At 59.8% G+C, this 56,069-nt stretch carries 56 protein-coding genes and 1 tRNA gene (1 of these 57 running past the window's edge); 30 read left to right on the forward strand and 27 right to left on the reverse strand.

What is annotated here, in order from left to right; translation table 11 throughout:
• A tRNA-Ser gene (locus EKK30_RS05280) sits at positions 1–75 on the reverse strand.
• A gap of 134 nt (positions 76–209) precedes the next feature.
• Here EKK30_RS05280 and EKK30_RS05285 point away from each other — a divergent pair.
• A complete protein-coding gene (locus EKK30_RS05285) occupies positions 210–884 on the forward strand; it encodes a hypothetical protein (RefSeq protein WP_290981346.1) in 675 nt (224 codons plus the stop codon).
• 26 nt (positions 885–910) lie between these two features.
• Here EKK30_RS05285 and EKK30_RS05290 read toward each other — a convergent pair whose 3' ends face one another.
• Positions 911–1,183, reverse strand: coding sequence for a sel1 repeat family protein (locus EKK30_RS05290; protein WP_366927322.1), 273 nt, complete (start codon positions 1,181–1,183; stop codon positions 911–913).
• Between the two features lie 420 nt (positions 1,184–1,603).
• Between EKK30_RS05290 and EKK30_RS05295 the strand changes: the two genes are divergently transcribed.
• On the forward strand, positions 1,604–1,873 hold the full coding sequence (locus EKK30_RS05295) for a hypothetical protein (protein WP_290981349.1): 270 nt from the start codon (positions 1,604–1,606) through the stop codon (positions 1,871–1,873).
• Positions 1,874–1,888: 15 nt separating this feature from the next.
• Here EKK30_RS05295 and EKK30_RS05300 read toward each other — a convergent pair whose 3' ends face one another.
• Both EKK30_RS05300 and EKK30_RS05305 read right to left on the reverse strand, forming a co-directional pair.
• Positions 1,889–2,518, reverse strand: coding sequence for a glutathione S-transferase N-terminal domain-containing protein (locus EKK30_RS05300; protein WP_290982486.1), 630 nt, complete (start codon positions 2,516–2,518; stop codon positions 1,889–1,891).
• 25 nt (positions 2,519–2,543) lie between these two features.
• Positions 2,544–3,512: a quinone oxidoreductase gene (locus tag EKK30_RS05305; RefSeq protein WP_290981351.1), complete on the reverse strand. Its 969-nt coding sequence runs from the start codon at positions 3,510–3,512 to the stop codon at positions 2,544–2,546.
• 154 nt (positions 3,513–3,666) lie between these two features.
• Here EKK30_RS05305 and EKK30_RS05310 point away from each other — a divergent pair, with 154 nt between their 5' ends.
• The 5 genes from EKK30_RS05310 to EKK30_RS05330 all read left to right on the forward strand — a co-directional run bounded on the left by EKK30_RS05310 (position 3,667) and on the right by EKK30_RS05330 (position 6,778).
• Positions 3,667–4,125, forward strand: a complete 459-nt coding sequence (locus tag EKK30_RS05310) for a hypothetical protein (protein WP_290981354.1) — start codon at positions 3,667–3,669, stop codon at positions 4,123–4,125.
• Between the two features lie 91 nt (positions 4,126–4,216).
• Positions 4,217–4,771 carry a DedA family protein gene (locus tag EKK30_RS05315; RefSeq protein ID WP_290981357.1) on the forward strand — a complete coding sequence of 185 codons (555 nt, stop codon included), beginning with the start codon at positions 4,217–4,219 and terminating at the stop codon, positions 4,769–4,771.
• A gap of 107 nt (positions 4,772–4,878) precedes the next feature.
• Positions 4,879–5,043, forward strand: a complete 165-nt coding sequence (locus tag EKK30_RS05320) for a hypothetical protein (RefSeq protein WP_290981360.1) — start codon at positions 4,879–4,881, stop codon at positions 5,041–5,043.
• 67 nt (positions 5,044–5,110) lie between these two features.
• Positions 5,111–6,475, forward strand: coding sequence for a cytochrome P450 (locus EKK30_RS05325; RefSeq protein WP_290981363.1), 1,365 nt, complete (start codon positions 5,111–5,113; stop codon positions 6,473–6,475).
• A gap of 129 nt (positions 6,476–6,604) precedes the next feature.
• Positions 6,605–6,778 (forward strand): hypothetical protein, encoded by a 174-nt coding sequence (locus EKK30_RS05330; RefSeq protein WP_290981366.1) that lies wholly within the window; start codon positions 6,605–6,607, stop codon positions 6,776–6,778.
• Here EKK30_RS05330 and gatB read toward each other — a convergent pair.
• The 6 genes from gatB to gatC are packed head-to-tail and all read right to left on the reverse strand — an operon-like array spanning position 6,762 to position 11,099.
• A complete protein-coding gene (gene gatB, locus EKK30_RS05335) occupies positions 6,762–8,243 on the reverse strand; it encodes an Asp-tRNA(Asn)/Glu-tRNA(Gln) amidotransferase subunit GatB (protein ID WP_290981369.1) in 1,482 nt (493 codons plus the stop codon). The two genes, EKK30_RS05330 and gatB, sit on opposite strands and share 17 nt — an antisense overlap.
• Positions 8,240–8,551, reverse strand: coding sequence for a hypothetical protein (locus EKK30_RS05340; RefSeq protein WP_290981371.1), 312 nt, complete (start codon positions 8,549–8,551; stop codon positions 8,240–8,242). Before EKK30_RS05340 ends, gatB begins: the two co-directional genes overlap by 4 nt.
• Positions 8,541–8,858 carry a chorismate mutase gene (locus tag EKK30_RS05345; protein ID WP_290981374.1) on the reverse strand — a complete coding sequence of 106 codons (318 nt, stop codon included), beginning with the start codon at positions 8,856–8,858 and terminating at the stop codon, positions 8,541–8,543. The genes EKK30_RS05340 and EKK30_RS05345 overlap by 11 nt, the downstream gene beginning before the upstream one ends.
• A gap of 39 nt (positions 8,859–8,897) precedes the next feature.
• Entirely contained in the window at positions 8,898–10,397 is a 1,500-nt protein-coding gene (gene gatA, locus EKK30_RS05350) for an Asp-tRNA(Asn)/Glu-tRNA(Gln) amidotransferase subunit GatA (RefSeq protein WP_290981377.1), read from the reverse strand.
• A complete protein-coding gene (locus EKK30_RS05355) occupies positions 10,390–10,809 on the reverse strand; it encodes a hypothetical protein (protein ID WP_290981380.1) in 420 nt (139 codons plus the stop codon). Before EKK30_RS05355 ends, gatA begins: the two co-directional genes overlap by 8 nt.
• A gap of 2 nt (positions 10,810–10,811) precedes the next feature.
• Positions 10,812–11,099, reverse strand: a complete 288-nt coding sequence (gatC, locus tag EKK30_RS05360) for an Asp-tRNA(Asn)/Glu-tRNA(Gln) amidotransferase subunit GatC (protein ID WP_290981383.1) — start codon at positions 11,097–11,099, stop codon at positions 10,812–10,814.
• Positions 11,100–11,334: 235 nt separating this feature from the next.
• Here gatC and ruvX point away from each other — a divergent pair, with 235 nt between their 5' ends.
• The 5 genes from ruvX (at position 11,335) to dprA (ending at position 16,081) form a co-directional block, all read left to right on the forward strand.
• Positions 11,335–11,802 carry a Holliday junction resolvase RuvX gene (gene ruvX / locus EKK30_RS05365; protein ID WP_290982488.1) on the forward strand — a complete coding sequence of 156 codons (468 nt, stop codon included), beginning with the start codon at positions 11,335–11,337 and terminating at the stop codon, positions 11,800–11,802.
• 124 nt (positions 11,803–11,926) lie between these two features.
• Positions 11,927–12,901, forward strand: a complete 975-nt coding sequence (locus EKK30_RS05370) for an aspartate carbamoyltransferase catalytic subunit (RefSeq protein ID WP_290981386.1) — start codon at positions 11,927–11,929, stop codon at positions 12,899–12,901.
• Complete coding sequence (locus tag EKK30_RS05375; RefSeq protein ID WP_290981389.1) at positions 12,898–14,229, forward strand: dihydroorotase; 1,332 nt, start codon at positions 12,898–12,900, stop codon at positions 14,227–14,229. The genes EKK30_RS05370 and EKK30_RS05375 overlap by 4 nt, the downstream gene beginning before the upstream one ends.
• Before the next feature lie 45 nt (positions 14,230–14,274).
• Entirely contained in the window at positions 14,275–14,907 is a 633-nt protein-coding gene (gene plsY / locus EKK30_RS05380) for a glycerol-3-phosphate 1-O-acyltransferase PlsY (RefSeq protein WP_290981391.1), read from the forward strand.
• The gene (gene dprA, locus EKK30_RS05385; protein WP_290981393.1) at positions 14,891–16,081 is read left to right on the forward strand and encodes a DNA-processing protein DprA; all 1,191 of its coding nucleotides are present in this window, start codon (positions 14,891–14,893) and stop codon (positions 16,079–16,081) included. The genes plsY and dprA overlap by 17 nt, the downstream gene beginning before the upstream one ends.
• On the opposite strand, the gene EKK30_RS05390 is transcribed toward dprA, so the two are convergent.
• Complete coding sequence (locus EKK30_RS05390) at positions 16,078–16,257, reverse strand: nodulation protein NolW (protein WP_290981395.1); 180 nt, start codon at positions 16,255–16,257, stop codon at positions 16,078–16,080. The genes dprA and EKK30_RS05390 overlap by 4 nt on opposite strands.
• A 233-nt stretch (positions 16,258–16,490) precedes the next feature.
• Here EKK30_RS05390 and topA point away from each other — a divergent pair, with 233 nt between their 5' ends.
• The 5 genes from topA to rpmG all read left to right on the forward strand — a co-directional run bounded on the left by topA (position 16,491) and on the right by rpmG (position 23,062).
• A complete protein-coding gene (gene topA, locus EKK30_RS05395) occupies positions 16,491–19,271 on the forward strand; it encodes a type I DNA topoisomerase (protein ID WP_290981398.1) in 2,781 nt (926 codons plus the stop codon).
• A gap of 23 nt (positions 19,272–19,294) precedes the next feature.
• On the forward strand, positions 19,295–21,571 hold the full coding sequence (rnr, locus tag EKK30_RS05400) for a ribonuclease R (RefSeq protein ID WP_290981400.1): 2,277 nt from the start codon (positions 19,295–19,297) through the stop codon (positions 21,569–21,571).
• 70 nt (positions 21,572–21,641) lie between these two features.
• Positions 21,642–22,100, forward strand: coding sequence for a DUF983 domain-containing protein (locus EKK30_RS05405; RefSeq protein WP_290981402.1), 459 nt, complete (start codon positions 21,642–21,644; stop codon positions 22,098–22,100).
• 4 nt (positions 22,101–22,104) lie between these two features.
• Complete coding sequence (locus EKK30_RS05410) at positions 22,105–22,818, forward strand: NUDIX hydrolase (protein ID WP_290981405.1); 714 nt, start codon at positions 22,105–22,107, stop codon at positions 22,816–22,818.
• Between the two features lie 76 nt (positions 22,819–22,894).
• Positions 22,895–23,062 carry a 50S ribosomal protein L33 gene (rpmG, locus tag EKK30_RS05415; protein WP_290981408.1) on the forward strand — a complete coding sequence of 56 codons (168 nt, stop codon included), beginning with the start codon at positions 22,895–22,897 and terminating at the stop codon, positions 23,060–23,062.
• 581 nt (positions 23,063–23,643) lie between these two features.
• Here rpmG and EKK30_RS05420 read toward each other — a convergent pair.
• Positions 23,644–25,014: a PleD family two-component system response regulator gene (locus EKK30_RS05420; RefSeq protein ID WP_290981411.1), complete on the reverse strand. Its 1,371-nt coding sequence runs from the start codon at positions 25,012–25,014 to the stop codon at positions 23,644–23,646.
• Positions 25,015–25,036: 22 nt separating this feature from the next.
• Positions 25,037–25,471, reverse strand: a complete 435-nt coding sequence (locus tag EKK30_RS05425; RefSeq protein WP_290981414.1) for a response regulator — start codon at positions 25,469–25,471, stop codon at positions 25,037–25,039.
• A gap of 120 nt (positions 25,472–25,591) precedes the next feature.
• On the opposite strand from EKK30_RS05425, the gene EKK30_RS05430 reads away from it, so the two are divergent.
• A complete protein-coding gene (locus tag EKK30_RS05430) occupies positions 25,592–25,885 on the forward strand; it encodes a DUF3572 domain-containing protein (RefSeq protein WP_290981417.1) in 294 nt (97 codons plus the stop codon).
• Between the two features lie 4 nt (positions 25,886–25,889).
• Here the strand turns inward: EKK30_RS05430 and EKK30_RS05435 are convergent, their stop codons facing one another.
• Entirely contained in the window at positions 25,890–26,756 is an 867-nt protein-coding gene (locus EKK30_RS05435) for a cell envelope integrity EipB family protein (protein ID WP_290981419.1), read from the reverse strand.
• Between the two features lie 131 nt (positions 26,757–26,887).
• Between EKK30_RS05435 and EKK30_RS05440 the strand changes: the two genes are divergently transcribed.
• The 4 genes from EKK30_RS05440 (at position 26,888) to EKK30_RS05455 (ending at position 29,860) form a co-directional block, all read left to right on the forward strand.
• On the forward strand, positions 26,888–27,349 hold the full coding sequence (locus tag EKK30_RS05440; RefSeq protein WP_290981422.1) for a RidA family protein: 462 nt from the start codon (positions 26,888–26,890) through the stop codon (positions 27,347–27,349).
• A gap of 3 nt (positions 27,350–27,352) precedes the next feature.
• Entirely contained in the window at positions 27,353–28,102 is a 750-nt protein-coding gene (locus tag EKK30_RS05445; RefSeq protein WP_290981425.1) for a glycerophosphodiester phosphodiesterase family protein, read from the forward strand.
• Between the two features lie 117 nt (positions 28,103–28,219).
• Positions 28,220–29,392, forward strand: a complete 1,173-nt coding sequence (locus tag EKK30_RS05450) for a GNAT family N-acetyltransferase (protein WP_290981428.1) — start codon at positions 28,220–28,222, stop codon at positions 29,390–29,392.
• A 48-nt stretch (positions 29,393–29,440) separates the two neighbouring features.
• The gene (locus EKK30_RS05455) at positions 29,441–29,860 is read left to right on the forward strand and encodes an HIT family protein (protein WP_290981431.1); all 420 of its coding nucleotides are present in this window, start codon (positions 29,441–29,443) and stop codon (positions 29,858–29,860) included.
• Between the two features lie 27 nt (positions 29,861–29,887).
• Here the strand turns inward: EKK30_RS05455 and EKK30_RS05460 are convergent, their stop codons facing one another.
• From EKK30_RS05460 to clpS, 3 genes are all read right to left on the reverse strand, one after another.
• Positions 29,888–30,574 (reverse strand): GNAT family protein, encoded by a 687-nt coding sequence (locus tag EKK30_RS05460; RefSeq protein ID WP_290981434.1) that lies wholly within the window; start codon positions 30,572–30,574, stop codon positions 29,888–29,890.
• A 167-nt stretch (positions 30,575–30,741) separates the two neighbouring features.
• Positions 30,742–33,192, reverse strand: a complete 2,451-nt coding sequence (gene clpA / locus EKK30_RS05465) for an ATP-dependent Clp protease ATP-binding subunit ClpA (RefSeq protein ID WP_290981437.1) — start codon at positions 33,190–33,192, stop codon at positions 30,742–30,744.
• A gap of 7 nt (positions 33,193–33,199) precedes the next feature.
• The gene (gene clpS / locus EKK30_RS05470; RefSeq protein WP_290982491.1) at positions 33,200–33,550 is read right to left on the reverse strand and encodes an ATP-dependent Clp protease adapter ClpS; all 351 of its coding nucleotides are present in this window, start codon (positions 33,548–33,550) and stop codon (positions 33,200–33,202) included.
• Positions 33,551–34,250: 700 nt separating this feature from the next.
• Between clpS and EKK30_RS05475 the strand changes: the two genes are divergently transcribed.
• Entirely contained in the window at positions 34,251–35,966 is a 1,716-nt protein-coding gene (locus tag EKK30_RS05475) for a D-alanyl-D-alanine carboxypeptidase (protein WP_290981440.1), read from the forward strand.
• Positions 35,967–36,034: 68 nt separating this feature from the next.
• Positions 36,035–36,400 (forward strand): cupin domain-containing protein, encoded by a 366-nt coding sequence (locus EKK30_RS05480; protein ID WP_290981443.1) that lies wholly within the window; start codon positions 36,035–36,037, stop codon positions 36,398–36,400.
• 13 nt (positions 36,401–36,413) lie between these two features.
• Here EKK30_RS05480 and putA read toward each other — a convergent pair whose 3' ends face one another.
• Positions 36,414–39,566: a bifunctional proline dehydrogenase/L-glutamate gamma-semialdehyde dehydrogenase PutA gene (putA, locus tag EKK30_RS05485; RefSeq protein WP_290981446.1), complete on the reverse strand. Its 3,153-nt coding sequence runs from the start codon at positions 39,564–39,566 to the stop codon at positions 36,414–36,416.
• A gap of 193 nt (positions 39,567–39,759) precedes the next feature.
• On the opposite strand from putA, the gene panC reads away from it, so the two are divergent.
• Together panC and parE are read left to right on the forward strand one after the other, a co-directional pair.
• Positions 39,760–40,611 carry a pantoate--beta-alanine ligase gene (gene panC, locus EKK30_RS05490; RefSeq protein WP_290981449.1) on the forward strand — a complete coding sequence of 284 codons (852 nt, stop codon included), beginning with the start codon at positions 39,760–39,762 and terminating at the stop codon, positions 40,609–40,611.
• 224 nt (positions 40,612–40,835) lie between these two features.
• Positions 40,836–42,797, forward strand: a complete 1,962-nt coding sequence (parE, locus tag EKK30_RS05495; protein ID WP_290981452.1) for a DNA topoisomerase IV subunit B — start codon at positions 40,836–40,838, stop codon at positions 42,795–42,797.
• Between the two features lie 97 nt (positions 42,798–42,894).
• Here the strand turns inward: parE and EKK30_RS05500 are convergent, their stop codons facing one another.
• Positions 42,895–44,295, reverse strand: a complete 1,401-nt coding sequence (locus EKK30_RS05500; RefSeq protein ID WP_290981456.1) for a fatty acid desaturase — start codon at positions 44,293–44,295, stop codon at positions 42,895–42,897.
• Between the two features lie 714 nt (positions 44,296–45,009).
• On the opposite strand from EKK30_RS05500, the gene EKK30_RS05505 reads away from it, so the two are divergent.
• Positions 45,010–46,644 carry a DEAD/DEAH box helicase gene (locus tag EKK30_RS05505; RefSeq protein WP_290981459.1) on the forward strand — a complete coding sequence of 545 codons (1,635 nt, stop codon included), beginning with the start codon at positions 45,010–45,012 and terminating at the stop codon, positions 46,642–46,644.
• A gap of 47 nt (positions 46,645–46,691) precedes the next feature.
• On the opposite strand, the gene EKK30_RS05510 is transcribed toward EKK30_RS05505, so the two are convergent.
• The 6 genes from EKK30_RS05510 to sufC all read right to left on the reverse strand — a co-directional run bounded on the left by EKK30_RS05510 (position 46,692) and on the right by sufC (position 51,436).
• Positions 46,692–47,081, reverse strand: a complete 390-nt coding sequence (locus tag EKK30_RS05510; protein ID WP_290981462.1) for a TfoX/Sxy family protein — start codon at positions 47,079–47,081, stop codon at positions 46,692–46,694.
• 22 nt (positions 47,082–47,103) lie between these two features.
• The gene (locus EKK30_RS05515; RefSeq protein WP_290981465.1) at positions 47,104–47,487 is read right to left on the reverse strand and encodes an iron-sulfur cluster assembly accessory protein; all 384 of its coding nucleotides are present in this window, start codon (positions 47,485–47,487) and stop codon (positions 47,104–47,106) included.
• A gap of 69 nt (positions 47,488–47,556) precedes the next feature.
• On the reverse strand, positions 47,557–48,042 hold the full coding sequence (locus EKK30_RS05520; RefSeq protein WP_290981468.1) for an SUF system Fe-S cluster assembly protein: 486 nt from the start codon (positions 48,040–48,042) through the stop codon (positions 47,557–47,559).
• A gap of 11 nt (positions 48,043–48,053) precedes the next feature.
• A complete protein-coding gene (locus EKK30_RS05525; RefSeq protein ID WP_290981471.1) occupies positions 48,054–49,337 on the reverse strand; it encodes a cysteine desulfurase in 1,284 nt (427 codons plus the stop codon).
• 4 nt (positions 49,338–49,341) lie between these two features.
• Entirely contained in the window at positions 49,342–50,679 is a 1,338-nt protein-coding gene (sufD, locus tag EKK30_RS05530; protein WP_290981474.1) for a Fe-S cluster assembly protein SufD, read from the reverse strand.
• Between the two features lies 1 nt (position 50,680).
• A complete protein-coding gene (sufC, locus tag EKK30_RS05535; RefSeq protein WP_290981477.1) occupies positions 50,681–51,436 on the reverse strand; it encodes a Fe-S cluster assembly ATPase SufC in 756 nt (251 codons plus the stop codon).
• Between the two features lie 159 nt (positions 51,437–51,595).
• Here sufC and EKK30_RS05540 point away from each other — a divergent pair, with 159 nt between their 5' ends.
• Both EKK30_RS05540 and EKK30_RS05545 read left to right on the forward strand, forming a co-directional pair.
• Positions 51,596–52,039, forward strand: coding sequence for a hypothetical protein (locus EKK30_RS05540; RefSeq protein WP_290981480.1), 444 nt, complete (start codon positions 51,596–51,598; stop codon positions 52,037–52,039).
• Positions 52,040–52,066: 27 nt separating this feature from the next.
• Positions 52,067–52,477: a hypothetical protein gene (locus tag EKK30_RS05545; protein ID WP_290981483.1), complete on the forward strand. Its 411-nt coding sequence runs from the start codon at positions 52,067–52,069 to the stop codon at positions 52,475–52,477.
• Between the two features lie 107 nt (positions 52,478–52,584).
• Here EKK30_RS05545 and sufB read toward each other — a convergent pair whose 3' ends face one another.
• On the reverse strand, positions 52,585–54,054 hold the full coding sequence (gene sufB / locus EKK30_RS05550; protein WP_290981485.1) for a Fe-S cluster assembly protein SufB: 1,470 nt from the start codon (positions 54,052–54,054) through the stop codon (positions 52,585–52,587).
• Positions 54,055–54,105: 51 nt separating this feature from the next.
• On the reverse strand, positions 54,106–55,680 hold the full coding sequence (locus EKK30_RS05555; protein WP_290981488.1) for an aminotransferase class V-fold PLP-dependent enzyme: 1,575 nt from the start codon (positions 55,678–55,680) through the stop codon (positions 54,106–54,108).
• Positions 55,681–55,983: 303 nt separating this feature from the next.
• Here EKK30_RS05555 and EKK30_RS05560 point away from each other — a divergent pair, with 303 nt between their 5' ends.
• On the forward strand, positions 55,984–56,069 hold the 5' end (the start) of the coding sequence (locus EKK30_RS05560) for an alpha/beta hydrolase (RefSeq protein ID WP_290981491.1). It continues 703 nt past the right edge of the window; 86 of the gene's 789 nt are visible here — the first part of the coding sequence; it begins with the start codon at positions 55,984–55,986; its stop codon lies off the right edge, out of view.

Below are 56,069 nucleotides of genomic sequence, written 5' to 3' on the forward strand. Positions count from 1 at the left end.
GGAGGGATTCGAACCCTCGATACGCCTTTAAAGCGTATGACGATTTAGCAAACCGTTGCCTTCAGCCACTCGGCCACGTCTCCCCAAATCAATGGGTAATGGCCCCCTATAGAGGGCGAGCCATGTCAATGCAAGACGCGTCGGCTACCCTTACTCAAAGATATCATCTTCGTCGGGCTACTGCCGCAAAGTCGTCCTAGTCCTCGGGAATGCAATATCGCGTCTCAACTTTGACGGGTCTTATCGTGCATGTTCCTCTGAGATCGGTGTGGATCGCGGTCCTAGGTATGACGGCGCCCTTCACGGCACGGGCCACGGAACTGTGCGTGAAATGCAAAGGCCCAGACGCGGTCTATTCATGCATTGTCGGCAATGGGCATTCGGACGCCAGCCTCGATACCGTCGCTAAATTCTACTGCATCACCAAGCTCGCAAAAGCAGGGTCCCACGCGAGCTGTGCGATTGATCGATCTGCTTCGCCGCCGTGTCCGGGAGAGCGCAAGGAGTTGCCGATCCCCGCATTCCTCAATGGGGCTTTAGAAGATCACGCAGAGCCTCAGAGCACGTCGACACCGAGCGTAGATCGGCCTAACGGCGATGCGCATCAGGTTGCAGCACCTCCGCCCGCCGGCCAACCCGATCAGCTCGATGCGGCACATACTCAGCCAGCCGAGCAGCCGCCGCCCGAGAACCCACCCCGAACGGTTCAGGAAATGGTCGAAAAGGGCGCAAAATCCGCCGGTGATGGCTTCAGCGAAACGCAAAAGACTGCGGGCGATGCCGCAAAGTCGGCGAGCACCGCCTTGGAAAAAGCGGGCTCTGCGGTCGGAGGCGCGGCGAAGAGTTCGTGGAAGTGCCTCTCCTCATTCTTCTCGCACTGCTGAGGTGCTCGGAATAGAGAAGCTTGGCTTCAATGCATTGAAGCCAACCACTCCCGTGCCAGGCGCTGCGCACGCGTGACGTCGGCCTTGCTCATGTCTGCGGCGAGCTCGGAGCGATAGCGCTTTGCTTCGTCGTTACCGCGCATAGCTGCAATATTGAACCACTTGTGTGCTTCAACGAGATCGATTGTCCCGTCACGACCCGTGCAAAAGCTCATTCCAAGCTCGAACAGAGCATCTGAATGATCGCCCTGCGCGGCGTAATCGGCGGTCTGACGTGATAACACGTCCATACGTGCCATATCTGCGTACTCCAAATTCGGCCGGTCGCTTCACACCTCATGTCGAACGCGGCCCTGTGCTTAGGTGCCCTTCTCCGTTCATTGGGCCCCATGAAAACAATCGCAGCGCTTCAATGAGAACTCGTAAAAACCCAAGCAAATTTAAGCTAATAGGCCGGTAGTCTTGCTTGAAATTGTATTGCGGGAAGCCGCGGATCGGGACGTTTTATCCACAAGCGGACATAAGGTGATAGACGGTTAAGCTGGGTTGTCACCAACTGCTAACCATGCTTGTAAAAGGCATCCCGAGGCGGGGTCCGAGCGACGGGGCTCGTAGATGTTCAGCCGGGGTTCAGCCGAGCGCTGCTAACCATAACACTGCGGGTCGTTGGCCCGAGTATCAGGAGGGTTCAAGTCGGCTTGCCGGCTTGATGAGGGAAAATGCTTCACGCGATGGTTCGCCGCTCATTTGCGGTCGTGGGCGTAGTTGCGCTCGCCGGGTGCGCTCAGGATGGCCCGAGACCCGCTTACATCGGCCTCTCGGATCTGGCCGGTGACGCGTTCTCTCGTCCGGTCGAGCCAGCGGTAAGTGAAGACGCCCCTGAAGTGCTGCGGCACATCCAATCGAACAAAGTTCTTGGCGCAATGGCGTTCCAGAAGATTACGGGCCAAACCGTCGATCCTGACAGCCTGCTGGGCCACGGCCAATAGCGCGGATTGCTCACTCTAAATCTTCTTCAAAGATAATCCCTTGATCACGGCGGGGCGCGCACCGACTTCGTCCAGCCAACGCTTGACGTTCGGATAGTTTGTGATTTCCAGGTCAAGCCTCTCCCAATTCCGCGCAAACGGGAACGTCGCAATATCAGCGATGGAGTAGCTGCCTGCCAGAAACTGCCTGTCACTCAGGCGCCGGTCCATCACGCCATAAAGGCGTTCAACCTCCTTCGTGAAGCGATCAATGGCGTATGGGATTTTCTCCGGCGCGGCGGACCGAAAGTGAAAAGCTTGGCCGAACATAGGTCCGAGCCCGCCAACTTGCCAAAACAGCCACTGATCAACATCGGCTTTTGCTCTCTCATTGGAAGGATAGAGCATGCCGAACTTGCGAGCGAGATAATGGAGAATTGCGCCGGATTCGAAAATCGCGAGCGGGTTACCGTCCGGGCCTTCTGGGTCGACGATGCAGGGTATCTTGTTGTTCGGCGAAATAGCGAGGAATTCGGGATCGTATTGCTCGCGGTTGTTGATGTCGACGAATTTCACTTGATACGGCGCACCAACTTCTTCGAGCATGATGGAAGCTTTGAAGCCATTCGGGGTTGGCCAGAAGTAGAGGGTGATCGGCTCTTCCATGTCTCCGTCGTCCTGCATCTTCTCCTCAGGGCACTAGAATTACTGAGCCCGTCGTTTTCCGGGCCTCGAGATCGCGATGCGCGTCGCTGGCTCGAGCTAGTGGATAACGGTGGTTGCTCGTGATCCGGATCTTCTTGCTCAGCACCATCTCGAAGAGATCGTTGGCGCTTTCTTCCAAATCCTGAGTTGTCGCCGTATAGGCCAAAATAGACGGGCGCGTGGCAAAAAGTGAGCCTTTCAGAGCCGTTAGCTCAAATGGAGGCACGGGACCGGAGGAATTTCCGAACGACACCCAAAGTCCCCTCGGCCTGAGACAGTCGAGGGATCTCGGAAACGTGTCCTTGCCGATGGAATCGTAGACGACGTCACAACCCTTGCCGCCGGTCAGTGAACGCACACGCCCGACGAAATCTTCGCGGCTCGTATTTATGACGTGGGTACAGCCATTCTGGCGGGCAAGTTCGCCCTTCTCGTCGGAACTGACCGTACCGATCATGGTCGCGCCAAGTGCATGCGCCCATTGGCACGCGATGAGCCCGACGCCGCCGGCGGCTGCATGAAAAAGCAACGTTGTGGAGGAATCGACGCGATAAACTTGCCGCAGCAGACAGCGCACCGTCATTCCACGCAGCAACATTGATGCTGCCAACTCGTAGTCGATACTATCTGGAAGCTTGACGAGCCGATCTTCGGGAACGACCCGAAGTTCCGCGTATGCACCTAGCGGACCGGCATAAGCGACCCTGTCGCCGACCTTCAATCTTCCCGTGCCTGGTCCAACGGCTACGACCTCTCCTGCCCCCTCCGATCCGATGGTCGCAGGCAGATTGGGAAGCTTGTAGAGCCCGGTACGATGATAAACATCGATGTAATTGACCCCAATTGCATATTGCTTCACGAGGACTTCGCCCGCTGCCGGGGACGGCGTCTCCACTTCCTCGTAGACGAGCGCCTCCGGACCGCCATGCTCATGAAGACGTATGGAAAAAGGCATTCGGTGCTCCTTTCGCAATCAGCTGTGGATCAAGAGATGCCGTTTCGTCACGAATCCCGCTAGTGGCTTGACGAGAAACACAACTTAAACTGCCCTCCGCCACGAGCCTGCCATCCTGACTTCCTACCGGCAGATGAAACGAAACGGATTCGTCTTGCTGAGCCCTAAAATCGCACCTTCACGAGACTTGCCGAATGCAGCCACAGTCCTTCTGCTGGCTGCACTCGCCCTTGGAGGCTGCGCGGGCAACGAAGCGGCTCTGGGCGATCCGGCACGCGGTCTGAAGTGCGTTGACGACAGCAACGTGTGCATCAGTCAGCGCAAAATGGTCTACGATTCGTATATGGCCGATACCTCCCGCGCATGGGTGAAACAGCAGCCTGGCCCCCATGAATATGCCTCGGGTGTGCGGCTCATGGCTCTGAGTAAGAAGCGAAAAGAACTCACATGCGATGAACTCGCACACGGCAAAGCCGAAGCCGATCGCGGTCCCGCTGCACTGAGCGGTGGCGGCTATGTCGGTTTGACATCCGGACAGGTCGCCAGGGCAGCGATGCTGTCCCGCGAGGTCTCGCGGGAACTTGCGCAGGAGATCGCACGTCGCTGCCGGTAAGTCTTGAAGCCGGTTGCGCGCTTACTATGTTGGCCGAATGGCTGCGCGGCACCTCAAGATCAACAATAATCTCTAATCTGAAAGCCTGAGCATGAGCGTGCAGGAATTCGTCGAGGCTATCGTCAGTTTTGTCAGAGCTCATGAAACCTGGGCGATCCCTGTGGCATTCGTCGTAGCCTTCCTGGAGAGCTTTTGCTTTCTTTCTATTCTTTGGCCAGGCACCGCAATCTTGGTGGGCATTGCAGCGCTCCTCGCGAAAAGCGGGGTGGAACTTTCCGTTCTCTGGCCAGCCATCATCGCGGCTGGCATCGGAGGCTCATTTGGGTACGCTCTGTCGTACTGGATTGGCCTTTATTATAAGCAGGGCATTCGCCAGCTTTGGCCGTTCAGCCGCAGCCCTGCGATGGTGGACAGCGGGCAAGCCTTCTTCGATCGCTGGGGGGCTCTCAGCGTCTTCTTCGGCCACTTTTTCGGCCCCGTTCGCGCCGTGATCCCGGTTGTCGCCGGCATGTACGCTTTGCCGCAGTGGCAGTTTCAGCTGGCAAACATTGTATCGGCGTTCATTTGGGCAGCAGGCATTATCGCCCCGTCGTATTTTGGTTTTGGCTACTTCCTGGGTGCCGATCCCGCCCCCGCGGCTCCCTGATCAGCCCCGAGCTTGCGCGAAATCGCGCAATCCCTTAGAGGAACGCCTTCGTGCCGCGCCGACGCGCGCCGCCAGATCCTTTCCATTCAGGCATTGGGGCCATTTTCATGTCGAAGACGTCGTTGAAGAACATCCAGAAGCAGAAGAAGAAGGCACGTCGTACGATCGACCGCCCGGCACAGACGCGCATCCAGGGCAACACGGCCGCAGTTCGCAAGCGCCTGAAGAAGCAGTCCGGCCTCGCGCGCGCGAAGAAGGCGGCATCGGCCTAATTAAGGCCCACTGCCGAATCATACTCCGTCAAACGCCGGCGCACCGTAAGACGTGAGCAATTCACCAATGACCACCGCGCTCTATCCGCCGACGGTAACGCCAGCGTCGCGTGCGCTGCCGCTCCTGCCCTTTCTTGGCCGGTTCGTTCGCAATCCACTGCGCGCCATTCCGCAGTCGGTCTATGAAGAGCCGGTCGTCACGTATGGGAAGAAGCGAACGCTGGTAGCGTGGGTAACCGATCCCGCGCTCGTCGAGAACATTCTCGTCCGAAACGCCGAACTCTTTCTGAAGACGCGCCTCGACAGGCGCGTCCTGCGTCCAATCATCGGCGAGGGCCTGTTGACGGCGCAGGGCGAAAGCTGGCGCTGGCAGCGTAAGATCGCGAGCCCTCCGTTTCGTCACTCAGAACTCCTGACCTACGTTCCAGCCATGGTTGAAGCCGCGAATATTTGCGCGCGCGACTGGCGAGCACGCGGGGCGTCGCCGCTTACGACCGACGTCGAGGCGGACATGACGGATGCGACCTTCAACGTCGTGACCAAAACGATCCTGGCCGGAATCAGCAAAGCCGACGGCGATACGATCAAGCGCGCCGGCCGCGCCTATCTGGATCCGATCTCGTGGGAGGTCGCTGCAGCCCTGCTCCAGTATCCGGAAAACTACTGGCATCCAGGCAAGGGACGAATGAAGCGGTCTGCCGTCGAACTGCGCGCCATCGTCCGCCGCCTCGTCGCGCAACGCCGGCAGGAAAGGCCCGAAGGGGCCGATCTGGTTGCGCGCATGCTAGACGCAAAGGATCCTGATACGGGCGAACCGATGTCGGACGAGATGATTGCCGACAATCTCGCGACGTTCCTGTTTGCAGGACACGAAACGACGGCCAAAGCTCTGACTTGGGCGCTTTATATCCTTGCCCGCGCACCTGAGTGGCAGGAACGACTGCGTGACGAAATCGCGGCCGTCACCGGCGGCAATGCTGTTTCAGCCGACACGGTCAACAAGCTGCCGACCGTTTCCCGGGTACTGAAAGAGGTGATGCGTCTCTATCCGCCTGCGCCGGTCATGACTCGCGTCAACGCGGCTGAAGTTGAAATGGCCGGCAACGTTCTGCCGAGCCCCACGCTGATCGTGATGCCGATTTTCATAATCCATCGGCACCGGGTGCTGTGGGATGATCCAAATCGCTTCGATCCGGATCGCTTCTTGCCTGAGCGCGAAGCCCGCTACCCGCGGACGCAGTTCATGCCGTTCGGCTTCGGGCAACGCATCTGTATTGGCTCATCGTTCGCGACGCTTGAGGCCACTGCCATTCTCGCAACGCTTCTGCAAAAGGCTCGTTTCGAGTGGGACGGCAAGGTAGCCCCGGAACCCGTTAGTCGCGTGACGTTGCGCCCGAAAGGCGGCATGCCGTTGATCGTTCGGTCGCTTTAACCCGCCATTTACCGAAGTTACCGCTTCGCCAAAGCAGCGCGTGCAATTTTATGCGGGCCTTGAGTCCGGCTTAAAACATTCTGCGGTATGTTTTGTCGCATCTGAGATAACGCCTCCAAGGAGAGGCCAATGACAACGACAAAAATCGCCTACATCGCATCAGCAATCGTTCCGTTCGGCTTGGTTCTGCTCGCGTGCTACGGGATCGCGTATGTCGCGATGACCGGCCTCAAGGATAGAAGGGCCAGAAAGCTGGCCCTTCTGAAGGTACCTGCAAAAGCTCGCGTCAAAGCCCCAGCTTAGCTTTTAAGATCTCGTTGACTGCGGCCGGATTGGCTTTGCCGCCTGTCGACTTCATAACTTGACCGACGAACCAACCGAGCATCGAAGGCTTTGCTTTTGCCTGCTCGACCTTGTCAGGGTTGGCCGCAATTATTGCATCGACGGCCTTTTCGATCGCGCCGGTGTCGGTCACCTGTTTCATGCCGCGCGTTTCAACAATCTCAGCCGGATCGCCACCCTCAGTCCAAACGATCTCGAAAAGATCTTTGGCGATCTTGCCCGAAATCGCATTTGAGCTGATGAGATCGACGATTCCGCCAAGCTGAGCAGCGGAAACAGGGCTTTCGTCGATTGCTTTGCCTTCTTTATTCAGACGCCCGAATAACTCGTTGATGACCCAGTTGGCGGCAAGCTTGCCATCGCGGCCCTTGGCGACCGTCTCGAAATAATCGGCTGATGGGCGTTCGGCGACGAGCACGTCGGCATCATAACCGGAGAGGCCGAAGGTCTTCATGAAGCGGGCGCGTTTCTCATCGGGGAGTTCTGGCAAGCCCGACGCCAACTCGTCGACGAAGTTTTGCGTCAACTCTAGCGGCAGCAGATCCGGATCAGGGAAATAGCGGTAATCGTGCGCTTCTTCCTTCGAGCGCATCGATCGTGTTTCCCCTTTTGCGGCATCGAAGAGCCGTGTTTCCTGATTGATCTTGCCGCCGTCCTCGATGATGTCGATCTGGCGGCGCGCTTCGTACTCGATCGCCTGCCCGATGAAGCGGATCGAATTGACGTTCTTGATCTCGCAACGCGTACCGAGCTTGTCTCCAGGTTTCCTGACGGACACGTTGACGTCGGCGCGAAGGTTGCCCTTCTCCATATCGCCGTCGGACGTACCTAGATAACGCAGGATCGTACGCAGTTTCGTGATGTAGGCTTGCGCCTGTTTCGATGAGCGCAGGTCCGGCCGCGAGACGATCTCCATCAAGGCCACGCCCGAGCGATTGAGATCCACGTACGAATAATCGGGATGCTGGTCGTGAAGCGATTTACCGGCGTCCTGTTCAAGATGAAGCCGTTCAACGCCGATTTTCAGCGTCTCTCCGTCAACCTCGATTTCGATTTCGCCTTCCCCGACGATCGGCTGCTTATACTGCGAAATCTGATAACCCTGCGGGAGATCCGGATAGAAGTAGTTCTTGCGATCAAAAACGCTTCTGAGATTGATCTCGGCCTTAAGACCCAAACCGGTGCGGATCGCTTGCGCGATGCACTCGCGATTGATCACAGGCAGCATGCCGGGCATGGCAGCATCGACCAGCGAAACGTGGCTGTTGGGCTCGGCCCCAAAACCGGTAGACGAACCTGAAAATAGCTTCGACTTCGACGCGACCTGGGCATGCACCTCCATGCCGATGACGACTTCCCAGTCGCCCGTCGCGCCAGCAATGAGATTCTTGGACTTCGGCTTTTCAGCGATTTTTTGAGAGCTCATTTCTCGCCTCCGGTCCGGGACTTGATAGCATATCCGGCCGCTGCATAGACAAATCCGGCAACAAGCGACACGATGAACGCGCCAGCGGCTGCACGGCCGAGAGTGGGCCCATCGAACAGGCGGAACAAGGTCAAAAGATAGAGCAGGGCCGAGCCGGAGATCGCGCCCCCGAATGCCGCAAGTATGATCTTTGATTTGTCATCGACACGTTGGCCCAGGATGTAGGCCACGATGATCGTTGCGGGATTGAGGACGCCATAGAGCAGCACTTCGCCGAGTGGCACGTCCGGCTGGAAATCAGGACCCACCGCTTGCCCCCGGCTTCTCAACACTCTCCTGCGCCTGACGCAGTTTTTCTTCTTCGTATTGCACGAACCAACCGATCATGTTGCGCCACTGCGCCCCAACCATCTCGATCATCTCTGGCGGCATGTCTTTCTCGGCAGCCCGCGCTTTCACCCGATCAATGACCTGCTGTATCCGCCACTGAACGACTGCGCCTTCGCGCGTCGTCATTTTCAGCTGCCAGGCCCGATCGACATAGCCGTAGCGCTCCGCGATGAGATCGACGAGCGCGTTATCGATGCGATCGATCTCACTGCGCACCTGGGACATGTCTGCGCATTCCCACGGACGTTTTGGGTCCATGATCTTCTAACCCTTCATCCACCATGCATCCGGCACTGGAAAACGGCCAGCCGCATCTTCAATGACCTGAGCGGTCCGGAACAATGTTTCTTCATCGAACGGCTTGCCGATAAGCTGCAGGCCGAGCGGCGTACCCTGCGACGACAGGCCGGCGGGAACGGACATCCCCGGCAAGCCCGCCATATTCACCGTGACGGTAAATATGTCCTCAAGATACATCGCCAGCGGGTCACCCGACTTCTCCCCAAACGCGAAGGCCGGCGACGGCGTGGTCGGCGTCAGCACAACATCAACGCTGTTCCACGCTTCGTCGAAATCGCGCTTGATGAGAGTGCGGACCTTTTGAGCCTTTAGATAATAGGCATCGTAATAGCCGGCCGAGAGAACGTACGTACCGATGAGAATACGACGTCGCACTTCTTTGCCGAAGCCCGCCGCACGGGTGTTTTCATAGGTGTCGATCAGGTCGTCGCCGTTGACGCGCAGGCCATAACGCATTCCGTCGTAACGTGCGAGGTTCGATGAACACTCGGCAGGCGCGACGATGTAGTAGGCTGGAAGCGCGTACTTCGTATGCGGCAGCGAAATTTCGTGGATCGTTGCGCCGGCTGCTTTCAGCCACGAGATGCCGTCGTCCCAGAGCTTCTGAATTTCCGCGGACATGCCGTCGACGCGATATTCTTTCGGGATACCGACGCGCAGCCCTTTTACACCCTTCGAAAGAGCTGCCTCGTAATCCGGAACAGGCGCATCGACGGATGTCGTGTCCTTTGGATCGTGGCTCGCCATCGCTTTCAGCATCATCGCGCTGTCGCGAACCGTTTTCGTTATCGGCCCGGCCTGATCGAGGGACGATGCGAAGGCAACGATCCCCCAGCGCGAGCAGCGCCCATAGGTGGGCTTGATGCCGACCGTACCGGTCAAAGCTGCGGGCTGTCGGATCGACCCACCCGTGTCGGTTGCCGTCGCCGCTAGGCAAAGATGAGCTGCGACCGCTGCGGACGATCCGCCTGATGAGCCCCCGGGAACGAGTTTGTCGGTGGTGATCTTGCCATCAGGCCCTTTGCGGCGCCACGGACTGACCACGTTTCCGAAAGCGCTCGTCTCATTCGAGGAGCCCATCGCGAATTCGTCGTTGTTGAGCTTGCCGAGCATGATCGCGCCGGCATCCCACAAATTCTGCCCCACGGTCGATTCATACGGCGGCTTGAAATCGCCCAGGATCTTCGAGCATGCCGTTGTCCTGATGCCGTTGGTGCAGAAGAGATCCTTGTTGCCAATCGGCAGACCTTCCAGCGGACGCGCCTTGCCTTCCCCGATCCGCTGGTCACTCGCCTTCGCCTGCGCCCGCGCGTGCTCGGGAGTTGAGAGAACGAAGGCGTTGAGAGCGCTATTGCCCTTCTCGATCGAGGCGATGAAAGCGTCCGTGAGCTCCAGCGCCGAGAAAGACTTCTTCTTGAGCCCGTCCCGCGCCTCAGCCATGGTGAGTTTGGTAAGATCAGTCACCGCTCGACTTTCCCTTCAGTCCTTTGCAGCGCTCGTAGACCAGCGCTTCTGTTCCGCTCTTGACCTCGATCCTATCGGCATCGAGGCGCGTGAACCGAACCGTTTGTTTGTACTCCTCGGCCCCTTCGGAGCATTGCATCTTGCCCTCGAATACATTGGGTCCCGCTTCGCCTAAGGATTCAAAATCACAACCACCTTCCCAGCTGCGCGTGCCTTCGCGGGTCAGCGTCAAAGGATAAGTCGAGATGTTGGGCGCCGCCTTACCCGCTTCGATGTCTTCAAGCTTCTTGCATCCCGTTGTCGGCGAGTAGGTTCCGTCGCCGATGAATGGAGCGTCGAGCTTTCTTTCTTCCGCACGAGCGGCGCTCGAAACCAGCATCAATGCCGCCGCCGCGAATAAGGCGTTGTGCATACTCACTCCACGACCTTGGGGACGACGAAGAAGTTGTCCTCGGACATAGGAGCATTCGCCGTAACTTGATCCGCGATCTCGCCATCTGTCACGACGTCGTCCCGCATCTTGAGCTTTTGTTCGACAACCCGCGTCATCGGCTCGACCGCGGACGTATCGACGTCGTCGAGTTGCTTGACCCAGTCGAGAATGCCGGAAAGCTCCTTTTCGAGGCCCTTCGCCTCTTCGTCGCTGACCTTGATCCGCGCAAGGCGCGCGATACGGCGAACGGTCGCTTCGTCGACCTGCATGGAAAGTCCCTTCAAGACCTATGGGATTGCGCCGTTCTCATAGCCGGGCCAGCCCCCTTATTGCAACCAGCCGTGGCATTAGGCGGCCGTCTTGTCCCGGAATAGGCTAGTGAGCGCCCCCACGCCTCCGCGATGCCAATTTGTCGCCGAAGCTGCTAGAGCGAACCCTTCACCATCCAAACGGCCAAGCTCAGGTCCCCGAGTGACAATTACGCCCCCTCCCACCGCCCAAGGTCTGACCACAGAAGACCAGGCCCAATTTCGGCTCGCAGTCGGACCATCCGGCCGACTGATCGGTATCGACGCCGGTACGAAGACGCTTGGCCTCGCCCTGTCCGACGTGCGGCGAACAATTGCTTCTCCGCTCGAAACTATCCGCAGGACGAAGTTCACAGCGGACGCGATGCGGTTATTTGCCATTGCTGCCGAGCACGAGGTGGCCGGCCTTATTCTCGGCCTGCCGCGAAATCTCGACGGCACGGAAGGGCCACGCGCTCAGGCCACACGCGCTCTCGCCCGAAATTTCAATAAGATGTCGCCGCTGCCCGTGCTGCTCTGGGACGAACGTCTGACGACTGCGGAGGCGGAGCGCATGCTGATCGCGGCCGATCAGAGCCGGAAGCGACGGGCCGAGGTCATCGACAAGCTCGCTGCCACAATCATTCTGCAGAGCGCACTCGACCGGCTCAACCAAGCTACCTAATTCGGGTTCAGCCATTATTGAGCAGCAGAGACAGTGGCATTTCAGGCTCCATTAAGGGCTTTGCTATTGATGTCAGCTCGCAAGCTTGCGGGTTCCAAAGACTCCCCCTATAGAAACGCCTTTAATGACAACGAAATCGAACTCGAACGCGCTGAAGATTTTTCCGCGCCGCCATTTGCTGACCTGCGATGGTCTGTCGGCAAATGAGATTAATTTTCTGCTCGATCTGGCGGACCGGAACGCGGATCACATTCGTAACAACGGCAGAAAGCGTGAAGTCCTCGCAGGCCGCACGATTATCAATCTTTTCTTTGAATCATCAACGAGGACGCAATCCTCTTTCGAGATGGCGGGGAAGCGACTGAGCGCCGACGTTATGAACATGAACGTGGCGACCTCGTCGGTGACGAAAGGGGAAACCCTAATCGACACTGCCGTCACTCTGAACGCCATGCGGCCCGACATCATCGTGGTACGTCATCACGCGGCAGGTGCAGTAGAACTGCTTTCTCAGAAAGTCGACTGCTCGGTCATCAACGCCGGCGATGGCGCGCACCAGCATCCGACACAGGCCCTCCTCGATGCATTGACGATCCGCCGGGCAAAAGGCCGGATCGCAGGCCTGACCGTGGCTATTTGCGGCGACATCCTGCACTCTCGAGTGGCCCGTTCTAACATTAACGTTCTAAACGCGCTCGGCGCCCGCGTGCGCATCATTGCGCCGACGACACTCTTACCTCCATCCCCGGACCGCCTCGGTTGCGAAGTGTTCACCGATATGTGGAAAGGGATCGAAGGCGTCGACATCGTCATGATGTTGCGACTCCAGCGCGAGCGCATGGATGCATCGTACGTGCCGTCGATCCGGGAATTCTTTCACTTCTTCGGGCTCGATCAGGAAAAGCTCGCTCGCGCCAAGCCGGATGCGCTCGTCATGCATCCAGGCCCCATGAACCGCGGGGTCGAAATAGCCTCGACCGTCGCCGATCACTCCCGGAGTGTCATCCGTGAACAGGTTGAAATGGGCGTGGCGGTACGGATGGCCGTTCTCGAAGCCTTGGCCGCGCACCTTCCCGGCTTCGCGGAGGACGCGCCATGAGGAAGCCCATTGAAAAGCCGAAAAACGTCGGCCAGGAAACCGTTTTCATCAATGCGCGCCTCGTAGACCCCGCCTCCAACCGCGACGAACCCGGCGGGCTTCTGGTCAAGGACGGCATGATCGCCGATCTTGGTGGCCACCTCCGCCGCAATGCGCCGGACGGCGCGACCGTCATCGACTGCAAGGGAAATGTTCTCGCACCAGGTCTGATCGACGCCCAGGTGTTCACAGGCGAACCCGGCTACGAGCACCGGGAGACACTCAAGACCGCGAGCCATGCTGCGGCGGCTGGCGGCGTGACCACGATAGTCGTCATGCCCGACACCAATCCGGTTATCGATCAGGTCGCCCTCGTCGACTTCATCCAGCGCCGCGCCCGCGACAACGCCCTCGTCCACGTTCACACCATGGCAGCGATGACGAAGGGCCTTCAGGGCGAGGAGATGACCGAGATCGGTCTATTGAAACGTGCCGGCGCCATTGCTTTCGCCAACGGTAAGGCGAGCGTCGTCAACACCCGCGTGATGCGCAACGTTCTAAGTTACGCCAAGGACTTTAACGCTCTCGTCGTACATCACACGGAAGATCCTTATCTCTCCAACGGCGCGATGAACTCCGGTGAAGTCGCCGCGCGGCTCGGACTATCGGGCGTTTCCAAGATCGCCGAAACGATCGTACTCGAACGGGACGTACGGCTCGTCGCCATGACAGGCGGCCGCTACCACGCCGCCACCATCAGCTGCCTAGAGAGCCTTGAGGTTATTCGAGGCGCCAAAGCCAAGAAGCTGCCGGTGAGCTGCGGCGTATCGATCAACCACCTCACGCTCAACGAAAACGACATTGGTCCCTACCGGACCTTCTTCAAAGTGCGCCCGCCCTTGCGGCGCGAGGAAGATCGTGTCGCAATGGTCCAGGGCGTCGCAAACGGCGATATCGACATCATCGTTTCGAGCCACGATCCGCAGGATGCGGACACGAAACGCCGTCCGTTCGCCGAAGCCGCCGACGGCGCGGTGGGCATCGAGACGCTACTTTCGGCCGCGCTTCGGCTGGTGCACTCTGGAGATATTACTCTCTCGGCCATGCTGAGGGCTCTGACGATCAACCCGGCGCGGCTTCTGGGTCTTCATTCCGGCCGCCTGGCCAAAGGGGCGATTGCCGACCTAGTGCTGTTCGATCCCGGCGAGCCGTGGGTCGTCAACAAGGACCTGCTGCGCTCGCGCTCCAAGAACACACCCTTCGATGAGGCCAAAATGCAAGGCCGTGTTCTCCGAACTGTCGTTGCCGGCCAGACTGTCTTTGAATACGCTGGCGTCGAGCGAACCTAGGCATTACCTCTCGGCGACGCCCATCGCCCTGCATGAGACTTTTCCATGAGCTTGATGTCACCCTTGGCTCTGCTGACGGACGACGGCTCATGGCAAGCAATCGCGATAGCTGGCGTCGTCGGCTATCTGCTTGGCTCCATTCCCTTCGGGCTGCTACTGACGCGCGCCGCAGGGCTGGGAGATATCCGGGGCATTGGTTCCGGCAATATCGGCGCTACCAACGTCCTCCGCACGGGAAATAAAAAACTCGCCGCCGCGACCCTTCTTCTCGATGCCGCGAAAGGCGCCGTCGCTGTACTGATTGCAAGGGCATGGCTCGGTGACACGGCTGCGCTCGTTGCCGGTCTCGCTGCCTTTCTTGGCCACATCTACCCAGTCTGGCTCGGTTTCAAGGGAGGCAAAGGGGTCGCCACCTATCTCGGCGTCCTTATCGCGCTTGCGTGGCAGCTGGCGCTTCTTTTCGCGGTCCTGTGGCTTGGCGTTGCCAAACTCGGCAAGATTTCCTCTTTGGCAGCCATCGTCGCCACGATCGCCGTCCCCATAGCGGCGTGGTCGTTTGGAGATCGAACACTCGCTTTGACCGTCACGCTGATGAGCATTGTCGTGCTGATCAAACACCGCGCCAACATCGAACGTCTGATGGCTGGGGAGGAGCCGAGGATTGGCTCCAAGACCTGATCAAACCGAACTCTTCTCGGCGAAGCCTTCCCGCCTGGATCTGACCGACGAGGAGCGGCTGGCCTGCTTACGGCTGATCCGTTCTGAAAACGTCGGTCCGGTCACATTCCGCGATCTTGTCTCGTACTACGGCGGTGCCGCCAAAGCATTGGAGATACTGCCGACGCTGTCTGCCCGTGGCGGCTCGGGGCGACCAATCCGCATCTGCCGGCAAAGCGATGCCGAACGCGAACTGGAAACGGCGCGGCGTTTGGGAGCCGTGCCTCTCTTCGCTGTCGAGCGCCAATATCCCGCGGTTCTCGCCGATATCGATGCGCCGCCTCCAATGATCTACGTGAAAGGCAATCAGGAGCTGCTGAGGCGTCCGGCCGTCGCGATCGTCGGCTCTCGGCAATGCTCGGCGGCCGGGGTGCAACTCACCAAGCTATTTGCCACACAGCTGGCGGAAGCCGGATTTGTGATCGTATCCGGATTGGCGCGCGGCATCGATCGCGCGGCGCACGAGGCATCTTTCGCGGGCGGCACCGTGGCCGTGGTCGCCGGCGGCATCGACTGGGTCTATCCCCCGGAGCATGCCGAGCTTCAAGCGCGAATCGGAGCGGAAGGTTGTCTCGTGTCAGAACGACCGCCCGGTCTTCAGCCTCGCGACAAGGATTTCCCTCGCCGCAACCGGATCATCGCAGGCTTGGTCTACGGCGTAGTGGTGATCGAGGCTGCCGCGCGTTCGGGCACCTTGGTCACTGCACGCTACGCCAACGAGCTCGGCCGCGAAGTGTTCGGCGTCCCGGGCCATCCCCTAGATCCTCGTGCCGAGGGCACCAATCGCCTGATCAAGCAGGGCGCGACGATGGTGACGGAGACGCAGGACATCCTCGACATTCTTCGTCCGATACTTGGAATGGATGAGCGTCGTCTGGATTTTGCGGCAGCTCCGTCCCCCGCATCACTGCCCCACCCGGAAGCTTCCATCCAATCCCCGGCCGGCGAATTCGCCCCAGAGGATGTCCAAAGGGCCGTGCTTACGGCGTTGGGACCAGCACCTGTGGCTGTGGACGCGATCACTCGGCAAACTGGCCTCAACGCCAAGGCCGTCCAGATTGCACTGCTGGAGCTCGACCTCGCCGGTCGGATCGAACGCCAGGGTCAAAGCCTGGTCGCCCTGAAGCCGGCTTAGACGCTTCGACGTTGAGCCTCGCGCATTGCTTCGGCATAAGAAATGGCCAGGAGACGAGACAACTTGCGGTAGCCCTCCCGCTGCGCCATCTGTTGCAGCTCGCCTAGGAGATCAGCGAGATACTCAAGATGGTCCTGCTGACCGTCGGCCCCAGCTTCGTATTGATCTCGCTTCAATGAGTTTTCCATCGTGTCGCAGTCACCCCCACCAGCAATCAAGGCATAAACGTAATCAACGCAACCAAAAGTAGCAATAGTTTGAGAACAACAATTTTTAAGAGAACAACCAGGGGGTTTGACAGCGCTGCGTCGATCAACCATGTTCCCGGCCCGCCGGGCACCACCAGATTGAAGGCCGGCTTAATCCGCCGCAAATCGGGCCCTTCCCGGCGCAGGAGCGAAATCCCCAGATGAACGTCGTCATCGTCGAATCCGCCGCTAAGGCCAAGACGATCAATAAATATTTGGGTCCGAGCTATAAGGTCATCGCGTCGTACGGACACGTCCGTGATTTGCCGGCCAAGGACGGCTCGGTGGAGCCGGACCATGATTTTCAGATGCACTGGGAGGTTGATCCCAAGTCCCAGAAGATCATGCGTGAGATCGCGGACGCTGTAAAAAAGGCGGACAAGCTCATCCTGGCGACCGACCCCGATCGCGAGGGCGAAGCCATCTCCTGGCATATCCTCCAGATCCTCAACCAGAAGAAGGCTCTCGGCAAAGGTACCGAGGTAGAGCGCGTTGCTTTCAACGCCATCACCAAGCAGTCAATTCTCGCTGCACTCAAGGAACCTCGGAAGATCGACGAGCCGCTGGTGGACGCGTATCTCGCCCGCCGCGCCCTCGATTATCTGGTCGGCTTCACCTTGTCTCCGGTCCTCTGGCGCAAACTTCCTGGCTCGCGTTCGGCAGGCCGCGTCCAGTCCGTCGCGCTCCGATTGGTATGTGACCGCGAAGCTGAGATCGAGGCTTTCAAAACCGAAGAATACTGGACGATCGAAGCCCTTCTTTCGACGAGCAAGAACGAGGACGTCCGTTCGCGGCTCGTGTCGATCGACGGCGCAGTGCTGAAGAAGCTCGACATCAAAGACGAGGCAACCGCCACTGCCATTCGAAAAGCCCTGATCGGCCGGGATTTCCGCGTTGCCTCCATCGAAAAGAAGGCGACCAAGCGCAATCCCTACCCGCCGTTCACGACGTCCACCTTGCAGATGGACGCTTCCCGCAAGCTCGGCTTTTCCGCCAAGCAAACGATGCAGATTGCCCAGCGCCTATATGAAGGCGTCGATATCGGCGGCGAGACCGTCGGTCTGATCACGTATATGCGAACCGACGGCGTCCAGATCGTTCCGGAAGCCGTCAGTCAGATCCGGGACGTCATTTCCGCTGAATACGGCAAGAACTACACGCCGTTCGCGCGCGAATACAAAACCAAGGCGAAGAACGCGCAGGAAGCTCACGAAGCTATTCGCCCGACCGACCCGCGTCGCAAGCCGGATCAGGTGCGAAAGCACCTCGAGAAAGATCAGGCCGCCCTTTACGATCTCATTTGGAAGCGCGCGATTGCCAGTCAGATGGCGGCCGCCGATATCGAGCAAACCGCTGCCGAAATTGAAGCCAAAGGCTCCGACGGCAAGAACTATGGCCTCCGCGCCAACGGCTCCGTAATGATGTTTGACGGCTTCCTCCGAGTTTACGAGGAAGGCCGTGACGACCGCGTTCGCACCATCGAGAAAGGCAAGGACGATACATCCGATGAGGATGACGATAATCGTCGCCTGCCCGCGCTCGCGGTCGGGGACCACCTGAAGGACAAGGAAGTCAGCGCCGATCAGCATTTCACCCAGCCGCCACCGCGCTTCTCAGAGGCAACGTTGGTGAAGCGGATGGAAGAACTCGGCATCGGCCGCCCTTCGACCTACGCCTCTACGATGGCCGTTCTCGTTGATCGCGATTACGTGCGGATCGAAAAGAAGCGGCTCGTCCCCGAGGACAAGGGTCGCCTGGTCATCGCGTTTCTGGAAAGCTTCTTCCGGCGATACGTCGAATACGACTTCACTGCGGATCTGGAAGAAAAACTCGATCTCATCTCCAACGACGAGCTCGCCTATAAAGAAGTGCTGCGCGACTTCTGGCGCGACTTCATGGCGGCGGTCGGAGAAATCAAGGATCTGCGCGTCGGTGACGTGCTCGAAGCGCTGAACGAGATGCTCGGACCGCATGTTTTTCCCGACAAGGGCGACGGCAGCGATCCGCGGCTTTGTCCCAAATGCGGGAATGGCCGTCTAAGCCTCAAGATCTCAGGTAAATATGGGGCGTTCATAGGGTGCGGAAACTATCCCGACTGCAACTATACCCGCCAACTGACGCAGAGTGCGGACGGCGATGCAGCCGCGCTCGACGGTAAGATTCTTGGCTACGATGATAACGGCCTTGCAGTGACACTACGCACGGGTCGCTTTGGTCCGTACGTCCAGCTTGGCGAAGCCGAAGGCGATGAAAAACCGAAGCGCTCGAGCATTCCTAAGGGCGTGGATGCCGCAACGCTTGATTTCGATAAGGCTATGCAGCTCCTTTCATTGCCGCGCGATGTGGGTTCGCATCCCGATGAGGGCGGCATGATCACCGCAGGCCTCGGTCGCTTTGGCCCGTTCATCCTGCACGAGCACGACGGAGCCAAAACTTATGTGAACCTCGAAAGTCTCGAGGACCTTTTCACCATTGGTCTCAACCGCGCCGTCACGCTGATTGCTGAAAAACGGGCTGGCGGGGGAAAAAGCCGCTTCCAACGCGGTGCCCCGAAAGTCGTCAAGGATCTCGGCGCACATCCAAGCGAAGGCGGCCCGGTTCAGGTGCTGGAAGGCCGGTATGGCCCTTACGTCAGCCACAACAAGGTCAACGCTACCGTGCCGCGGGCGAAGGATCCAACGTCTCTCACGATGGATGAAGCGCTGGCACTTTTGGCCGAGCGTATTGCCAATGGCGGCGGCAAGAAGGGCAAACCCGCGCGCGGAGCCAAGGCGAAGCCGGCAAAGAGCGAAAAGCCGTCCAAGAGTGATAAATCGGCGAAAGCCGCCAAGTCCGATGCGCCCAAATCCAGCGCGGCGAAGGCACCCGCTGCCAAAGCGCCGGCGAAGAAGTCCGCACCTGCATCAGCGGGGAGCAAGAAACTCGCAAAGGCTAAGGCCTGAGCACGAAACGACGAGGCAAGCCGGTGGCCCGCAAATCAGGCGCGACGCGAGCCCCTGCCGATGGCGGTCTGCCAAGCAAAGAGCAAATTCTAGAGTTTCTGAATTCTGCGCCCGGGAAAGCGGGCAAACGCGAGATCGCACGCGCCTTTGGCGTATCAGGCGGCGCTAAAATCGCTCTGAAGCGCCTGCTTTCGGAGATGGCGGAGGAAGGCTCACTCTCGGGAGACAAGAAGCACCTCCGTGAGAAGGGCAAGCTTCCGCCGGTCGCTCCGCTGGAAATCACAGGCCGCGACGAGCATGGTGATCTCGTTGCTAAGCCACTTGAATGGGAAGAATCCGACGGCAAACGGCCACTTGTCCGATTGGTCTCCGGACGCGAGGGCCGCGATGCCGAATTTGGCATCGGCGACCACGTTCTAGCGCGCCTCCACAAGCTGCCGCGAAGCAGCGGAGCGGCAAGCTATGAAGCGATCCCCGTCAAGAAGCTCCGGCGCGAGAAGCGTCGCCTGCTCGGCATCTTCCGCGCTTCCAAGCGCGGCGGCGGGACCATCGAACCGATCGATCGCAAAGAACTCAAAAGCTGGCCAATCCTCCCCGAGGACATGGGCGGAGCAGACGACGGCGACCTTGTCCGCTTTCAGCTCGTTCGACGCGGCCGTTTCGCGACGCCACGCGCCGAGATCGTCGAAAGCCTCGGCAATCCGGACGATCAACGCAAGATCTCGCTAATCGCTATCCATGCCCATGGGATCCCGGAAGATTTTCCGGAGGCCGTTCTCAGGGAATGCGAGACGCTCGAACCGCCAACGATGGGCGGGCGCACCGACCTCCGCAGCATTCCACTGCTGACAATCGACCCAATGGACGCGCGCGATCACGACGACGCTGTCCATGCGGAGGCCGACCCGGATTCCAAAAATTCCGGCGGCTTCATCGTCACTGTCGCGATCGCGGACGTGGCACAATATATCCGGCCGGGTTCGAAGCTCGATCGCGAAGCCCAGCTGCGAGGTAACTCGGTTTATTTCCCGGACCGGGTCGTGCCGATGCTGCCCGAGAAGATTTCCAACGACCTATGCTCCTTGCGTGAACTGGAGGAGCGTCCGTGCCTCGCAGTGCGCATGGTGTTCGACAAGCACGGCGAAAAACGCAGGCACACGTTCGTTCGCGCCATGATGAAGTCGGCTGCGAAGCTTTCGTATCAGGAGGCCCAAGCCGCGATCGACGGCAATCCATCTGATAAGTGCTTGCCGCTGATGGAGAGGGCCCTCCTGCCGCTTTGGGAAGCCTATCGAACCGTCGCAAAAGCGCGCGACAAGCGCGGCCCGCTCGACCTCGACCTCCCTGAACGCAAAATCATCCTGAACGAGGAAGGCAAGGTTGCGCGTGTCGTCACCCCGGAGCGCCTCGAAGCCCACCGGCTCATCGAAGAGTTCATGATCCAGGCGAACGTCGCGGCCGCCGAAACGCTCGAGGAAAAGCGCCTTCCCCTTGTCTACCGTGTCCATGATCAGCCGAGCCCCGAGAAGCTTAAGGGTCTCCGTGATTTCCTGGAGACGCTGGACATGAAAATTCCCCATGCGGGAGCCTTGAAGCCGGAAGCGTTCAATCGCGTGCTTCACCAGGCCAAGGATCTTCCTGTCCCGGATCTCATCAACGAAGTGATCCTGCGTTCGCAGTCCCAGGCCGAATACAATCCGAAGAACATCGGACATTTCGGCTTGAACCTGGTCCGTTACGCCCACTTCACGTCGCCGATCCGCCGCTATGCGGATTTGATTGTCCATCGTGCCCTCATCCGCGCTTTGAATCTCGGCCCTGACGGATTGACCGATGAGGAGATTCCGCGCCTCGCCGCAGTGGCAAAGGCGATTTCAGATACCGAGCGGCGCGCCATGTCTGCCGAGCGGGAAACGACGGATCGCCTGATCGCCGCGCACTTGGCCGACCGCATTGGCGCGACTTTCGCGGCCCGCGTTGCCGGCGTGACGCGATCGGGCCTCTTCGTGAAGCTCAAGGATACCGGCGCCGACGGGTTCATTCCGATTTCCAGTCTCGGCAATGACTACTATCACCATGTCGAAGCCGCGCACGCCTTGATCGGCGCGCGCTCGGGAGAAGGTTATCGCTTAGGCGATACGGTCGAGGTAAAGCTTTTGGAAGCGATCCCTTCGGCTGGGGCACTGCGCTTCGAGATGATCACCGAGCCGACAAAAAGCAACTTGTCCGCGAGCCGCCTTCCCGGGCGGAGAAACACGGGTAAAAAGAAGTTCGGTAAATTCCGCGGGCGGTCTCGCTAAGTCATAAGATTTCGCCGAGCCGCCGGCGGCCCGCCTTGACCTCCACAGGCAGAGAGCCCATCACGCGTTCATGGTACAGCAGCCCCATCAAACCTCTTCCGGGACCGACGAAGCGCCGCGCAACGTCTGGCAGTCCATGCGGCGCGGCTGGCTGCAACGTTGCCCCGATTGCGGAACGGGCCGTATGTACGGCAAATACCTCAAGGTGAACGACACCTGCCCGAATTGCGGCAACGAACTCTTTCACCAAAGAGCCGACGACGCCCCGCCCTACTTCGTCATGACGATAACCGCGCACGTAATCGTCGGCGGCATTCTCATCCTTGAGCGGCTATTTTCCCCGCCCACGTGGGTACAGCTTACGATCTGGATTCCGGCATTGATCCTTCTGAGCCTATGGCTTCTGCCGCGAACCAAAGGCCTGCTCATCGGCTATCAATGGGCCCTCCGCATGCACGGCTTCGGAAATCCAAAACTGGACGAGCCGGAGCAATGGCCGCCGTCGCCACCAGAGACATCTCCGAGATGACGTAATGCCGAAGTCGCACGGACAACCAGCGAGTTCCGCCATTGATGTTCCTATCCGCGATGCCGCATGCGTTCTCGTTGTCGACGCATCAGCACCCGAGCCGAAGCTTCTCATGGGGCGACGCCGCGCGGAGCAGGTCTTCTTGCCGAATAAATGGGTCTTCCCTGGCGGTCGCGTGGAAGATGACGACAGGTCGCTGGCCGACGGTTTTGGGGACGGCTTTTCTCCAGCCGATCTCGCATCTGAGATCAGGCCTTTCGCGCTGGCGGCCGTGCGCGAACTCTTTGAAGAAACCGGACTGATGGTTGGCCGCCGGGGCACGCTCGCCGGCGCCGTAGGACCCGCTTGGCAAGCTTTTGCAGCATCAGGCTGCGTGCCCATCCCAGCGCATCTTTACCCGTTGGCGCGAGCAATTACGCCGCCAGGCCGAGTGCGCCGCTTCGATACCTGGTTTTTCCTCACAGGGTCCACTGCCATCTTGACTGATAGCGCTCTGCCCGATGGGGAGCTGCTCGATCTCGGCTGGTTTACGTTACCGGAAGCACGCAACCTCGATCTGCCAAACATCACAAGGCTGGTGCTGGAGGACCTCGCGGGCTTGCTTACGAAAGCGCGCGTCAGCACCGATGCGAGCGAACCACTGCCCTATTACTATTCCGATGGCACAGCCTTCCGCCGTGATCTGATATCGTGTAAAGTCGCACCTCCCACGCCTTGACATGGCAAAGTTGGTGCGTATGTTGCGCGCTTCTCGGCCAAGCTGTCTTGGCTCTTAATCTAAGGCCACTCGATCCATGGCGAAGCCAGTTACTCAGAAAATTAAATTGTTGTCGTCAGCCGGCACGGGTTTCTTTTACGTGACGAAGAAGAACCCCCGCACGTCGACCGAAAAGCTTATTTTCAAGAAGTACGATCCCGTCGCTCGCAAGCACGTGGAATTCAAGGAAACCAAGATTAAGTAAACGCGCGAACCGTTCGCGAAATCCTCATACTGACTTGATGTGAATCATGCTTTGGGGGAAGGCCCTGCCGCATTGATGTGGCCAGGGCTTAAAGCAAACTCGGCAGCGGGGTAAATCGTTCCGAGACAGCTTCGCAACCCTGGCCACGACCGGGCGAGGTTCAAAGAGGGCGTTGTTCCTCACCCAGCTTCGCGATCGACCCTCTGCAACCGTTCGAGGAGGCCACTCGTGTGGTCGCTCGGTTCGATCATACCCACTCTACCAGGCTATGCGGCGGGCCCGATAGCGCGGGATCTCACGTCGCTCATTCTCACAAGCAAAGCCTCGCGAGAATGGCGTCCAAATAGCGAAAATACCTATTTATCCCCCATTCGTCGCATCGATTGGTGCCAGAATACGATGCAGAAAGCAACAACTGCTTTACTGTGTTGTTTCGGCTACGATTCTGCGTTTTGAGCAGCGGGATCGCTTCCGGCTAAGCATTCGAATTTATTGTCGAATTGTGCATTAGCGAACAGGCCGTTCTCGTCCGAGCGAGCAACATGGGCCAAAAAGCAACGAGAACACACCCAAAGTAGCATTTACGCCGCATCGGCGACGACACGATTTCGCCCACGTCGCTTAGCGATGTAGAGCGCGCAGTCGGCGCGCTTGAACATCGTCTCTGGAGTATCATCGGGCGACTCCAGTGTTCCTATGCCCACACTTGCCGTAACCCGGATACTCTGTCCATCGTCCAACACGAAGTCGTCCGCGGCCACACATGCCCTCAGCCGCTCCCCGACCTGGTAGGCATGCGTAAGATCCGTGTCGGGCATGATGATCACGAATTCTTCGCCGCCTAGCCGGCACGCCAAGTCGATACCCCGAGTATTTCGCCGAATACGCGTAGAGAATTCCTTTAGTACCGCGTCCCCTGCATCGTGGCCGTAGGTATCGTTCACCTGCTTGAAATGATCGATATCGGCGACCAGCATGGATAAGTGCCGTCCGGTACGCGCGGCTTCAGAGACCAGCGTCCGCAAGTGTCCTTCCATGTACCGGCGATTGTGAAGGCCGGTCAGCGAATCCGTGATCGACATCTCCACGCTTTCGGCCAGCCTGTGCCGAAGGAAATCGGAGTGCCGCTTCCGCCGGATCTGCGTCTTGACCCGCGCCAGCAGTTCGTGGCGATCGATCGGACGCATCAGATAGTCGTTAACGCCCATGTCCAGGCCGCGCAGCAATCGGGCCTCGTCTCCGGGTTCAACCAGCATGATCACTGGCAAATGCCGCGTTCGCTCAAGAGAACGTACCTGTGAGCACAGCCGTAACCCGTCCGATCCGCGCAATGAAAGGCTGACGATCAGGAGATCGAAATTGTTCTCTGCGAGCAATAACAGCGCGTTCTGGGCATTGTGCTCACAATAGGCGTCGTTTGCGCGCAACAAGACTTCGAGCAGCCGTTCGGAGGAACGTGGATTGTCGTCAACGAGCAGTACCCGCCCTGATTTGGCCGAGAGCGCGCGGGCCAGAGAGCCGTCATCGGGCAATCCCATGTCCTTGCCCGTTGACGCCCGCATCATCATTTCGTCGTTGAGCATCTTGAGGCGCGCGAGATTTCGAACACGCGTGACGAGAGCGATGTCGTCTACGGGTTTGGTCAGGAAATCATCCGCCCCGCTCTCAAGCCCTAGAACCTTGTCCGAAGGCTGGTCGAGCGCAGTTACCATCACGACCGGTATGTGATGTGTATTGTGGCTTCCCTTGATGCGCCGGCAGGTTTCGAAGCCGTCCATGCCCGGCATCATGACGTCAAGAAGCACGACATCGACGCTTTCGCGGTCAAGAATATCGAGGGCTTGCTGGCCGTTGCTGGCCGTCAGAACGTCGAAGTACTCGGCCTGAAGTCTCGCTTCGAGAAGCTTCACGTTTGCTGGAATATCGTCAACAACGAGTACGCGGGCGGTCATGGGTGAGTGTCTGCCGGGTAGTCTACAGCCTCGGAGATCCGATGAATTTGCGAACGGTTTCTAAAAACGAGGTCACAGAGATCGGCTTGGAGATGTAGGCCTCGCATCCCCCCGAGCGGATGCGTTCTTCATCACCCTTCATAGCGAAAGCCGTAACGGCGACGATTGGGATTCGGCAAAGCGTATCGTCGTCCTTCAGCCAGCGTGTCACTTCGAGCCCCGAAACCTCCGGCAGCTGGATGTCCATCAAGATCAGATCGGGCCGATGTCGCCGCGCAAGCTCGAGCGCTTCGAAGCCGTTGCGCGTCTGAATTGTTTTGTAGCCGTGCGCGACCAGGAGATCGTTGAAGAGCTTCATATTGAGCTCGTTATCCTCGACGATCAGCACAGATTGTGTACCGACTCGGGGATCGGGCACGCGACGCTCGACGTTTGTTCGGGTTTCCTGGTACGTCATAGCAACCGCCAACTCTCCTTGCGGCCGTTGTGCACCGATTCTCAGCTGAACTGGCGGCCGACTTTGCCCTCCAAAGCGGTAACCAACAGTTAACGACGGTCTGACGAATAGGTAACCACGATGCTGAGACCCAAACCGCAGCGCCTGACCGAAGATCGGGCAGAAGCGATCGCGTTGCAGGTGCTAGCGTTTGTCATTGCAGACCCGGCGCAAAGTTCCCGCTTCCTATCGCTCACCGGAAGCTCGCCGGATGATCTTCGTGGCGCCGCCTCGTCGCGCGAACTGCAGACGGCGACTCTCGACTATCTTCTTTCGGATGAAAGCCTACTGCTATCGTTCTGCCAGGAAGCCGGCATTGATCCGTCATCGATCGGCCCTGCCTACCAGCTCTTGGCAGGCCGCATCGACGACTAGCAGATTAGTGGGTGTCCTTGGCCGGACATTTGGCCGGTTCCAGAAGTGTGAGCTCTTTCAGCTCGCCCTTGATCGAGAACTCACCGTAATCGATCTTAAGATCGCTCGTCACGCCATTCTCGAAATAGCGAAACGACAGCTCGTACGACGGCGTCAGATCTTCGTGGTCCTTACCCGCATCGAAATAGCTGATCGTCATCGGCCATGAATCGACGGTCGCGAGCTTGTCCGCACCTTTGAACGATCCGACCGAGGCTGCCACTCCCGTTTTGAACTTCGGACCGATGATCGTGTTGGTCAGGTAATATTTTTCGCCCTTTTCGGAGCCATCGTAGAGATTGGCGGTGAACATCTTCACGCCGCTCTTGGCCGCCTGCACAAGCGTCGAAGCATGCTGCATCGGAAAGTAAATGTCCGTCGGCAGAGAGACGCGCTTCTTCGCGGGTTTGACGAGATCGACGCCTACGACCGGCGTCGCTCCCTTCGAGCGCAACGCATCCCCCTGGCTTGAATCTGCCAGCTGATCGTTCTGGTATTGAGTGGACGAGAAGGTGAGCTTCTTCGCATCCGCCTCCTCCCAGCTCGAATTCCGCAGATCGCTGACGGTATCTGCACCATCCTGGTTCGTCATGATCGTAACGAAACGCATGTTCTGCGTGTATCCGGAACATCCTGACCCGTTGAGTTCATAGACCATTCGGCCAGATACGCCGGTAACACCGGAGCCGGCGTTGGAGTCACCCATCGTTAGTTCGTAGACCGCGCGATGCGGAGCAAAACTGGAGATGTCCGAAGCCCGAGCGGACTGCGCCGTCGCCCCAGTTGCCAAAGTAATCAAAGCTAACGCGGCATAGCCATCACGCGTAATCATCAGACTGAGCTCGCTCTAGGGGGCCGGAATATTCACAATTACAGCAATCTACGCTTTAGATAAAGGCATTGCAAAGAGGCGGCGCGACGGCCAAAGCTGCCGGGTGAAGTCGAATATCCGGTATTATTCCAATGAGCGCCATAGACCAAAAGCTCGCCGACCTGGGCATCAAACTGCCCGAGGCGCCCCAGCCCGTCGCCAATTACGTCCCTTTTCTGATTTCCGGCGAGCTGCTTTTCATTTCCGGTCAGATCGCAAAAGACGACAGCGGGCGTGTTCTCACGGGTGTTCTCGGAGACGGGGTCACGGTCGAGCAGGGACAGGAAGCTGCCCGCCATTGCGCGCTCAACATCCTGGCTCAGGCAAAAGCGGCGCTAGGCGATCTTGCTCGTATAACGCAAGTGCTGCGATTGACCGGCTTTGTCGCGTCCACGCAAAGCTTCACCGATCAACCCAAAGTCATCAACGGCGCATCCGACCTTCTGGTATCCGTCCTCGGCGACACTGGCCGTCACACGCGTTCAGCCGTCGGCGTCGCGAGCCTGCCCTTGAATGCCTGTGTTGAGATCGACGCCATCCTCAAGATCCGCTGATCCATGTTCGACCGCGCAGCATTCCTCAGACCGATCGCCCACCGCGGACTGCACGATGTGAAACACGGCATCGTCGAGAATACCCAACCCGCTTTCGAAGCAGCAATTGCCGGAGGATACGGCATCGAATGCGATATCCGCCCGATGCAGGGCGGTCATCCCGTCGTATTCCACGATGAAAAATTGGGACGGCTCGTCAAATCGAATAAGGCCGTCGCCGATTTGACGACAGCCGATCTGAAGTCACTGCGCCATCGCATCGGCGACGCACCGATAATGACCCTTGCGGGACTTCTCGAACTCGTCAGAGGCCGCGTCCCGCTGTTCGTCGAGATCAAAAGCGAATGGGAGCCGCCCGACACTCGCTTCATGGCCAACATCGCGGCGATCGTTTCGCAGTATAAAGGCCCGCTCGCGTTTCTGTCCTTCGACCCTGCCGTTCTTGTCGCCATGCGCAAACTGACGCCGGAAATTCCACGAGGGATTGATTCCGGACGATACACTGGGGCTGGATGGTGGTTGCGCAAGATCGGCAAGGCGCGCGGGGCCGACCTGCGAAACCTGCTGGAGTCCGGTCCGGTTGACCCGGCTTTCTACGCCTATCAGGTCGATGCCCTGCCGACACCAGTCACTGAATACGCGCGCCGGGTGGCTGACATTCCGGTCGTGTCGTGGACGGTTCGTACCTCAAAACAGCGCCGTATTGCGGAAAAATGGTCGGACGCGATGATCTTCGAAGGCTTCACGCCATAAGTCGCCCCGAAATCGCCGCCCCGCGACATCGGCGCTGCGCGGAAGCCCTGCCTACCCCCCGCATTGATCCTATATCAGGACTTGCGTAGACGCGTGGTCTCGCGACAATGAAGCTGGATGCCGCAATTTTCTGAAAGCGCCGTCAATCTCGCTCCCTCCATCGCGTCACTTGATGCCGCGCAGTGGGATGCCTGCGCCAATCCTGATCCAACCCGTTTCAATCCCTTCGTAAGCCATGCCTTTCTTAAGGCGCTTGAGGACTCTCGCGCCGTCGGGGCGCATACGGGCTGGCTGCCAAGGCATCTCGTGACCCAGGACGAAGAAGGCAACATCTCCGGCGCGGCTCCGGCCTACGTGAAATCGCATAGCCAGGGCGAATACGTTTTTGATCACGGCTGGGCGGACGCGTACGAGCGCGCAGGTGGCCAGTATTATCCAAAGCTTCAGATCGCGGTGCCTTTCACACCCGTGCCGGGCCCGCGCCTGCTGGTCCGGCCCGGCGACGACGCAATTGCCAATGAGGAGCTTCTCGCCGCCGCAGCCAGAGAGGTGGTGAGGCAAGGCGGTCTTTCGTCGGTCCATTTGACGTTTATCGATCCGTCGACGGCAGAGCGCTTGACGGCGCTCGGCTTCCTGGTTCGCATCGGGCAACAGTTCCACTGGCAGAACCAGGGCTACTCCTCGTTCGACGACTTCCTCGCCACCCTGGCATCCCGCAAACGCAAAGCGGTGAAGAAGGAGCGTCAGACAGCTCTGGCCGCGGGCATTGAGATCGAGCAGATCTCAGGCGCGGCCATTACCGAGGCGCACTGGGACGCGATGTTCGCGTTCTACATCGACACCGGTAACCGGAAATGGGGCCGGCCCTACCTCAACCGCAAATTCTTCTCGCTGCTCGGCGAGGTCATGCCGGAGAGTTGCCTCCTGGTGCTCGCCAAGCGCGACGGCAACTACATCGCAGGCGCATTGAACCTCATAGGGGGCGATTGCCTTTACGGCCGTTATTGGGGGGCTGTGGAGCACCATCCCGCCCTGCATTTCGAGGCCTGTTACTATCAAGCCATAGACTTCGCCATCGCTCACCGTTTGGCACGCGTCGAGGCCGGTGCGCAGGGCGAACACAAGCTTGCCCGCGGCTATCTCCCGGTCGAAACCTACTCGGCGCATTGGATCGCGGATCCATCTCTCCGCCGGGCGGTCGAACGGTTCCTGATCCAGGAGCGGGAAGCGGTGGCACAGATGAATGCCGACTTGACCGAAATGGGACCCTATCGCAAAGACGAAGCCTGAAGCGGAGGCCGGTCGGGGCCTCGCAGACCGGTCGCAAGCGAGTCCCCCATGGCCTACGACACCTCCAATATTTTCGCTAGAATCCTGCGCGGAGAAATCCCGTGCCACAAGGTCTACGAGGACGCCGATGCGGTCGTCTTCATGGATGTCATGCCCCAGACCGCGGGCCACACCCTTGTCGTCCCGAAAGCCCCGTCAAGGAACCTGCTCGACGCGGATCCGGCGGTGCTCGCAAAAATCATCCCACTTGTTCAAAAAGTCGCCGTTGCCGCCAAGGCGGCCTTCAACGCCGATGGCATAAGCATCGCCCAATTCAATGAGTCTGCCGGCGGCCAAACAGTTTTCCACCTGCACTTCCACGTCATGCCGCGATATGAAGGCCAACCGCTTCAGATCCATGCTCGGCAAATGGAAGATGCAGCCGTCCTCGCGGCTAACGCGGAAAAACTGAAAGCCGCGCTGGCGTAATATTCCCAGGTCGGCAATTCGAGGACTTTAACCCGGCCTCGCCGCCATCAGTTGTCTTTTCTGCCGGCCCGCCTCATCGAAATTTTCAGGGTCGAGCCAGGCTTCGTAAGCGAGCTTAAGCGCCGGCCAATCGCGATCGACCATGGCAAACCAAGCCGTATCGCGGTTGGCGCCCTTGATCACCATGTGCTGCCGGAACAGACCCTCATAGTCGAAGCCGAAGCGACGCGCAGCGCGCTTCGATGGCTCGTTGCGGTTGTCGCATTTCCATTCGAAGCGGCGATAGCCGAGATCTTCGAAAGCGTGCCGAGCAAAGAGGTAAAGCGCTTCGGTTGCGACCCGCGTCCGCGCAATGGCCGGACCCCACAGAATCGATCCGATCTCGATCACACCATGAGTGGGTTCGATGCGCATGAACGCCTGACGGCCCGCTACGCGACCACTCGCTTTATCGACGACCGCCCAGAACATCGGATCCTGGCTCTCCGACATCCTTTCGAGCCACGACTGGACATCGGCGAGAGTCGCCGGTGGTGTGTCGAACAGATAGCGAAATCGCTCCTCGACGCCCGGAGCGACCGATTGTTCGAATAAATCAACGGCGTGCTGCGTCGGATCAACCGGCTCCAGCCGCGCGTATCGGCCATCAATGATGACACGCGAGGGTCGCGGGCGCGGGGTCCAGTTGGGAAGGTCACGAGCCATGGATGTCATCTTGCTCTTTGAGAATCCCGCATTCCGGCGACACCTAAGGCACGAACGCTTTCCCTCTAATTGTCACACGCTCAAAAAGCAAAAAAGAAAGCACGCCGGTTTGAGTATACCAGCGTGCTTACAATTTCAGATCTACGCAGCGGTCTTGCCGCCACGTAACAGACGGACTATTCCTCTTTCTTCTTCCGAGGAACACTCGGAACCGCGCCCGAACCGTTTGGCTTTTCGCCCTTGTCTTTCGGACCAGGGAGCGCCTTCTTCGGCGTGGCATCCGCGAGCACAGGCTGCGGAAGATCGTCGTCGGTTTCTTCGTCGTCTGGGGTCTTCACCTTCTTCGAAGGATCAAGCGGCAGGAAGTCGAACGTCAGCGTCCGATCCGGCCCCTTGCCCGCGACCAGCACCTTCACAGTACCGCCATTCTCAAGCTTCCCGAACAGCAGCTCTTCGGCGAGCGGCTTCTTGATGTGCTCCTGGATGACGCGACCCAACGGCCGGGCACCGAACTTCTCATCGTAGCCCTTCTCCGCCAGCCATCGAGTAGCCTCGTCCGACAACTCGATCGTAACGCCGCGATCAGCGAGCTGCGCTTCGAGCTGGAAGATGAACTTCTCGACGACCTGGGCAATGATCTCGGGCGAAAGACCAGAGAACGGCACGATCGCATCGAGACGGTTCCGGAACTCCGGCGTGAAAAGCTTCGCCACGGCTTCCGTGTCTTCGCCCTCGCGTTTGGATCGATTGAAGCCCATCGGCGGCCTCGCCATGTCGGCTGCGCCCGCATTGGTCGTCATGATGAGGACGACGTTGCGGAAGTCGACCGATTTGCCGTTGTGATCCGTAAGCTTACCGTGGTCCATCACCTGCAACAGGATGTTGAACAGATCGGGATGCGCCTTTTCGATCTCATCGAGCAGCAACACGCAATGCGGATGCTGGTCGACGCCATCGGTCAGGAGGCCGCCTTGATCGAACCCGACGTAGCCCGGAGGCGCACCGATGAGCCGCGAAACCGTGTGCTTCTCCATGTATTCCGACATGTCGAAGCGCAGCAACTCGACGCCCATCAGGTTGGCAAGCTGCTTGGCAACCTCGGTTTTACCGACGCCGGTCGGGCCTGAGAAAAGATAGCAGCCGATCGGCTTCTCCGGTTCCCGCAAGCCAGCCCGTGCCAATTTAATCGCGCTCGATAGAGCGTCGATCGCCTTGTCCTGGCCGAACACGAGCCGTTTGAGGTCGCGGCCGATGTGGGCGATGATCTCGGCATCGCTCTTCGTCACCGTCTTCGGAGGAATTCGTGCCATCGTCGCGACGGTGGCTTCGATCTCCTTCGTGGTGATCTTCTTCTTCCGCTTGCCTTCCGGCACCAGCATCTGCGACGCGCCCGTCTCGTCGATCACGTCGATCGCCTTGTCGGGCAGCTTGCGGTCATGGATGTATTTAGCCGACAGCTCGACCGCAGCCTTTATGGCTTCGTTCGTGTACTTGATCTTGTGATAGTCCTCGAAAACGGACTTCAAGCCCTTCAGGATCTCGATCGCATCTTCGACGGATGGTTCCTTCACGTCGATCTTCTGGAATCGGCGAACGAGCGCCCGATCCTTCTCGAAGTGCTGGCGATACTCCTTGTAGGTCGTCGAGCCGATGCAGCGAAGCGTTCCTGACTGCAAAGCAGGCTTGAGCAGGTTCGAGGCGTCCATCGCCCCACCCGAAGTCGCCCCGGCGCCGATCACAGTGTGGATCTCGTCGATGAACAGCACTGCGCCTGGGAAGGCTTCGACTTCCTTCATCACGGCCTTGAGGCGCTCTTCGAAGTCGCCGCGATAGCGCGTGCCGGCGAGCAGCGCGCCCATATCGAGCGAAAAGATCGTCGCGCCCTTCAGGACATCAGGAACCTGACCGCCTACGATCTTGCGCGCCAAGCCTTCGGCGATCGCGGTCTTGCCGACACCCGGATCACCGACCAGCAGAGGATTGTTCTTCTGACGGCGGCAGAGAACCTGAATGGTGCGCAGCACCTCTTGCTCCCGGCCGATCAGAGGATCGATCTTGCCGTCGCGCGCCTTTTTATTGAGGTTCACGCAATAGGTGTTGAGCGCATCACCCGGCTTTTTCTCTTCGCTCTCGGTCGCGTTCACGTCGTCATCGACCCCACGAACGGTGCGCGGCTCGAACATGCCTGGCCGCTTTGCAATTCCATGCGCAATGTACTGAACCGCATCGAAACGCGTCATTTCCTGTTCTTGCAGGAAATACGCGGCGTGGCTTTCCCGTTCCGAAAAAATACCTACCAGCACATTGGCGCCAGTCACTTCTTCGCGGCCCGATGTTTGCACGTGGACGATCGCACGTTGCACCACGCGCTGGAACGAGTTCGTCGGATGCGCATCGCGAGCTGACTTCGAGATGATCGGCTTGAGTTCGGTATCCAGGTATTCGATGAGCCGCGCCCTGAGCTGCTCGAGATCGACTGAGCAGGCGCGCATCACCGCTGCTGCGTCGCGATCGTCTACAAGCGCCAGCAACAGATGCTCGAGGGTCGCGAATTCGTGGTGACGGACGTTAGCGTACTGCACCGCCCGGTGCAGCGAGGCTTCGAGATTTTTGGAGAGGGATGTCAATCGAGTCCTACTCTTTCTCCATGGTGCATTGTAGAGGGTGGCCATGCTGACGGGAAAAGTCCATGACCTGCGTCACCTTGGTTTCAGCAACCTCGTAGGTATAGACGCCGCAAATACCGACGCCTTTGTGGTGGACGTGAAGCATAATTCGGGTCGCGTCCTCTTGGCCCTTGTTGAAGAAGCGCTGCAGAACGAGGACAACGAACTCCATCGGCGTGAAGTCGTCGTTCAGAAGAAGAACCTTATATAGGTTCGGCTTCTTGGTTTTGGGACGGGTCTTTGTGACAATACCTGTCTTGGACTCTCCATCGCCGTCTTCTCGGCGGGGTCCCTCGGGTGGTTCGTTGTTCGCAGCCATGAGCGCGGCGAACCGTAGGTAGTCGGCATCCACGTTCTTCATCGCGTGCCTCGGGCGAAACCCGAATCCATCGGATCCCCTGACGGTATCCCGCAATGCGACGGCATTGGAGGCAGAAAAGTAACGGCGGTTTCGCAAACGCGTCCCCGACGGCGGACGTGTCTTTCCATCTGAATGTTCAAGCTAAACACCCGTGTCCATCAAGCCCGTAATATAGGCATGCTGACGAGCAAAAAGTAGAATTGGTCCTGTGGCACTTCATACGTATCCCTCATTCATGCTGCCCTCTCCCAACGACCAGAATGGCGGAGCGAAGCGAGATGTTCCGGCCGCCGGATACGCGCGCAAGCTTCGCAAGTCCAAACCATCCTTCTGCGCTCGCCCGAGTTCGTTGCCGTTCCGCACATCACATTCCTGAGCGCCGACGCGGATCGACACCTGAACTTAGCGTCCAAGTATGGGACAACCAAAGGGGTAATTTTTACCCTATTCCTTAACGCTAACGCAGCCTTCTCGCACCTAGACTCCACATCGGCATATTAGGCGACAAAGGCCTCTTTGACGCCCAAAAGGTGCCTAAAAACAATGCTCCTCCTTTCAAATTGACTGGTGGGGCCGTTCGCGGGAGCTCAATCGGCATACCCGCGGGGAACGGGTGTCAATTATCGCTCCGAAGGAGCGGTCAGAGGGATTAGGCGTCGTGCTGCGACGAGCGTTTGCGTACGCAACAGCTTTTGTCATCATGTTTGCGGTCGCCTCGGCGAGCGTGGAAGCGCGCGGCACTCGTCACGCAGCCCTGATCCTGGACGCCAATACCGGCGCCGTTCTCCACAATGAAGATGGCGACGCACCCCGCCACCCGGCATCTCTGACCAAGATGATGACGCTCTATCTGACATTCGAGACGCTTCAATCTGGGCGCCTGAAAATGTCGGACAAGCTCACCATTTCAGACGCCGCAGCGGCCGTCGCACCCTCAAAACTCGATCTCGATCCCGGTGACCAGATAACGGTCTCCGACGCGATCAGGGCCGTTATAACAAAATCGGCGAACGATATCGCCGTGGCTCTCGCTGAGCGTATCGGCGGCTCGGAAACCAATTTTGCGCGCCTCATGAACGCGCGCGCACGTGAGATAGGGATGTCCCGGACGCATTACGAGAATGCTTCAGGCCTTCCGAATGATGATCAGATCACGACGGCCCGCGACATGGCAACCCTGGCGCTGCGCCTGCAGGACGACTTCCCGCAATATTACCCTCTCTTCGCCACCCGTACCTTCACCTACGGAGGCAAGTCGTTTCGCAATCACAACACGATGCTGAACACGCTGCCTGGAATCGACGGCATCAAGACTGGGTACACGCGAGCTTCCGGCTTCAATCTCGTTTCGTCCTGGCATCGCGGCGATCGGCATCTGATCGGCGTCGTCTTCGGCGGCGATACCGCAGCCGAGCGCAACGCCGAAATGCGCGTTCTTCTCGCTAAGATGGTCACGCGAGCCTCCTCGACCAAGTCGCGGCACCCCGCCATGATTGCCCGATTAAAGGGTGAACCCAAAGTGGCCCAGCGCCCGGCTAAGCGTAAACCGCCAGTCGCGGTTGCCGATGCTGGAGACACGTCGCCACGAGCCCCTGCGATGCCGGCAAGCCCCGCCGCCGCGCCCCAAGATACGGAAACGCCGGTGCAGATCTTCAAAGTACGCGCCGTTCCGCTCCAGCCCAAAGTTCGCCGCGCACCTTCGGCGGACGAAACGACCGACATGGAAGATAGCGAACGTGATCCGCAGCCTCGCGCCCCCGGTACCGAGCCGCTCCCTGTCGCAGTGACAGCTGCCAACGCTCCGCTCCGCGCCTTCGCACCTGCGGGACTTTCGTCATCACGCGAATTCCAGCCTGCCTCCGCCGCAGATGCATCTGTTCCCCAGCCCGCGCCCACTCGGGTTGCAACACTCGGCACGTCCGATGTGCCCGCTATCACCGCCTCGATCCCTCGACCGGTCGAAGCCAAGCCGCGTCACCTGGCAGCTGCGCTTAAGACGGCGAAATCAACCGGCGCCGATCTTCACGAGCCGCCCGTCATCCGCGGCACGCCACCCTCGACGCTGGGCGCCCAGGCCCGTGCTCTACGCGGAGGCCCCGAAACACGGGTAGCTTCGCAAACCTCCGGCGGTCGCTACGCTGTCCAGATCGGCGCCTATGGCTCCATCGACGATGCCCAGCACGCCCTTTCGAACGTCCAAGGCCGCGCCGGAAAATTGCTCGCCGGTGCATCGACCGTCACCAACCCGGCAATGAAGGACGGCCACCAGATTTTCCGTGCCCGCTTCACCGGCCTTGATGCTCAACGGGCAACCTCAGCCTGCAACGCCCTTCGCCGCCAGTCGGTCGATTGCTTCGTCATGGCGGGCGACTGAAGACCACTTGCCGCCGAAAGCCGCGCGGTCGTACCATTGAGCCTTCCAAGAGATGTGAAGGCAGACCAGTGACCACGACCACCGATTTCCCCAAACTTGTCGTTTTCCAAGGCGTCCTCCCGCCGGGCGACGTCTACCGGCCGGCCGAAGATCGCATCATCGCCGGCAATCCGGTTCAATGTGCGCAGACGCTGTTCAAAAGCGCCGACGGTCGCTTTCAATCCGGCATCTGGAGTGCCGACGTCGGAACCTGGCGCGTCGTGTTCTCTGAAAGCGAATTCTGCCACCTTTTGGAAGGCCTCATCATCGTTCGCGGCGATGATGGCTCCGAAGCGACGTTCCGCGCTGGCGACGCCTTTCTCACGCCCTCCGGCTTCACCGGGACCTGGGAAATAGTCGAGCCCGCGAAGAAGTTTTATGCCTTCTACGAGTGACCGCGAGCCGGCACTACCCCTTGCCGCTCAGCAACGTGTAATTCCCGCCCGTGGCTGTTACGTCCGTCGAGCGGGTGCGCTCGGTTGCAAATCGCGTCAGATAGTTTGGCCCACCGGCTTTGGGACCTGTGCCTGATAGTCCCTCGCCGCCGAATGGCTGAACGCCTACGACAGCACCGATCTGGTTCCGATTGACGTAGAGATTGCCGACGTGCGCGTTCTCCGCCACGTAATCGGCAACACTCTCGATCCGGCTGTGGAGGCCGAGCGTTAAGCCGAATCCTGTCGCGTTCAGAGCGGCCACCACCTTGTCGAGATGACCGCGTTCGAAGCGAACCATATGCAGGATCGGGCCGAACACTTCGTGATCTAGTCTGTCCAAGCGATCGATTTCGTACAGTGCCGGGGTGACGAAGGTGCCGACGCGGCAGGCCTCGGGCATGGCAAGATCGATAATCTCGCGACCTTCCCTCTGCATGAAAACCTTGTGACTTTCCAAGGCATCCTGCGCTGCTTCATCGATCACCGGCCCGATGTCGGTCGCGTAATCCAGGGGATCACCGATATCCAGCGCTTCGATAGCTCCGGCAAGCATGCCGCGGATCCGAGGCGCATTGTCGTCCTGGACGAACAGGATCCGCGCCGCTGAGCATCGCTGCCCCGCGCTGTCGAAGGCGGACCGCAGCGCATCCCGCACGACCTGCTCGGGAAGGGCCGATGAATCCGCGATCATCGCATTGATGCCGCCAGTTTCGGCAATGAACGGCACGATCGCCGCACGCCTATCCGCGAGCGCCCGTTGAATCGACCAAGCCGTGTTGTTTGATCCTGTAAATGCGACGCCCTGGATGCGAGGGTCCTTGACGAGGGCTTCTCCGAGCTTTCCGCCACCCGTTACAAGATGCAGCGCGTCGCGTGGGACGCCGGCTTCCTGCAATAATTTCACGGCAAGGAAGCCCGAGATCGGCGCCTGTTCGGCAGGCTTTGCGACGACTGCGTTGCCTGCCGCCAGAGCAGCGGCGACCTGGCCGGCGAAAATCGCGATGGGAAAATTCCACGGCGCGATGCACCCGAAGACGCCCCGTCCGCGCAGCGCGAGCGTATTTTCCTCGCCGGTCGGTCCTCGAAGGACAACCGGGTCGGCGAACAGCCGCCGCGCTTCGGTCGCGTAGTATCGCAGATAATCTACCGCCTCGCGAACTTCGGCCTGAGCAGCTTCAATCGTCTTGCCTGCTTCCCGGATGAGCGCCGCCATCAGCACGGCGCGATCGCGTTGGAAAAGGTCCGCCGCGACTTCAAGGATTCGCGCGCGCTCAGTCGCATCCGTCTTTTCCCAGCGCGAGGCTCCAGCGCGGGCGGAAGCAAGCGCCTCTTCCAGATGTTGCGGCGTCGCCAAGCGAACCGTGCCGATCCGATCGCGATGATCGTGCGGTGAAACGGCAATCGCCGCCGCTTCTCCGCCGGCCGTCACCACGCCGTTCACGATGGGACCCGCCGCGAACGGTGTCTTCAGGACTTTCGCGATATCGTTCAGAAGTCCGTCGCGAACTGTCGTCTCGGTAAGCACCAGGCCAGCGCTGTTCTTGCGGTCCGGTAAGAAAATGTCCCGCGGCCTTGCGATGAGCTTCAGCCGCTCGCCGGAACTGAACTCGCGATCGGCAATCTCGACAGGATCCGCGATGATCTCCGAGATCGGCGTCTCGTCGTCTCCAAGGCGATTGACGAAGGAGGTGTTGGCGCCGTTCTCGAGCAGGCGACGCACCAGATAGCCGAGCAAGTCCTCGTGCCCACCGACGGGCGCATAGATCCGGCACACCCGTCCGAATTTGCCTTCGCCGACGACCTGCTCATAAAGCGCTTCGCCCATCCCATGGAGACGCTGATATTCGAAGTCGATCGCTCCGCCAGCGACCGCTGCTGCCGCAATCGTATGGGCGTTGTGAGTTGCAAACTGGGGGTAGAAGGCCGTCGGATCAGAGATTAGGAGACGCATCGCCGCGAGGTACGAAACGTCGGTGTGCAGCTTGCGCGAGAAGACAGGATAGTCCTCCAACCCACGCTCCTGCGCCCATTTGATCTCGCTGTCCCAGTATGCGCCCTTGACCAGGCGCACCGGAATTCGCTTGCCCGTTTTCTCGCTGAGCCGACGCAACCACCGCAACATCGGGATCGCGCGCTTGCCATAGGCTTGCACGGCCATGCCAAGCCCGTTCCAGCCATCAAGATGCGGGCTGACGAACGTTTCGCCAAAGAGTTCTGCCGTCAGATCGAGACGATCCTGCTCTTCCGCGTCGATCGTGAGCGCAAGACCTCTGGCGCGCGCCGCGCGCGCAAGCGTCAGCAATCGTGGCGCAAGTTCGGCCCGCAGACGCCGTTCTTTTCCCGGTTCGAACCTGGGATGCAGCGCCGACAGCTTTACCGAAATCGAGGGCCGCGCAAATATCGCATCGGCATGTTGGGTCGTGAACGGTTCGGCATCGTTACCGACCGCGTCGATCGCCGCCATGTACCGCTGGAAGTAACGCTCGGCATCCTGCTCCGAACGCGCGGCTTCCCCGAGCATGTCGTAGGAAAAGCGATAGCCTTTGTCTTCGTAGGCACGGGCCCGCGACAAGGCGCTTTCAATCGTCGACCCCAGAACGAATTGCTCGCCAAGCAGCTTCACCGCCTGCCGGACCGCCAGCCTGATCGTCCCTTCGCCCGAACGCGCAACGAGCCGTTTCATTGCCTGAAACGGGTTCGCGCCTTTGGCTTCCTTGAGCCGCATGATGCGGCCCGTAAGCATGAGGCCCCAAGTCGAGGCGTTGACGAAAAGACTATCGGAATGCCCGCGATGCTTTTCCCACGCGCCACCGGAGATCTTGTCCGCGATAAAGGCGTTCGCAGTTTCGGCGTCGGGAATTCGCAGAAGTGCCTCGGCGAGGCACATCAGGATCACGCCCTCGTCCGTCGCAAGGCCGTACTCGTGCATGAAGGCGTCGATTCCCGCATGGCTAGCCTTGTCCGCGCGCGCGGTGTGCACGAGGCGGCGCGCAATGTCCGCTGTACGCCGGCGCTCGTCTTCCGTGAAAAAGGCGCGCTCGATCAGCGCTCCGACGAGACGGTTCTCGTCAATGAGATATTGCGTTGCGAACTCGTCCCGAGGGGGAAGACCCCGCTGTGTCACGCTTTCCTCACGCCGCAATGTCGCGACCATACCGTTCCCACTGATATCGGGCGCTCGATGCGATTCGCCCAGCACCCGATATTAGCAGATCGGGAATTTCGCGCCTCCTCTCCCGGCCAGCCCCTCTTGTGCCCGTGAGCCCGACCACCTAAAGCCATCGGCGACTTTGCAAAACCAACGCCCGGGGTTGCCCTTGTCAGAAACCGTCAAGATCGTGCGCACCGTTCATGACCTTCGGAAGATCACGCGGAAATGGCGCGATCGGGGCCACTCAATTGGTCTTGTTCCGACCATGGGCGCGCTGCACGCCGGTCACATCTCACTCGTGAAACTGGCCAAGAAGAAAGCCGACCGGGCCGTCGTATCGATCTTCGTCAATCCGACTCAGTTTGCCGCCAACGAAGATCTATCCCGCTACCCGCGGGACGAGGCCGGCGACCTCGAAAAACTACGGACGGCCGATGTGGATCTCGTCTGGGCGCCGAGTGTCGAAGAAATGTATCCCCTCGGTTATTCGACGGGCGTGCGCGCCGGAAGCGCCGCGAAGGAGTTGGAAGGCGAGTTTCGGCCGGGTCATTTCGACGGTGTAGCGACTGTTTGCGCCAAGCTCTTCAATCAGGTGACCGCCGATATCGCCGTTTTCGGAGAGAAAGACTTCCAGCAGCTGACCGTGCTTCGTCAGATGGTTCGCGATCTCAACATGCCTCTGAAATTGATCGGCGCCCCGACCAAGCGCGATACGGACGGGCTGGCACTCTCCTCCCGCAACGCCTATTTGTCTCTGACCGAGCGCAAGATCGCCCCGGCTTTATACGCCACCATCTCTGCTCTCGCCGAAGACGTATCGGAGGGCGCGGATATCGCGACCGGGGTTGCCAACGCCAAGCGCAAAGTGATCGCGGCGGGCTTTAAGAAGATCGATTACATCGAGGTTCGGGATGCTGAAACGCTCGGGCCGGCGACGCCCGAAAGTGGCCGTCCGCTGCGCGTCCTGGCCGCCTGTTGGCTGGGAAAAACCCGCCTGATCGATAACGTCGCAGTCTGAAGAAGACCCCGAGTTGCCTCGCGGCCACAAGTCCGAGACGGAAACGGCATGGTGGCTCTCGGCCGGCTCGGGCTATAAGTAGCACTCCGAGATTCGCTCCAGCGGCTTAGCTGTCGTGCGTCCCCCCGCCGTTTCTTTCAGAATGCGCGGTTGCGCCATAGCACGAATGAGGGCCGCCGATGGGCCGATCACAGAATGATCTCTTTCCGGAATTTGAAAGCGAAATGACTGAGAAATCGTCGCGTGCCCGCAAGCCTGTCGAAAGCACTTACAGCGAAGAGCACATCGAAGTGCTCGAAGGGTTGGAGCCCGTGCGGCGCCGTCCCGGCATGTACATCGGCGGCACCGACGAGAAGGCGATGCATCACCTCTTCGCCGAGGTGATCGACAACTCCATGGACGAGGCAGTCGCCGGCCACGCCAGCTGGATCGAGGTCGAGCTTGCGACAGACGGTTTCCTGACAGTCACCGATAACGGCCGCGGCATTCCCATCGGGCCGCATCCGAAATACAAGAACAAGAGCGCGCTCGAAGTCGTGATGACGATCCTGCACGCCGGCGGCAAATTTGATTCCAAAGCCTACAACACCTCCGGCGGCCTGCACGGCGTCGGCGTTTCCGTGGTCAACGCGCTTTCCGAGACGCTCGAGATCCAGGTCGCACGCGATCAGCAACTCTATCGCATGGTTTTCTCCCGCGGCGAACCGCAGACGAAGCTCGAAAAGCTCGGTTCAATCATGAACCGGCGCGGCACGAAGGTTCGCTTCAAGCCGGACGAGAAGATTTTCGGCAAGGGCGCGGCGTTCAAGCCCTCGCGCGTCATGAAGATGGCGCGCTCCAAAGCTTATCTCTTCGGCGGGGTCGAAATCCGCTGGAAGTGCGCGCCTGAACTCATCAAGGACGACACGCCGCCCGAAGCCGTTTTCCATTTCCCTGGTGGCCTCAGCGATTACCTGACGTCCTCGATCGAAGGCCAGACCCGCGTCACAAAAGACATCTTTGCAGGCCGCGTTGAAAAAGACGGCGGTCACGGCTCGGTCGAATGGGCTGTCGCCTGGATTGCGGACGAGGACGGCTTTTCATCTTCCTACTGCAACACGATCCCGACGCCTGAGGGCGGCACGCACGAGAATGGTTTGCGCCAAGCGCTCTACAAGGGCCTCCGCGCCTACGGCGAGCTGGTCGGCGCTAAGAAGGCCCAGCAGATCACCTCCGAAGACGTGATGGGCACGGCCGCCTCGATGTTGTCGGTCTTCGTGCGCGAACCGGAATTCCAGGGCCAAACCAAGGACAAGCTCGCAACGGCCGAAGCAACGAAAATCGTCGAAACGGCGGTTCGCGACGCGTTCGACCACTGGCTTGCGGATTCCCCGCAGCAGGCGACGAAACTGCTCGAATGGACGATCGACCAGTCGGAAGAACGCCTGAAGCGCCGCCGCGAAAAGGAAGTCGGACGCCAGTCGGCAACACGAAAGCTCCGCCTTCCAGGCAAGCTCGCGGACTGCTCGATCCAGCAGGCAGCTGGCACCGAGATCTTCATTGTGGAAGGCGACTCCGCCGGCGGCAGCGCCAAGAGCGCGCGTGACCGCGAAACGCAAGCCATCTTGCCTCTGCGCGGCAAGATCCTGAACGTCGCCAACGCGTCCTCGGCGAAGCTGTCTCAGAACCAGTTGCTTGCTGATCTCATCCAGGCCCTGGGCGTTGGCACCGGCACCAAATATCGCGAAGAGGATCTGCGCTACGAGCGCGTGATCGTCATGACCGACGCGGACGTGGACGGCGCCCACATCGCGTCGCTGCTCATCACGTTCTTTTACCAGGAGATGCCGGAGCTGGTCGAAAACGGCCATCTCTTCTTAGCGGTGCCGCCCCTCTACAAGATTTCAGACAAGAGCGACGTTGTTTACGCCCGCACCGAAGCCCATCGCGACGAACTTCTGGCAACACACTTCAAGAACAAAAAGCCGAAGGTCACGCGCTTCAAAGGCCTGGGCGAGATGGACTTCAAGGATCTCAAGGAAACGACGATGGATAAGAGGCGCCGCACGCTGCTTCGCGTCTCCATCGCGGAAGGAGGGCGTGAAGGCCTTTCGGAAGTCGTCAGCGCGCTGATGGGATCAAAGCCTGAGGCCCGTTTCCGCTTCATTCAAGAGAATGCGGCTTTCGCAAAGGACCTCGACATCTGATCGGTCCGAATTGGGACCGGCTGCAATCGAGTAGCTTCGAGAAAAGCTTCTCGATTGAAGAACGGCGAGCGGATCAAGCCCGCAGTTGCAAGCCCGATCACTCGCCGCGTGCGGACGCTTCGCTCTCACGCCGAATGGCCTCGGCATCCCGAACATTGGCGTACTCGAGCGTATTGGTATCGACGTAGACTTCGCCGTCGGGCTTTGGCGCATACTTCTCGCCCAGCACTTCGATCACGGTCGGATTGCGCTCCGGCACTTCGCCGTGTGGCGAGTTGAAGTAGCCCTCGACCACGATGCCCTTCTCGCGATACTGCGGATCGTCCAGCAGCAGCTCGTGCAGACCCTTCAACTTGTAGTGCGGAACCGACGCATAAATGTGATGCGGCAGGTGATAGTCCATGCCGAACGGGAACACCGCATACCGAATGAACGGGTTCACGAGGAACACCCGCGTATTTGTATAGCGGCCACGATCGGCGTTTCCGTGCTGCACCCACTGGCGCATGATCATGAACAGCGGGAATGTCGTGAAAAGCGGTAGGATCCAGAGCAGACCGTAGTAGTTCCAGGCAGGACCCAAGCCCGACACCTCTACGGCGGTCAAAGCCGAATAGACGATTGCCATGAATACGATGCGGCTGATGCTTGTCGCCCGATGCGAGATCACGGTGTCAACATGAGCGTGCGGCAGCTTGCTCTCGTCCAGAAGCGAATAATAGGCGACCAGGAGAGCCGTTAAAGCACCGATCGCCGCGAAGGCCCACGGGCCATGCCCGGTCTTGATCAAGGTGATTGCTGCGATCGGAGCGACGACCGCGTAGAGCACGCCAGCCGTCGTCGGCAACCGATCTCCGCGATGCTCGCGGTCGATATAGGGGTTGTTGTCGTGACCCAGCGCGCTATATCGCGCCCGCACGATCATGTAGCGGAAGAGGTTCGGCAGCCAGAGCTGCTTGCCGAGTTCTTTTAGCATGTCGACGTGCGTGATCGGAAAATCGAGATCATGACCGCTGTCGTGAAGCTGCGCCCAATCCGGATCGCGCAGCGGATCGTTGATGAACTGGTGATGTGCGAGGTGATGCAGCCGGTATTGGAACGTCGACGTATAGATCGGAAAACCGCCGAGCCAATCCGACACCGCTTCGTTCAGGATCTTGTTCTCGAATAGCGTGAAGTGCGTGCCCTCGTGAATCACGCCTCCAAACTGATGCTGCGAGGCTCCCACGGCAGCGACGCACAGGAGCGTCATTGGGATGTTCCACCACCAGCCAAGGCCAGCCGCGGCCACCTCGGAATAGCTCCAGATCGTCAGGCCGACCGAGGCGGCGATGACGAGATAGACAAACCCGATGTGTGCAAAATTCGTGTAGTTATCGCGCTTCTTGAGTTCACGAATTGCATCGCCACGCCGGACTGGGCGAACAGACGCCTGATCTACCGCGCCAAGAGTGGCGCGCCGGGAAAAGCCGGCAGCAGAACCAGCATCGATTGTCATCGCTCGAGACCCTCGCGAAAATGCGCTGTGCTGTGGTCGCGCCGGAACGCCCTGACGCGAACGCTGCCTTACAGCGTCATCCACTTTGCTAACTCTGCACGCGTAGTGGGAGTCGGTTCCCGGCTACACCGACATCTCTAGGGCAGCGAATATTCAGGAAAAAGTCAATTTCGTTGATACGACATATAAGCTCTTCTCGAAGTGACAGATATTTCTGCCACAAATTCAAATCTGGGCCGCTCGCCGAAACTTTAAGTTCAAGTTGCTTACCAACGGCGGGCTCTGAAGTTCGAGCGCAGGGCGTCCTACTTTAGCCCAAGCCAGTTCGATCTAAGGACCTTGGCACCTCGGATTTCCGGCCTGTAAATTGCTTTTGGTCAGCCTTCAGACATCCCTGCAGGAGGCAGGTGCCGGCTGCGGGCCCCAACCCTAGTATCACCACGCAGGAGGCTATCGAGCCGGGGCTGTGACAGTACTTCGCGGGCTGTTCCGCCCGGATATTCCGGTTTTTCTTGCGATTCTTCGAGATGTATGCGAGCACCCGAGCGTGCCGGAGCGCAGGGGATCGATTTGCGCATTTTTAAATGCTTTTTTTGATCCGCACCCCTATTTGGCTTAGGTCCTTTCGGCACCCGTCCCCCTGCGCTCTTCAAAAGACCGTCTGACGCCCGCGCGTCTGGCGTTGTGAGCCTGTGCAGATGGAGATACCTGCTTTTGGAAACCAAGACGTTCGCTGACCTCGGGCTGTCGCCCAAGGTCCAAGCAGCCATAACCGCTGCTGGTTACGTCACGCCTACCCCCATTCAAGCCGCCGCCATCCCGGTCGCCGTGACCGGCCGCGATATTCTCGGCATCGCCCAGACGGGCACCGGCAAGACGGCGTCGTTCACGCTCCCGATGATCACGCGGCTCGAAACCGGCCGCGCCCGGGCCCGGATGCCCCGTTCGTTGATCCTCGCGCCGACGCGCGAGCTTGCAGCCCAGGTGGCGCAAAGCTTCGAGAAATACGGGATCAATCATAAGCTCTCGGTGGCGCTTCTCATCGGCGGCGTCTCGATGGACGATCAGGTCAAGAAGCTTGATCGCGGCGTGGACGTTCTCATTGCCACCCCGGGCCGGCTGCTCGATCATTTCGGTCGTGGCCGCGTCATGCTGATGGGCGTCGAAATCCTCGTCATCGACGAAGCCGACCGCATGCTCGACATGGGCTTCATTCCGGACATCGAGAAGATCTGCAAGCTTCTGCCGCCACGCCGCCAGACGCTGTTTTTCTCGGCAACAATGCCGCCGGAGATCACCCGCCTCGTCAATCAGTTCTTGACCAATCCCGAGCGAATTGAAGTCGCGAAGCCGGCGACGACAGCGAAGACCATTACGCAAAACTTCGTCTATTGCCCGAACGGCGAGGATTGGGCCAAGCGCGAAGTCCTCCGCAACATGATCCGCGACGGCAACGTCAAAAACGCGATCATCTTTTGCAACAGGAAGCGCGACGTCGCGGTCCTGCATAAGTCCCTCACGAAGCACGGCTTCAATGCCGGCGCCCTTCATGGCGACATGGATCAGTCGAGCCGCACGGATACGCTCGACAAGTTCCGCAAAGGCGAGATTATGCTGCTCGCGGCTTCAGACGTCGCCGCCCGCGGTCTCGACATCCCGGAAGTCTCCCACGTCTTCAATTTCGATCTGCCCTGGGCGGCCGACGACTACGTCCACCGCATCGGTCGCACGGGCCGCGCCGGACACGAGGGCCATTCCATCTCGCTGGTCAGCCCTGACGATCTGAAGTTCGTAAAAGACATCGAGAAGATCACAGGCGAAGCACCTGTTTGGGTCGGCGAACCACCATCCGAGGAAGACATCGCCGGAGCCGGAGCCGGAAAGCGTCGCCGTGGGCGCGGTGGTCGCGGACAGTCCCATGGCGGTCATGAGAGATCCGGCAAGCCGCACAATCGCGGTGGCGAGCAACGCCAGCGTGAAGAGAAGCCAAGGCCGGATCAGCGTGCGGAACGCCAGGCTGGACCAGCGCGCAAAAGCGAGGGCCAAACTGCGCCCGCTCGTAAGGAGCAGCCGCAGCCCGAACGTTCAGGACGCCCCGCCGCTCAGCCACGGCCCCAGCAGTCCCGCCAGGCGCCTCGCAACGATCAACCGGCGGTGGACGCCTGGACGGACGAGCCGCGAGCCGCCAAGCGTGTCGAACGCCCAGCAGAAAAGCGGCAACCCGCACCGGAGCAAGCTCGGAAATCAGCTCCACCCCCACCGCAAAAGGGTGGCCTGGGATTTGCGGAAAACATGCCGGCGTTCATGCGCAAGCCCTCCCGCCCGATGAAGGTCCCCGGTCGCGGGTAATCATCAGCGTCTCGGCGTGCGCGAAGGGGTGTTCTGCAGCCCGCAGACTATCGCGCAGGCTTTTTGCGCTTCGCCTTCGCCGGAGACCGCCGAGGGGTCTTGGCTGCCGCGACCTCCCGAGCAGCACTAATCGATGCGCGAGCCCAGTCTTGCAATTCGTCGGGCTCGTCGAGCAACCTGTCAGGCAAGCGCCAATACGAGGTGAGCTGCGTGCGTCCGGTCTTCGTGGTGTAGGAGAAGGCCGCTGATCCCTCGTCCGCAAACCGAGTGCGGCCGGCGTCGGATGTTTTGAGGTAGATCGTACCGCCCGTGATAATGGCGAAGAAGGTTCCGTCAGAATAGACGCCTAGGCCGCCGAACATCCGGCGACCGCTAACCGAACCGTCGCGCTCGAGAGCATCTTTCAGTATTTGAAGAAGATCCTCGTTCGCGGACATAGCGTTACTGTCCGCCCGTGGATCAGCCCGCGGGCGCCAGACCGGGCGGCGTAGCCGGCTCGATGTTGACGCTCTCGCCGCACCCGCACGCGCTCTTTTGGTTCGGATTGTTGAAAACGAACTGCGAGGACAGCTTGTCGGTCTTGTAGTCCATCTCGGTGCCGAGCAAGTACATCACCGCCGGCGCATCGATGATCACCACGGCGCCCTTATCCTCGATCACTTCGTCGAACTTACCGATCTCCTCCGCCCACGACATGGTGTATTCCATGCCGGCGCAACCGCCCTTTTTGATGCCGATCTTCAGCGCCTTGACGCCGGGCTTCTGCGCAAGCAGCGACGCCACGCGCGCCGCAGCGGCATCCGTCAGCGTCATGACTTTTGGCATCATTCTAAGCGAGGGCACAGCGGGCCTCCCTGAGTCTTAAGTGTTGGACCAGTATATGGGAACTCGGCATGCGAAAGCGAGGCCGCATCAGAACATGCCCACCGCGAGCCGCGCTTCGTCCGACATCCGGCTTTGATCCCACGGCGGATCGAACACGATGTTGACCTTCGTGCCGGCGACACCGGGCACGGCATTGACCGCGTTTTCAACCCATATCGGCATCTCGCCGGCAACCGGACAACCCGGCGCGGTGAGGGTCATGGTGACGATGACGTTTCGATCGTCATCGACATCGACCTTGTAGATCAGTCCCAGCTCGTAGATGTCGGCGGGAATTTCCGGATCGTAGACTGTCTTGAGCGCCGCGATGATGTCCGTCGTCAGGCGGTCGATCTCTTCGGGCGGCAAGGCAGAGGTATCACTGCTCGCCTTCTCTGGTCCTTCCGGCGGCGCCATGTTGGGCTCCGCATCGTGCGAGACATCGCAAGCCGCAGGCGCGGGAGACGGCGCGTCAAGCGACTCGACCGCTGCCTTGAGCGCCTCGCGATCCTCGATCGGCTTCCTGTCATCCATGCGGAAGCTCCTTACGCAAAAAGATCATGGGCTTTGGACAGCGCCGCGACGAGCGCGTCGGCCTCCGCCTTCGTATTGTACAACGCAAAAGACGCCCGGCACGTTGCACTCACCCCAAGCCGGTCCATCAGCGGCTGTGCGCAGTGATGCCCGGCGCGGATCGCGACGCCCGACCTGTCTATGATCGTGGAGACGTCGTGCGGGTGCAGGCCGTCAACGGTGAACGAGAAAATCGCGCCTTTGCCAGGAGCCGTTCCGTAGAGCTTCAACCAGGGCAGCTCAGCAAGCCTATCCGCAGCGTAAGCACCGACCTCCGCCTCATATCGTGCGATCTTCTCGCGGCCGACCTGCATCATGTAGTTCAGCGCCGCGCTCAGCCCTACGGCCTCGACGATGGCGGGAGTGCCGGCCTCGAAGCGATGCGGCGGCTCGTTATACGTGACGTTGTCGACCGTCACGCTCTCGATCATGTCGCCGCCGCCTTCGTACGGCGGCATCGCGGCGAGCAGCTGGCGTTTGCCGTACAGCACGCCAATGCCGGAAGGCCCGTACGTCTTGTGCCCGGTGAATACGTAGAAATCGGCATCGAGATCGCGCACGTCGACGCCCATGTGTACGGCCGCCTGGCTGCCGTCGATCAGCACCGGCACGCCTTTGGCGTGCGCGATGCGAATGATCTCCTTCACGGGATTGATCGTGCCCAGCACGTTCGACATGTGCGTGACGGCAACGATCTTCGTACGTTTCGTAATCAGGCTGTCGAGCTTCTCGATGATCAGCTCGCCGCGATCGGTCATCGGCGCCCACTTCAGCACGGCGCCGTTCTTCGCTCGCAGGAAATGCCAAGGCACGATGTTGGCGTGATGCTCCATGATCGTGATCAGGATCTCATCGCCATTACCGATCCGCGGCTCGCCGAAGGAGCGCGCCACCAGGTTGATCGCGCTCGTCGCGTTGCGCGTGAAGATGATCTCGTCGGCATGCTCGGCATTGAGAAAGCGGCGTACGGTTTCGCGCGCAGCTTCGTATTTATCCGTCGCCGTATTCGACAAGAAGTGCAGTCCGCGATGCACGTTCGCGTATTCATAACGATAGGCGTGATCCATCGCCTCGATCACGGAAAGCGGCTTTTGCGCCGATGCCCCATTGTCGAGATAGACGAGCGGCTTGTCGTTCACCTGGCGAAACAGGATCGGAAAATCCGCGCGGATGCGCTCCACATCGTAAGGCGCGCCCGTCAGGCCCGCTTGCGATGCGCTGCTTCTCACAGCTGCTATGCTTGTGTCTCGTCCCATGAACCTATCCGCGAGGTGAGCGCCCTAACCACTGCATCGTGTAGGCGGTCAGCGCGTCCCGAAGCTGCTCGTTTTCCACCTTGTCGATGGCTTCACCAATAAAGGATTCGATCATCAGCGCCCGCGCTTCATTCTCCGGGATGCCGCGCGAACGGCAGTAGAAAAGAAGATCCGGATCAAGCTGCGCCGAGGTGGTACCGTGCCCGCAAACAACATCGTCGGCATAGATCTCGAGCTCGGGCTTGGAATCGAATTCGGCGTCTTCCGAGAGCATCAGAGCTTGCGACATCTGCTTGCCGTCGGTCTTCTGCGCGTCCGGCCGGACGATGATCTTGCCCTGGAACACGCCCCGCCCGCGCCCGTCGAGCACGCCCTTGAACAGCTCGCGGCTTTCGCATCGCGGCACTGCATGGTCCACGACCAGGGTCGTGTCGATATGCTCGGCATGCCTAGCGAGATAGGCGCCTGAGAGGTCGATCTTTCCGCCTTCACCTTCGAAAATGATGTTTTGATTGTTGCGTGCGAGGCCGAGCCCCGCCGAGAACTGGAAGCTCCGATAAGTTGCATCAGCCGCCAGCGTCACGTCCCAGTTGGACAGATGCAGCGCCTTGCCTTCATCGGCCGCAACCTTCGCATGCCGGAGCGTGGCCCCCTTCCCGACCGCAACTTCCGTTAGCGCGTTGAGCTGGGCGTCGTGCGTGGATCCCGGCAATACGACGTGCGCTTCGATGATCTCCGCCGAAGCCTTCTCGCCAACGCTCAAGAAATTGCGGACTGCAACCGATTGCGCCTGCGTTCCGGCGCGGACGAAGACCAGCAACAGCGGCTTCGCAAGCGATGCACCACCTTCAATGGTAACAACCGCCCCGTCCGTCATGAAGGCCGTGTTGAGCGTTTCGACCGCATCGCCGCCTTCCGGAGTCGAAATCATCGGCGCGATCACGTCTTCGGACGCGCCCGATAGCAATTCGCCGAGCGGCGCGATCATCGCCCCCGCGGCATCTGAGAAGTCGCCAAGGTCCGCGCGATAGTGGCCGTTGACGAACACAACCCGATGCGCGTCGACGTGCGCAAGGGGTCCGAGCGCCACCAGCAACTCCGCGATCGTCAACGGCGTAGCGTCATTGATCGCCGATGGCAGCACATCCTTCACGTTGACGCGCAGGTCCGTGTACTTCCATTCCTCGATGCGCCGATGCGGCAGACCGAGGCCGCTGAACGCACCGATCGCCTGCGATCGCCGCGCCTTGACCGCCGCGCTCCCGGGAAGCTTCTCGGCAACCGCCTCGAAGTTCTCCGCGATGGCTTGCTCGGCCTTTGTCTTCATCACTGCAACGTTCATATTACGCCGCCTTATGCGTGTATTCTGCGTAGCCCGATTTCTCGAGTTCGAGCGCCAGTTCCTTGCCGCCGGTCTTCTGGATGCGGCCGTCCGCGAGCACATGCACCTTATCGGGCACGATGTAGTTCAACAGCCGCTGATAGTGCGTGATGACGACGAAGGCGCGATCCTTATCGCGTAGCGCGTTGACGCCTTCCGACACGATACGCAGCGCATCGATGTCGAGGCCGGAATCCGTTTCATCGAGCACGCAGAGGGTCGGCTCGAGCAGCGCCATCTGCAGTATCTCGGAGCGCTTCTTCTCGCCGCCCGAGAAACCGACGTTGACCGGACGCTTCAGCATCTCGATGTCGATGTTGAGCTTCTGCCCCTTTTCCTTCACGAGTTTCAGGAAGGCAGGCGTGGTGAGTTCGGCTTCTCCACGCTTCTTGCGCACGGAGTTGAGCGCCGTCCGCAGGAACGTGAGCCCAGCGACGCCCGGAATTTCCATCGGGTACTGGAACGCCAGGAAGACGCCCTTTGCGGCGCGTTCGTCCGGCTCCATGTCGATGATCGATTCACCCTTCCAGAGGATGTCACCGCCAGTCACTTCATAGCCATCGCGCCCAGCCAACACGTAAGCCAGCGTCGACTTCCCCGAGCCGTTCGGCCCCATGATGGCGTGGACTTCACCGGCAGGCACGGTCAGCGACAGCCCCTTGAGGATCTCGCGACCCTCGTCCTCAAGCTTCACGTGCAAATTTTTGATCTCAAGCATTTACGTCGACCTGTTCTTCTACGATTGAAATCTGCGAGTCTTTTCCGAGGGCGCAACCTGCGTCCTTGCCACAGCTGAACAAACAAATGCCAAGGGGACGTTGACCGTCTTTCGCATGTCGTGCAGCACTGCGGCGGGGAAGGCGGGGGACTTTGCGATATGCGGCGTCTGGCAGGATGCGTTAGCGCCCTGATACTTGCCGGTTGTTCTTCGGGTCTGGGACCGGACGCAAGTAATCGCCTGCCCGCGCTCGCGGCGGCGCACGGCTCCGCGGTCAATCTCTACTGGCCATGTCTCGTCGATGTCCCCGCACCACAGATCTTGCGCGACAACTATCGGGTCGAGATCGACGGCAGGGATGTCGGCGAAATGACCAGATGCGGTTACGGCCGCTTCGAGGTTACCGAAGGCCGCCACGCAATCCGTTTGCGCTCTCCCTTGTTGTTGGACGTCGCGGGAGCTTTCGGAATGAAGGGTGCCGAATACACCATTCCGCCTAACGGGCCCATCTACATTCGGCTGAGCTATTTTCGATATGTCGAATACCAGCAGGTCGCCCCAGACGTGGGCATCCGCGAGATCACCGCAATGGCCAAGAGTTGAAGTTGAACCGGCAGGAGTCTGCTCACGATGAAAAACGTTTTCGCCGTCCTCGCCTTCGCAACCATCGGCGCCCTGCCGGCCGAAGCCGGCGAGCTTTACATCATCTCCCGATGCGCGCCGATCCAGGTTTTGACAGGCTTCAAGACCGACCTCTTTGAATCCTCCAGCCCGGTGTTCGTTGACGGCAAACTGGTGGGCAATCTGAAAATCTGCGACGCCCTTCGCGCTTCGGTTGGAGCGGGTAATCATAACCTTCGCGTTAAGCTGGCCGGAAAAAGCGATTACGGCGTTTCCAGCGATGCTGGCATCCGAGTTCCCACTGGCAGTGGAACTGTGTACGTCGTCATGGGCGACAACAGTTTCACTTGGGCTGACGTCGTGAATGGCGAAGATGGCCGGCAGTTCCTCGCCAACGTTCGCCAAGCCAATGGCAAATAGCTGCGGAGACAGCTTCGCCGCGGCGAGGGATTTACGCACGCCTAGCTGCCCAGACCCGCGCGGAAACGCCACCGGCAAAACTCCTGAATGATGTGCGGATATTCCGCTCACCCCACGCTCCCTTCAAGGCTGATGCCAATCAGCTTCTGGCTTTCGGCCATGAACTCCATCGGCAGCTGCTGCAGCACATCGCGGACGAAACCATTGACGACCAGCGCCACCGCCTCTTCCGACGAAAGCCCGCGCTGGCGGCAATAGAACAGCATGTCGTCGGAAATTTTCGAGGTCGTGGCCTCATGCTCGAAGTGCGCGCTCGAATTCTTCGCTTCGATGTACGGCACCGTATGCGCACCGCACTTGTCGCCGATGAGCAGGGAATCGCAGTTCGTAAAGTTGCGCACGTTCGTCGCTTTGCGATGTGCCGACACAAGGCCGCGATATGTATTCTGCGAATGGCCAGCCGCGATGCCCTTCGAGATGATCCGGCTCGACGAATTCTTGCCGAGGTGAATCATCTTCGTGCCGCTGTCGACCTGCTGATAGCCGCTCGAAACCGCGATCGAATAGAATTCGCCGCGCGAATAATCGCCGCGTAAAATGCAGCTCGGATATTTCCACGTGATCGCCGAGCCCGTTTCGACCTGCGTCCACGAGATCTTTGAGTAATGCCCTCGGCAATCGCCGCGCTTGGTCACGAAATTATAGACGCCGCCCTTGCCGTTCGCATCGCCCGGATACCAGTTCTGGACGGTTGAGTATTTGATCTCAGCTTCATCAAGAGCGACAAGCTCAACAACGGCGGCGTGCAGCTGATGCTCATCGCGCATCGGCGCCGTGCAGCCTTCGAGATACGACACATACGCGCCCCGGTCCGCGATGATAAGCGTGCGCTCGAACTGGCCCGTCTGCTTGGCGTTGATGCGGAAGTAGGTCGAAAGCTCCATCGGACAGCGCACGCCTTCCGGCACGTAGACGAAAGAGCCGTCCGAGAACACCGCCGAATTCAGCGCCGCATAGAAGTTGTCGGACTGCGGCACCACGGAACCCAGATACTTACGCACGAGCTCGGGATGCTCGCGCACCGCTTCCGAGATCGAGCAGAAGATGACGCCCGCTTTCTTCAGTTCGTCCTTGAAGGTCGTCACGACGGAAACGCTGTCGAACACGGCATCGACGGCCACGCGCGACCCCTGCACACCGGCCAGCACTTCTTGCTCTCTGAGCGGGATGCCGAGCTTCTTGTAGGTCTCCAGCAACTCCGGATCGACTTCGTCCAGGCTCTTAGGCCCTTCGGTCGATTTCGGCGCGGAGTAGTAATAAAGATCCTGAAAATCGATCTTGGGATAATGAACCTTCGCCCACGTCGGTTCGGTCATTGCCTTCCAACGCGTGAACGCTTCCAGGCGCCAATTGAGCAGCCACTCGGGCTCGCCTTTCTTGGCCGAAATGAATCGCACCGTCGATTCATCAAGGCCCTTTGGCGCCGTAACGCTGTCGATCAGCGTTTCGAACCCGTATTTGTACTGGTCGACATCGATCTTTCGGACTTGATCGATCGTCTCCTGAACAGCAGCCATTTCTTCGTCTCTCTATTTATGCGCCACCTTTCGGCAGCGCTGAACCTTCCGTCAGGCAGCGAGCGCGGGCTCGCCTGCAATTGATTTCCATGCGGCAAGAAAAGCCGCGATATCGTCCTCTGTCGTCGTGGGACCAAGACTGACGCGGATGGTGCCCGCGGCGAGATCCGGGCCTAGCCCCATCGCCTCCAGCACGTGGCTCGCGCCGACTTTGCCAGACGAACAAGCGGAACCCGCGCTCACCGCGATCCCCGCAAGATCGAGGCGAATGACGAGCGTTTCCGCGAGCTTTCCCGGGAGCGCAACAGCTGTGGTGTTCGCAAGCCGTGGCGCGCCCTCGCCAATGATCACCGCATGTGGGCTGATGCGCTTTAGTCCAGCTTCCAGCTTGTCGCGCAGTGCCGCCACCCCGCCAGCGCTCTCAAGATCGCGCCTGGCAACGTTTGCCGCTGCACCAAAGCCTGCGATGGCCGGAAGGTTCTCGGTCCCTGCACGCCGCCGCCGCTCCTGTCCGCCGCCCCGGATCATCGGCGCGAGATCCACATGGTCGCGAATGACCAGTGCGCCAACTCCTTTAGGACCGCCGAATTTATGCGCCGACAGAGCCAGCGTCTCGACGCCCAGCGCAGCGAAATCGATCGCCAGCCGCCCTGCGGCCTGAACGGCGTCGATGTGCACTTTTATCCCGTGGGCGCGCGCAAGTTCCGCGATCTCGGCCACCGGCTGAATAACGCCGGTCTCGTTATTCGCCATCTGCACGGCGAGCAGCGCAGGAGCAGCGAAGCTCCGCGACGAGAGCAGGGCGGAAAGATCGGCGACCTTCACGACGCCATCGCGTGCCACCGGCAGCATGACAAGCTCGGCCGTTGAGGCGCGGGCGGGTGCCAGCACGGAATCATGCTCAATGCCGCTCGTAATGATCGTCGCCCATCGTTGGGCCAAAGCCCAGGAATTTGCTTCGCTCGCGCCGCTGGTGAAAACGATCTCGGAAGGCTTGGCGCCGACAAGCTGCGCCACGCTTTCGCGAGCACTTTCGATGATGGATCTCGCGCGGCGGCCTTCACTGTGAACCGATGAGGGATTGCCGACGACATCGAGCGCTTCGATCATCGCGGCCTTAGCCTCCGACCTGAGAGGCGCAGTCGCGTTGTAGTCGAGATAGGTCCGATGCGCTTCCGGCCGGCTCGGCTTTGCCCCCCCGCGCGTGGGACCGGCCGAGTACCTTCCACCCGCGATCACATCGGCCAAACTGACCGATGCCAGGAACTTGCCGTTCACATCGCTTAAAGCGCTCCAGAGACCGTGCGTGACGCACGGCGACACGGCCGAACAGCGCGGATCATTTTGCGTGCAACGGGTGAAGCGCGTCTCTTCCTCGACGGCCTCCATGATTGAGGCGATCGAAATCTGACCCGAAGGTTTCGCGAGCCTATAGCCGCCGGAACGTCCCCGCGCGCTCTCGACGAGGCCCGCACGGCGGAGCGGCACGAAAAGCTGTTCCAGATAGGAGAGCGGCAGGCTTTGGCGCTCCGCCACGACCGAAAGCGGCGTCGCGCTCTCGTCGGAATGGCCGGCGAGATCCGCCATGGCCATGACCGCGTACCGGCCTTTGGTCGTCAGTTCCACGTACTCAAATCCTCGGACTGTCGTCGCCCCAAGTGGCGGCGGAATCCCTGTCGAACGCATCCTTAGCTTGCATCCGGCACCCCGGACTGTGCTAAGAGACCCGCCCTACCGGAGGCCCGTGCGTTTACCGCGTTGAGCCCCTACATTTCGAACGGTTCTAAAGTTATGGAAATCCTGAGCGCTGGAGTCAAGGATTGAGAGTAAGAACCACAAGGATTTGAACGCCAAATGGCCGCAGGGCCATTCATCAACGTCCCCCAGCGCCGATTCAGCCCCAATCACGAGCGAGACCGAGAACTTCTGATGCCCGAACTTATTATCAATGGCCCCGGCGGACGCCTTGAGGCCCGTTACCACCACGAGAGCAACGCGGACAGCCCGATCGCGCT

The organism is Hyphomicrobium sp. (genome assembly GCF_003987855.1).
GTDB lineage: Bacteria > Pseudomonadota > Alphaproteobacteria > Rhizobiales > Hyphomicrobiaceae > Hyphomicrobium_B.

What these genes read in the sequence shown, in the direction of transcription:
- gatB (WP_290981369.1), bottom strand. Translation starts at nt 8,243, where the DNA reads ATGAGCTCTCAAAAAATCGCTGAAAAGCCGAAGTCCAAGAATCTCATT.
- EKK30_RS05435 (WP_290981419.1), bottom strand. Translation starts at nt 26,756, where the DNA reads ATGATTACGCGTGATGGCTATGCCGCGTTAGCTTTGATTACTTTGGCA.
- EKK30_RS05445 (WP_290981425.1), top strand. Translation starts at nt 27,353, where the DNA reads ATGTTCGACCGCGCAGCATTCCTCAGACCGATCGCCCACCGCGGACTG.
- EKK30_RS05325 (WP_290981363.1), top strand. Translation starts at nt 5,111, where the DNA reads ATGACCACCGCGCTCTATCCGCCGACGGTAACGCCAGCGTCGCGTGCG.
- EKK30_RS05300 (WP_290982486.1), bottom strand. Translation starts at nt 2,518, where the DNA reads ATGGAAGAGCCGATCACCCTCTACTTCTGGCCAACCCCGAATGGCTTC.
- EKK30_RS05315 (WP_290981357.1), top strand. Translation starts at nt 4,217, where the DNA reads ATGAGCGTGCAGGAATTCGTCGAGGCTATCGTCAGTTTTGTCAGAGCT.
- plsY (WP_290981391.1), top strand. Translation starts at nt 14,275, where the DNA reads ATGAGCTTGATGTCACCCTTGGCTCTGCTGACGGACGACGGCTCATGG.
- EKK30_RS05545 (WP_290981483.1), top strand. Translation starts at nt 52,067, where the DNA reads ATGAAAAACGTTTTCGCCGTCCTCGCCTTCGCAACCATCGGCGCCCTG.
- sufB (WP_290981485.1), bottom strand. Translation starts at nt 54,054, where the DNA reads ATGGCTGCTGTTCAGGAGACGATCGATCAAGTCCGAAAGATCGATGTC.
- EKK30_RS05425 (WP_290981414.1), bottom strand. Translation starts at nt 25,471, where the DNA reads ATGACGTACCAGGAAACCCGAACAAACGTCGAGCGTCGCGTGCCCGAT.
- EKK30_RS05420 (WP_290981411.1), bottom strand. Translation starts at nt 25,014, where the DNA reads ATGACCGCCCGCGTACTCGTTGTTGACGATATTCCAGCAAACGTGAAG.
- EKK30_RS05510 (WP_290981462.1), bottom strand. Translation starts at nt 47,081, where the DNA reads ATGTCCGCGAACGAGGATCTTCTTCAAATACTGAAAGATGCTCTCGAG.
- EKK30_RS05455 (WP_290981431.1), top strand. Translation starts at nt 29,441, where the DNA reads ATGGCCTACGACACCTCCAATATTTTCGCTAGAATCCTGCGCGGAGAA.
- EKK30_RS05375 (WP_290981389.1), top strand. Translation starts at nt 12,898, where the DNA reads ATGAGGAAGCCCATTGAAAAGCCGAAAAACGTCGGCCAGGAAACCGTT.
- EKK30_RS05450 (WP_290981428.1), top strand. Translation starts at nt 28,220, where the DNA reads ATGCCGCAATTTTCTGAAAGCGCCGTCAATCTCGCTCCCTCCATCGCG.
- EKK30_RS05440 (WP_290981422.1), top strand. Translation starts at nt 26,888, where the DNA reads ATGAGCGCCATAGACCAAAAGCTCGCCGACCTGGGCATCAAACTGCCC.
- EKK30_RS05460 (WP_290981434.1), bottom strand. Translation starts at nt 30,574, where the DNA reads ATGACATCCATGGCTCGTGACCTTCCCAACTGGACCCCGCGCCCGCGA.
- EKK30_RS05405 (WP_290981402.1), top strand. Translation starts at nt 21,642, where the DNA reads ATGGTACAGCAGCCCCATCAAACCTCTTCCGGGACCGACGAAGCGCCG.
- EKK30_RS05345 (WP_290981374.1), bottom strand. Translation starts at nt 8,858, where the DNA reads ATGTCCCAGGTGCGCAGTGAGATCGATCGCATCGATAACGCGCTCGTC.
- EKK30_RS05305 (WP_290981351.1), bottom strand. Translation starts at nt 3,512, where the DNA reads ATGCCTTTTTCCATACGTCTTCATGAGCATGGCGGTCCGGAGGCGCTC.
- EKK30_RS05290 (WP_366927322.1), bottom strand. Translation starts at nt 1,183, where the DNA reads ATGGCACGTATGGACGTGTTATCACGTCAGACCGCCGATTACGCCGCG.
- topA (WP_290981398.1), top strand. Translation starts at nt 16,491, where the DNA reads ATGAACGTCGTCATCGTCGAATCCGCCGCTAAGGCCAAGACGATCAAT.
- parE (WP_290981452.1), top strand. Translation starts at nt 40,836, where the DNA reads ATGACTGAGAAATCGTCGCGTGCCCGCAAGCCTGTCGAAAGCACTTAC.
- EKK30_RS05355 (WP_290981380.1), bottom strand. Translation starts at nt 10,809, where the DNA reads ATGCACAACGCCTTATTCGCGGCGGCGGCATTGATGCTGGTTTCGAGC.
- EKK30_RS05520 (WP_290981468.1), bottom strand. Translation starts at nt 48,042, where the DNA reads ATGGATGACAGGAAGCCGATCGAGGATCGCGAGGCGCTCAAGGCAGCG.
- EKK30_RS05295 (WP_290981349.1), top strand. Translation starts at nt 1,604, where the DNA reads ATGCTTCACGCGATGGTTCGCCGCTCATTTGCGGTCGTGGGCGTAGTT.
- clpS (WP_290982491.1), bottom strand. Translation starts at nt 33,550, where the DNA reads ATGGCTGCGAACAACGAACCACCCGAGGGACCCCGCCGAGAAGACGGC.
- EKK30_RS05410 (WP_290981405.1), top strand. Translation starts at nt 22,105, where the DNA reads ATGCCGAAGTCGCACGGACAACCAGCGAGTTCCGCCATTGATGTTCCT.
- sufD (WP_290981474.1), bottom strand. Translation starts at nt 50,679, where the DNA reads ATGAACGTTGCAGTGATGAAGACAAAGGCCGAGCAAGCCATCGCGGAG.
- EKK30_RS05320 (WP_290981360.1), top strand. Translation starts at nt 4,879, where the DNA reads ATGTCGAAGACGTCGTTGAAGAACATCCAGAAGCAGAAGAAGAAGGCA.
- EKK30_RS05330 (WP_290981366.1), top strand. Translation starts at nt 6,605, where the DNA reads ATGACAACGACAAAAATCGCCTACATCGCATCAGCAATCGTTCCGTTC.
- EKK30_RS05370 (WP_290981386.1), top strand. Translation starts at nt 11,927, where the DNA reads ATGACAACGAAATCGAACTCGAACGCGCTGAAGATTTTTCCGCGCCGC.
- gatC (WP_290981383.1), bottom strand. Translation starts at nt 11,099, where the DNA reads ATGCAGGTCGACGAAGCGACCGTTCGCCGTATCGCGCGCCTTGCGCGG.
- EKK30_RS05525 (WP_290981471.1), bottom strand. Translation starts at nt 49,337, where the DNA reads ATGGGACGAGACACAAGCATAGCAGCTGTGAGAAGCAGCGCATCGCAA.
- EKK30_RS05540 (WP_290981480.1), top strand. Translation starts at nt 51,596, where the DNA reads ATGCGGCGTCTGGCAGGATGCGTTAGCGCCCTGATACTTGCCGGTTGT.
- rpmG (WP_290981408.1), top strand. Translation starts at nt 22,895, where the DNA reads ATGGCGAAGCCAGTTACTCAGAAAATTAAATTGTTGTCGTCAGCCGGC.
- EKK30_RS05500 (WP_290981456.1), bottom strand. Translation starts at nt 44,295, where the DNA reads ATGACAATCGATGCTGGTTCTGCTGCCGGCTTTTCCCGGCGCGCCACT.
- EKK30_RS05430 (WP_290981417.1), top strand. Translation starts at nt 25,592, where the DNA reads ATGCTGAGACCCAAACCGCAGCGCCTGACCGAAGATCGGGCAGAAGCG.
- sufC (WP_290981477.1), bottom strand. Translation starts at nt 51,436, where the DNA reads ATGCTTGAGATCAAAAATTTGCACGTGAAGCTTGAGGACGAGGGTCGC.
- EKK30_RS05285 (WP_290981346.1), top strand. Translation starts at nt 210, where the DNA reads ATGCAATATCGCGTCTCAACTTTGACGGGTCTTATCGTGCATGTTCCT.